This window comes from Pseudomonas sp. F-14 TE3482 (genome assembly GCF_053629455.1).
Map to the genome: position 1 here is coordinate 3,408,998 of NZ_JBRJII010000001.1, position 56,989 is coordinate 3,465,986.

Below are 56,989 nucleotides of genomic sequence, written 5' to 3' on the forward strand. Positions count from 1 at the left end.
TCATTGTTGCCTCCGGTTCGTTTTTGTATTTCGTATACGATATTTCAAGTGACAGTATTCGGCTAGTGCTTTTTTCAATCAATCAGGGTTTTTTGTTGGTGGGTGAAATCACTATGGCTAGGGAGCTTGTGTGGTGAGGCAGCCCTTGTGGTAAGGGGGCTTTTGTGGCGAGGGAGCTTGCTCCCGTTCGGCTGCGCAGCAGTCGTGACACCAGAGTACCGATTGTTTCAGACAAACCGCGATTACAGCATTGGGGCTGCTGCGCAACCCAGCGGGAGCAAGCTCCCTCGCCACAAAAGCTGCCTGGCCACAAAAGCACCTTCTCCATACAAACATCCTCGCCACAAAAGCTCTGCTTCGGTCTCAGGCACCCGGCCAGGTGTCTGACAAGCGATAGCCCTGTGGCCACGGATCGCTCGGGTCGAGCAGCAGTTGGTGGGTGCCGGTGATCCAGGCCCGGCCGGAAATGCATGGGTAGATCGCTGGGCGTCCGGCCACTTCGGTAAGCGAATCGATGCGGCAGTGGAATTCGGAACCGATGATCGAACGGCCAATAAAGCGCTCCCCCACTTGCATCAAGCCCTTGGCCTGCAGCACCGCCATGCGCGCCGAGCAGCCGGTGCCGGTGGGCGAGCGGTCGATCTTGCCGGGTTGAATCACCACCGCGTTGGCACCGGTGGCAATGTCATTCTCCATGACGATGGGCGCGGCAATCTGGCAGAAGGAGATATGCGACCACTCGGGGTTCAGCGGATGGACAAAGCCCAACTGTTCATTGGCCGCGCGAGTGATTTTCAACCCGACCGCCACCAGGTCGGCAGCTTCATCGGGGCGAATGGAAAAGCCCAGTCGTTCAGCGTCGGCGATCACAAAGCTGTCGCCGCCATACGCAGTGTCGACCTGCAACGAGCCGAGGCCTTCGACTTCGATCCAGGCGTCGAGGCGGTCAGCGAAGGAGGGCACGTTCTTGATTTCTACCCGCTCGACCTTGCCGTCACGGCAGTCGGCCACGGCCTCGATCAACCCGCCGGGCGCTTCGAGTATCAGTCGGGTTTGCGGTTCGGTCATCGGCAGGATGCCGCTGTCTAGCAGCACCGTGGCGACGCACAGCGAATTGGAGCCGGACATCGGTGGCGTGTCCGCCGGTTCCATGATGATCCAGGCCATTTGTGCCCGAGGATCTTTGGCCGGCACCAGCAGGTTGACGTGACGGAACACACCGCCGCGAGGCTCGTTGAGGACGAAGTTGCGCAGGGTCTGATCCTTGGCGATCCAGCGCGATTGCTCCCACACCGTGGCGCCCGGTGGTGGGGCGACGCCGCCGACGATCACATCGCCGACTTCGCCTTCGGCATGACAGCTGACTACGTGAATGACTTTCGATGAGCGCATTGCCTGCTCCTTGTTTCGTTTGTCAGGGCCCCATCGCGGGCAAGCCCGCTCCCACAGGTATCTGTGTTGGCCACCAATTTTGTGTACACCATCAAATCCTGTGGGAGCGGGCTTGCCCGCGATGGGGCCATCAGTTACTTCACCGATTTCAGAAACGCCGCAGTCTCCGCATGCACCGGATTACCAATCACCTGATCCGGCGAGCCGATCTCATGCACCAGGCCATTGCGAAAGAACGCCACGCGGTCGGAGACATCGCGGGCAAAGCGGATTTCGTGGGTCACCAGCACCATGGTCATGCCGTCTTCGGCGAGCATGCGCATGGTGTCCAGCACCTCGCCGACCAATTGCGGGTCGAGGGCCGACGTGGCTTCGTCGAACAGCATGTAGTCCGGCGACATGGCCAGGGCGCGGGCAATCGCCATGCGCTGTTGCTGACCGCCGGACAACTTGCCAGGGAAGGTCTTGAGCTTGTCGCCAAGGCCCACGTGGGTCAGTTGCTGCACCGCCAGTTCCTCGGCCTCGCGCTTGCTTTTACCCAAGACTTTGCGTGGCGCCAGCATCACGTTTTCCAGCACTGTCAGGTGCGGGAAGGCATTCCATTGCTGGAACACGATGCCGATTTTCTGCCGCAAGCGGTTGAGGTCGGTGGCGCTGTCATGGACCTCGACGCCGTCGACGCGAATGCTGCCTTTCTGGATCGGTTCCAGGCCGTTGATGCACATCAGCAGGGTCGATTTGCCGGAGCCCGAGCCGCCGATGATCGACACCACCTCGCCCTTGTTCACCGTCAGGCTGACACCCTTGACCACGGCGAGGTCGCCGAAGGATTTATGTACGTTGTCGATCTCAATCATTTTCTTGCCACCTTCTTTCCAGACGAGCGCCCAGGCGTGCGACCACCAGGCTCATGACGTAGTAAATAAGGCCCGCGATGCACAGCACCAGCAACGGTTCCTGGATGCGGGTGACGATGGTTTGCGAGGCGCGCAGCAGTTCGACGATGCCGATCCACATCACCAGCGCGGTGTCTTTCATCACGCCGAGCACCAGGTTCAACCAGCCGGGAAAAGCCACCCGGGTGGCCATCGGCAGGACGATCCAGCGCAGGTCCTGCAGGAAGCTCAGGCCCAGCGAGCGACTGGCCCGGCGCAGGGTGAACGGCACCGAAAGCACACCAGCGCGCACGATCTCGGTGAAGTACGCGGCGGCGTAAACCCCCAGCACGATGCAGCCGACGCTGAAGGCGCTGATGTTCAAGCCGACGATGCTTTTGAGCGAGTTGAACAGTACGAACTGGATCAGCAACGGTACGCTGCGAAACACGTCCAGCACCCAGGCCAGGGGCAAACTGGCCCGCGGCAACAAGGCCCGCAGCAGACCGAAGAGCAAGCCGGCGAGGGAGCCGAGCATGATCGACCAGAACGTCAGTTGCAGCGTGACCCAGGCGCCATTGAGCAGGAACAACAGGTCATTGGAGGAAAAACCGGTGGCAAACATGGACAGCTCCTCAGTAACGGAACAACCGCCAGGCCATCAGCCGGGCTGCCGCGACGATCGCCTTGGCAATCAGGTAATACAGCACCGCTGCAATGGCGAAGAACTCGAAGGTGCGGAACGTTTTGACGTTGTAATCCTGGGTCACGCCGGTCAGGTCATTGTTCAGCCCGACGATCACCCCCAGCGACGTCATCAGCACCGCCCAGACCATCTGATTAGTCAGCGGGTAGAAGACGATCCGCAGCAGCTGCGGGACGATGATCATGCGATAGGCCTGAAAGGCGCTCATGCCCAGCGAACGTGCGGCGCGCACTTGTGTGTCCGGGACGGCCTTGAGGCCACCGCGAAAGTTCTCCGCCAGATACCCGGCATTGTTGAAGGTGATCCCGGCCAGCAGGGCGAGCCATGAACTGACGTGCAGGCCCAGCGAGCCGAGGCCGAAGTAGAGGACGTAGATCTGGAACAGCGACGGGGTATTGCGCGCGATCGATACCCAGCCGTTGCCGATGCCGCGCAGCAGCGGGTTTTTGCTTTCGCGCATCACGGTCAGGGCCAGGGCGATCAGCACGCCGAAGATCATCGACAGCGCCGCGGTCTCGAAGGTGACCAAGGCACCGGCAAGCATGTCCGGCAGGGCGCGCAGCGCTGAGCGCCATTGGAAGCTGTAATCAAACATGCGCAGGGCTCTCCAGTAGGGCGGCAGGTTGTAGCCACGCCGGCAGGCGCCCGCTGGCGGTGGCATTGCAGGCGGCATCGACGCATTCTTTGATGCTGGCGAAATGCACCTTGCGGCCCACCAGGCCGGGTGCGTAATGGGCGTATTTGCCGGAGTTGGTCATCAAGGTTTTTGCGGCCAGCGGGATCACCGGTTCGCCGAGCATGCACCAGCAGGTATCGGTGACCAGGGTGGCGCCGAAAGCTTCGATCACGGCGATATGCCCGGCTTCGCGAGCCTGCTCCAGCACGGCACGGCCGCAGGTAATGGCGAGGACCACGTCAGGGTGTTTGTGCCGACCGAGGCACAGCCGCGCGAGGTGGGCGAATTCGCTGAGGGAAAAATGCGGGTTGCCCAGCGAGACCACATCCACCCGGCTGTCGCGGGCACTGTTGAGTTCGCGCCAGCTGACCAGCAGATCCTTCAAGAGGATGTGCTCCACCGGCACCGGGTTATCCGTGTCCAGCACTTGAGACGGGTCGATAGCCTCCGGGGTTATCCCGGCGATATGGAACAAGGGCGCGGCGGAGGTGGTGGCAAATGCCGCGCCGAACGCTTTGAGGTCGTCCAGGCTCGGCTGGCGGTTTTCCAACCCGCGCACCAGTGGAATCCGGCTGCCCGCCAGCGCGCCGATGTGGTAACCGAGCAGCGGGTAGAAGGCGTCGTCCAGTTCACCCAGGGCGGGCAACTCGATCTGCAGTCGGGCCTTGCGTTGCGCGTCCAGATGGCAGCCGATCAACGGGGCGCGACCAGTCAGCGCGATGCAGATGTCCAGGTAGTCCGGGTACTTCAGGGTGCGTGCGCCGAGCACGCTGTTGGCGTAAACCACCGCGTTGGATTCGGCCCAGACGATCTGCTCGCCAGCCTTCGGCGCGCTGTCGAGCAGGTAGGGCGCGCAGGTGAAACTCAGCTGTGCGCCCATCGCCATATAGGCATCGCCCAAGGCACAGGCCGGTTCACCGAGAGTCGGGTCGATGCCCAGCTCGCGCCAGCGGCGCTGGTCCACGGAAATCGAATTGAGGGTGGTGGGCACCCGCACTGTTGCTCCCCATTGCACCAACTGTTGGGCAAAACGCAGGCTCGCCGGTCCCGTGTAGATGCAGCCGTCGATGTGCGCCTGGGTGACATCCACCAGATGGCGGGCACCTTGCAGTTCGGCCATGCGCAGGACGATCTGCATGGCCACCTGCACGGCCTTGCCATGCTGGCCGTCGAGCAGCGCCCGGTCGTGTTCGGTGAGTTCGATCGCGGTGGCGATGTCGGTGCTCGGCAAAGAGCTGTCGAGTGCCTGGCAGGCATCGCCCGGCAGGTGCTCGAACAGGCTCAGCGTTGTGTCCTCGACCCGAGCGAAGGCCTTGCCGCGCAGGGCGGCGAAGGCCTCCCGGCCGATGCACAGCACCGGCAGGGAACGCTCGAAAATGGTCTGTGCCACGAGCACGCCCAGGGTCAGGATCTCATCGGGTTCGGCCAGCACCAGTGCGGCCGGTGCGTGACCGTTGCTGATCAGTTCCATCAACACGCTACTGCCGGTACACGAGCCGCGACCGCTGGGGATGGCCAGCACGCGGCCGGCCAGGTATTCGCCGCTGAGCGGGTGATGACGGTCAATGATCTCGCCGCTATACGGATCGACCCCGCCCCAGAAACTCAACCCGATATCGGCGAACAGCAGGGCGCCCTCGGCGGCGCCCGCGACCAGGCTGCGACCGGTCAGAGAAGTGGGCCTAGGCATGCCGGACACCTTAGTAGTAGACCTGTGGCACGGTCAGGTTGGTCGGCGAGATTTCGGTGCCGACCCATTTGACGAACAACTCCTTGTAACGACCGGTGCGCACCTGCTGGTTGACGAACAGGTTGAGGTAATTGAGCAGGCCATACTCGTTGCGCTTGGCGCCGAGGGACACGTAGTCGATCACGTATGGCGCGTTACCGGCGACTTTCAGGTTTTTGTATTTGCCCGACTTGAGAGTGGCGGCGGCCACGGTGTTGGTGACCACGGTGGCGGCGATATGGCCTTGGGCGACGGCCAGCAACGTGTCGTTTTGCGACTGATAGGCACGGAAGGTACCGGTGCCCCAGCTCTTCACGTCTTTCTCCAGGGCGATGGCCTCATAAGTGCCGCTGGTGTTTCCCACGGGTTTGCCCTTGAGGTCATCGAAGCTGTTGATGCCGGTGTCGTCGCGGGTCAGCACCACCATCTGGAAGGCAAAGTAGGGCACGGTGAGGCCGACGGTCTTGGCCCGTTCGAGGGTGTCGGAAGTAGAGGCGACGATCACGTCGGCCCGCCCGGAAACCAGCGCCGGAATGCGGTCCGGGAATGGCGTCTCTACCACTTCGGCGTCGACCCCAAGGATTTTCGCCAGGTCATGGCAGTAGTCCACGTCAAAACCGGCCGGGTTGTTACCTGCGTCGCGAAAACCCATGGGCGGGAAGTCCAGGGTCACGGCGCAACGCAGCTTACCTGAACCGATAATGTCGTCGAGCTTGTCGGCCTGGGCGGTGGCGATAAAGGAGGTACTGAGAACAGCGCTGAGGGCTACGGCAAATGCGGGGTTTTTCATAGAGGCCTCGTTGATGTGAAGTGCTGTTGGATATCGTATTGGGGATTTCGTATACGATATTAACAATAGCAATCAACGTGCCTATTGCCAGGCAGAGGTGAGAATTTAGTGTCAGGGCTTGAAGTAGAGGTGTTGCGGTGTGTCAGAGTGACGTCGTGAGGTTGAGGTCCGCAATGGCAGGTGTTACAGATGGGAGCAAGAGGTGTGCGGAGCGCCCCTTTAAGGAACACCCACAGGCATGGGGGCTGCAAAGCCTGCGATCTTTTGATTCGTCTAAGCCTTTGCGGGGATGCACCCAATGTGGCGAGGGAGCTTGCTCCCGCTGGGCTGCGAAGCGGCCCCAAACCCGGCAGTCACGGTTTTTCAGGTACACCGCATGCTCAGGTTTTGCGACTGCTGCGCAGCCGAGCGGGAGCAAGCTCCCTCGCCACAGATGCCCTATAGCCTCAGATCAATATCAGGCCGGCGGGTCGAGGTTATCCAGCACCCGGTTCACCGCCAGCTCCCCGAGCATCACCACCGATTGAATCCCCAGCATCATGTTGCGATGTGGCATGCCCATCAACCCGGCGAACTCACTGAGCATCATGCTCGCTGACGCCAGGGATTCGCAGGCGTTGACCAGCAGGGTTTCGTTATCGACCTCGGTGCCGACATGGTAAATGGTGCTGGGTTTGCGCTTGGTGTCTTTGGGGATGGGGGGCTTGAGGTAGTAATCGAGGGCGCAGTCGGCGGCTTCGTTGAGTTTTTTGGAATCGAGGGATTCGTAAGGGGATGTTGGATCGGTTTCAGGTGGGTTGGGTGTTGGTTTGATCATGGTGAAGCTCCTTGATGACTGGAGCTACCGCCGTTCGCGGTCAAACGAACAAGGTGGCAGCTGTACGCGGGTTGACCGACCGGACATCAAGGAATCCGGCACACCCGAAGGTGTCCCACGCACAGCCACCGCGACACGATATTTCAGACAATGCCTGAAGTAGGTCTTGGACGCTGGCGCGCCTTGATTGATTCGGACGGTCAAATCCGATCGCTGATTCGTCAGCGACCCGGAAACGATAGAGCCCGGCCTCAAGGCACACAAGCCGGCGGATTCTGGCGTAGTCGTAGGCAACGGCGCAAGGATGTGTAGCCTGAGTGAGTGTCTGGAAGTGTCGTTTAAACAGTGCTTGTTTAGCGGTCTGACACCGAGCCTTGTGGTGGCTGTACCGGCCTCATCGCGGGCAAGCCGGCTCCCACAGTGATTGGTGTCGTTCACAAATCCTGTGGCCAACGCAGATACCTGTGGGAGCGGGCTTGTCCGCGATGAGGCCCGAAAGAACACCCTCAAACCCAGGACCAAATCACCGGAAAATGCCCTAACGCTGATTATCCCGAAACTGGCTCGGTGACAGGCTGGTCAAGGCACGAAACTGTCGGCTGAAGGCGCTGTGGTCGGTGTAACCGCAGCGCAGGGCGATTTCGGTGATGGGCAGGTCGGTGTGCAGTAACAGCCGCGAACCTTCTTCCAGGCGTGCCTTGTGAATCATCTGCCGTGGGGTGAGCTGGAACACCCGCTTGCAGTGACGCTCCAGTTGCGCCACGGAATAGCCGGCGATGGCAGTCAGTTCTGCGAGGCTGATGGCGCGGGCGAAGTGGCTGCGGATGTGCGCATCCACGGCAGCGAGTTTCTGGAAGGCGGGATGGTTGGACTGGGGGGATTGCAGGTCGCGGGAGATCCCGGCCAGGCCAACGATCTGACCCTGTTCATCCTGCAAGGCGAGTTTGTGGGTCAGGCACCAGATCGGTTGATTGCCGTAATACAGGTGCAGCTCCAGTTGGTCGGCCAGTTCGCGGCCGCTGGACAGGACCCGCCGATCCTGTTCGGTGTACAGCGGGCCGAAGCGTTCCGGGAAGACCATTTCGGCGGTGCGCCCCAGCAGTTCCTCGCGATGTTTGAAACCGCAACGCCGGGCTAAAGTCTGGTTGACGAAGGCGTAGCGGGCTTCGCTGTCCTTGATGAAAAACACCACGTCCGAGAGGGTATCGAGCAGCGGCGCAATCGGCTGCAGGCTGTTGAGCAGCGTTGGCAAGTCGCAGGGTTTGAAGGTGCTGAGCGAGGGATACATGGCGCTGGGGTCTGATGGCGACCCCGGGATCATAGAGGCTCGGCAGCGTGGCCGAAACCCCCGAGAAGGTTTCAGGCTGGCGGGGTGTCGTCCAGGCACATCAAGGTCTCGATTCGCGCCGGGCTGAAGGGTGGGCGGGGTGCCGAAGGTTGCCAGCCAAACAGATGCTGCACCGCACCGCCACACACCCGGCCCTGACAGGCGCCCATGCCACAGCGACTGGCCAGCTTGGCTTCGCGCCAGTCAGTGTGCCCGGCCAATGCGGCGTAGGGCACGTCTTCGCAGCGGCAGACCAAGGTGTCGGGCCGGGCCAGGGACTTGAGTGGCGGGGCGAGGGCGAATGCCTGATTCAGTGCCTTGGCGAAACCCTGCCAGCGTGCCCGGCGTGACCACAATTGGCGGGCCGCTTCAAGGTCACCGACCGCCGCGTGGCCAGCAATTGCACCTTCGACCAACGCCAGTTCACTGCCACCAAACCCGGTGCATTCACCCGCCGCATAATGATCGGCGCGGCTGCTGGCCTGCCAGGCGTCCACCGCCAACGCCAGACCTTCGATGGCATAACCCAGTGCCTGGCCCAATTGAATGTTCGGGATCAAGCCGAAACCACAGGCCAGCCGATCACATTCCAGTTCGACGATTTTGCCTTGCTGTTGCAGGCGCACGCCTTCCAGTCGGTCAGTGCCAAGGGCGGCCAGTACATGAGTCGCGGTCCGGTAATGGCGGTCGAACAAGCTGAACGATTGCAACCATTTGGCGGGCCAGCGTGGCAGTTGCGCGGCGAAACCGGCGACGGCGATGCGCGAGGCTTGCTCGGCGATACGTTGTACCTGGGCGCCATGCTTTTTTGCGGTGGCGGCACTCGCCAGTAATAGCGGGCCGCTGCCGGCGATCACCACGCGCTCACCCTGCACCGGCACACCCGCCTTGATCAACGCCTGCAAGCCACCGGCCCCGGTCACGCCAGGTAATGTCCAGCCGGGGAAGGGCAGCAGCAACTCGCGGGCACCGGTGCACAGAATCAGTTTGTCGTAACTGATCAACCAGCCGTCGTCATCATCTTCGACCAACAGTTGTTTCGGACCGGGACTGGCGATCACCCGGGCGCCGGCGTGATGGCGGATGTTGCTGCAAGCCTGCAAACGCTCACGCAGGTGACGGGCCTGATCGGGCACGTTGGCTTGAGGGCCGTCACGCCAGATTTGCCCGCCCGGCAGCGGATTGTCGTCGAGCATGACAATGCGTGCACCGCTGGGTGCGGCGGCAAGGGCGGCGGCCATGCCAGCGGGGCCGGCACCGATGATCAGCAGATCGGCGTATTTGTTCATGGGTGTGTCTCCACCTGCATGCCGTCTCGGCACAAAGTCTGGCAGGCCAAGCGTCGCCGGCCGTCGATGGTTACCCGGCATTCCTGGCAGATGCCCATGCCGCACAGCGGTGCGCGGCGCTGACCACTGACCGACGTGCGCGTGCAGCCGTCGCTGCCCAACGCCAAGGCAGCGGCGACGCTGGTGCCCTCGGCCACCTTCAAGGCGCGGCCATCCAGCAGCAATTCAGGCATAGACAGGTTCTCCGAGAAAACGCTGGGGCAGATAGGGTTGTGCGGTTAGTGGCGGGGTTTCGTCGAACAGTTGCGCCACCAGCAAGTCGGCCGTGCCGGGGGCCGTGGTGACGCCCAAACCTTCGTGACCCACCGCCAGCCACAAGCCTTGGCGTTGCGGGTGTTGCCCCACCAGCGGCAGGCCGTCGGGGCTGGCGGCGCGAAAGCCGGTCCAGGCGCGGATGCCGTTGAACCGGGCCAGCCCTGGCATGTACTCGGCGGCACGCTTGAGCATTTTCGCCAGCATCCAGCCTTCGACCTGCGGGTCGGTGGTACCGAATTGCCGCGAAGCACCGATGAACAATTGCCCGGTGGGGCGCGGCTGAATATTGCAGGCGGTCGACGGCCCCGTGGCGTTGTGGGCGCTGGTGACGTAACCCAGTTCCACCAGGGTGTGGGTGACGGTGCGGGGGTAGCGATCGGTAATCAGCAGGTGACCTTTCTTCGGCTCGATGGGCAACTCCGGGCACAGTTCGTTGGCCTGAATACCGTTGGCCAACACCACCGCTTCGGCACTCAACCAGTGGCCGTCATCGAGGCATACGCGGTTGCCATCGACCGTGCTGACCCGCGCCCGGCGTTGACGGATGTTCGGCGTGTCGAGCATCCAGTTGGCTGTCGCCGGCGCATAAAGAATGCCGTCGCCATTGATCAGCAAACCGCCTTCCAGACCTTCGCGCAGTTCCGGTTCACGCTGGCGCAAGGCACTGGCGCTGATCAATTCGCACGTCACGCCCTGGGCTTTCAGGTTCAAGTACTTGCCATGGGCGACCGCCATTTCCTCGGCGTTGGCCGCCAGCCACAGCGTGCCGTTGTTGCGGTAGGCGGAGCCGTCGGGCAGGTCGGGCGCCAGTTCGCGCCAGCGTTGCAGGGAATATTGACTCAGGGCCAGTTCGGCCGGGTTGTCGTCGAGCACCAGCAGGTGGCCCATGCCCGCCGCCGTCGCACCGTGCAGGCCGGCGTCCAGCACCAGCACTTGCAAACCACGACGGGCCAGCGCCTGGGCACAGGCGGCGCCGATGATGCCGGCGCCGATCACGATCACATCGGCCACAAGGCCCTCGTTCATGGGCGAATGCCCCAGGCGAACGGGTCATCCTGTTCGATGATCAGACTGGCTTCGGCGCTGATAAAGGCGCGGCCGCGAATGGTCGGCACAACGCGCTCGCCCTGCCATTCGTAAGAGCCTTCGAACTCGCTGCCGATGACACTGGCCTGGCGCCAGGTCTGTCCCGGTTGCAGTTTGTCGTCCGCGGCCAGGCACGCCAGTTTGGCACTGGTGCCGGTGCCGCACGGTGAGCGGTCATACGCCTTGCCGGGGCAGAGGACAAAGTTGCGGCTGTCGGCGTGATCGTCATCGCTGAACAGCTCGACATGGTCGATCAGCCCGCCGTCTTCGCCACGTATACCCTGGGCCTCCAGCGCCTGTTGCACGGCGTAGGTGTAAGCGGTCAGCGCGTCGAGGTTATCGCCGGCCACCCGCAGGCCATGCTCGGCGATCAGGAAAAACCAGTTACCGCCCCAGGCGATATCGCCGACCACCTGACCGACATCTGGCACCTGCAACACCAACGCCTTGCGGTAACGGTAGGCCGGCACGTTGCGCACGCTCACCGAATGATCTTCGTGCAGGGTCGCCTGCACCGTACCCACCGGCGTCTCGATGCGGTGCACGCCGGGGCTGATCTTGCCCAGATGCGCCAACGACGCCACCAGGCCAATAGTGCCGTGGCCGCACATGCCCAGGTAACCGGTGTTATTGAAGAAAATCACCCCGGCACACGCACTCGGGTCCACAGGCGTGCAGAGCAGGGCACCCACCAGCACGTCACTGCCACGGGGTTCGAGCACACAAGCGGCGCGCCATTGATCGTGATGTTCGGCGAGCAGCTTGCGGCGTTCGGCCATGCTGCCGGTGCCCAGGTCAGGGAAGCCTGCGGTCACCAGACGGGTCGGTTCGCCGCCGGTGTGGGAGTCGATCACGGTGATGCGTTTCATGGGAGGGCCACGTCCGTTCAGATGAGTGAACGAAAGAGTGGCCTGTGCAACGGGGTGTCGGCTTGATGGATTTATCCTGTGCCGATGACGAAATCAGCACAGCATTTTAGTGGTCAGTGCGCGTGAGGCAGATGCTCGAACAGGGTCTTGCAGACCCCGGCAATGTGCTCGTCCAGCAGCTTCACCGCCAGATCCACATCCCCGGCACGACAGGCTTTGATGATCTCACGGTGTTCGTGATCAGCCCGTTCCTTGCCGGCCGACAGGCTCATCTGCATGCGCAGGTAGCGCTCCAGCTTGTCGTTGACCGAACGAATCAGGCTGACCAGAAACGGCCGCTGCGCCGGCTCGTAGAGGCAAGCGTGCAGCTCCCAATTGAGCTCGGCCCAGCGGCCCACGTCGTCCTCGCCGATGAATTCCTGACAGATGCGCTCGGCACGGGCGAAGGTTTCTTCGGTCATGTTGGGAATGGCCAGGCGCAGTATCTTGTCCTCGAGCAACATCCGCACTTCGAACATCTGCGCCAGCTCGGCATCGGAAACCCGTGTGACCATCGCCCCGCGATTGCGCTGGAACATCACCAGCCCTTCGGCCTCCAGCCGCTTGAGGGCCTCGCGCACAGGGATCTTGCTGACGTTGAACTGGCGGGCAATGTCGTCCTGGCGAATCGGCTCATCTTCGGCGAAATGCCCGGCGACGATCGCATCCCGCAGATGACGGGTGATGATTTCCGAGGTCGATGGTGTATTGCCAAGGTCAGGAGCGTTGAGTTTGGGTAGGTTCACGGCAGCGGTCGTTTGGAGTGAGATGGCGATAGGGTATACGAAATTCTTTCACTGCGAAGTTCCAGGCGATGGTCGCCTCGAAGAATGACAGGATTGGCACCCGCCCTTTCCTGCAAGGGAGAGGGCAATGTGCGGTATCAGGAAGCTTTGAGCGTTAGCGCTTACGACGATGGCCCGTGATCATCGACAGAGGCAGGTTTTCTCGCAAGCGCAGGCTTTCCACCAACGCTGCGACGATATGCACACAAACCAATGCGAGCAGTGCATTGGCCATAAACTCGTGAACATCACGTAGCCAGTCTTCGCCCCAGAAATAGTCCACTTCTTCCATCAAAAAACCGCTGATACCCAGACCGGTCATCAACAGCAGCATGAGGACCATCACCAGGGCACCGATGGGCGAATGCCCCATGCGGTGATAGCCCTTGCCGGAAAACAGCGCCCGGCCATGCTGAACGACCCGCGTCGGCGTCGGCCAAAAGTCTGACCAACGCGCTGATGGCGGGCCGATGAAACCCCACACCACGCGCACCAGCACGACAGCCACGGCGTAATAGCCGAGCCAGCGATGCCAGCCGTCTCCTTCCTCATTGAGGAAGTAGTCGCTGATGAAGACAACCACCAGGGACCAGTGGCAAATACGTACAAGCGGGTCCCAGAGGCGCAGGGTTTCAGCTTTCACAGGTGACCTATTCGATCTCTTCTTTCATGACTTTGCCGGTGACCGGGTCAAAGTAGATTTCGACTTTGCGCTTGTCTTTGTCCCAGCCGTAGATCTCGTAGCAATTGCCGCTCGTGACCTTGAATTTCTTGATGTCATAGCCCTTGGCCTTGAGCTCTTCCTGAAACTTGGCCTGGTCCTGCCATTGGGCCTTGTCGGTGGTGGTGCATTGAGGGCCAGCGAAGGCCAGGGGGGAGGTGGCAAGAAGCGAGAGCAACAGAAGTTTACGCATGGGTTTTCCTCGAAATATTGTTGTTGTCCGATAACGCGAGAGATTCTCAATCACTCTGGGCGCGCTGAAGATTAGTTGAGCTTTGAATCGTTGTCACGATGTTGCTATTCACTGAAGAGGGTTTGAGTCACCGACACCTGTGGCGAGGGAGCTTGCTCCCGCTTGAGTGCGTAGCACTCACAAAAATCGATGATTGTTGTCAGATCTTTGGGGCCGCTACGCAGCCCAGCGCGAGCAAGCTCGCTCGCCACAAAGGTAAGCATGACTGAGGAACAGTGCTTGATTAGCATTGCCTGGAAGGCAGGGCATTTGCTTTTTTTTACTCAGAACCGGTAGTTGGTGCTCAGTTCCAGAGTCCGTGGTGCTCCGGGGGTGATCAGGTCCACCGAGCCATGGGCCGAGGCGTAATAGTCCTTGTCGAAGACGTTACGCAAGCGCAGCGCCATGTCCCATTTCGGCAAGTTGTAGAGCAACGCCGCGTCGACGGTGGTGTAAGCGGGCATGACCACCTGGTTATCCAGGGCGGTGTAACGGTCATCGACATAGTTCGCCCCCATGCCTACGCGCCAGGTGTTGGTCAGCGAGCGCACCAGCCAGAGGTTGGCGCTGTGACGCGGGGTCAACGTTGGTGTCTGGCCTTCGTTGGCGACGCCATTGGTTCGGTTGTTGGACTTGGTGATCTCGGCGTCCAGATAAGCATAGCCGGCATAGACCTGCCACTTGTCACTCAACTGCCCGCTGGCGGTCAATTCAAGACCGTCGGTGCGCTGCTCGCCCGCCAGGACCAGCTTGGTCGGGTTCGCCGGATCGGTCGTTTTCATGTTGGTGCGTTCCAGCCGGAACAGCGCCGCCGTCAACGCCAGGCGATTGTCGAGCAGGTCCCACTTGCCGCCGATCTCGAAGTTGGTGGTTTGCTCCGGTTCAAGGTCCTGGTTGGTGGTGCTCAGGGCGAAGACTTCGGAGGAGGGTTGATAAGAGCGACTCACCGAAATGTAGTAGGACTGAACCTGATCAGGCTGATAGACCAGGCCTGCGCGCGGGCTCCAGGTGTTGTCGGTTCGGGACATTGAGGCACCCGTCAGGTCATCCGAGTATTGCTGGTCGAACACGTCATAGCGCACACCCAGCAAAGCTTTCCATTGCGGGGTCAGTTCAATCAGATCCTGGACGTAGAAACCGGCCGTGTCCTGAGTAGTGGTGCCCTTGGCGGTTTGTCGGTTGGCCTGGAACGGTACGTCGATCAAGCCATCGCGGTACACCGGAACCCGCGCTACGTTGCTCTGGCTGAAGACGGATTGGTCCTTGACCTGACGCCCCAGTTCCACGCCATAGAGCAGGTTGTGGTTCATCCCGGCCAGCGTGGCCTGTTGCTTCAGTTCGGTCTGGTTGAACCAGCCGTCTTCCTTGCGCTGCACGTTGCCGCGATTGAGTTTGACCAGCAATTCGCCGTTGGGGGCGGTGACGAAACGTGTCGGGCTGGAGTCGGCGAGTGTGTTGTTGCGATCCAGATCGTAGTGGTAGTAGCGGCTGGTGTTGCTCAGGGTGAAGTCGTCGTTGATGCGGTAGTCGACGCCGGCCGTGAACGAGAACACTTCGCTGCGGGTGTAATCGTCATCCGGGTCGGCGGAACCGAAGCGCTTGTCCCGATCGACATCGACCGGGCGATCGCCCCGCCCGGGAATGCCGAAGTCGATCAAGCGTTTGTCGTAGAGGTACGTCGCCCCCAGGTTCAGCTCAAGATCGTCGGAGAGTTTGAAGTAGGCCGAAGGCGCAATGGCCTTGCGATCGATATAGCCGTCATCGCGGAAAGTGTCGCTGTTTTCCAGCGCACCGGCTACCCGGAATGCCTTGTCGTTTTGCTGCTGATCGGCCCAGCCGGCGTCGAACTGCGTGCGCTTTTTACCTTCGCTGTCGACGCTGACACCCACTTCCTGTTTGGGGGTGAAGTTGGGTTTCTTGCTGATGCTGTTGATCAGGCCACCGGATGAACCGCGACCATAGAGCACCGCTGCCGGCCCCTTGATCACTTCCACGCGCTCGACGTTGGACAGATCGCGGAAGTACAGCGCGTCGTCACGAACGCCGTCGACGTACATGTCGCCGATGGCACTAAAGCCGCGAATGGTGACCTGGTCGCGTTGGCCATCGCCATTGGAAAGACCGATGCCAGGGACGTTCTTCAACACGTCTTCCATCGACTGCGCGCCCTGATCCTTGATCACGCTCTGAGGGATCACGTTCACCGTTTGCGGAATATCCCGCAGCGGGGCGTCGATCTTCAGCGCGCTGCGGCTGTCGGTCGGCCTGTAGCTCTGCTCGCTGTAATCACTGGTCACAGCGGTTGCAGGCAGGGCCAATGCCGATTGGGTTTGTGCTTGCAAATCAGGTACTGCAAAAAGCCCCAACAGTGAGAGAGAGGCGGGGTGAATGCGCGGTAAAGCCACCATGAGCTCCTTTTTTAATTATCGCGTTAATGATAACGATTATCTTTTGTAAGTAAATAAATATCATTTACATAAGGAGTCGACACATTGGCCGTTGAATTTTACATGCGGAAAAACGTATATTCGGAAAAACGCATATGAGCGGCTCAACCCGGAGAGACCCAATGGCTGACCACCTGACGCCGACCACTGTTTTCAAATGCCTGGCTGACGACAACCGGGTCCGCATGATGCTGCTCATCGCCCATGAGGGAGAACTGTGCGTCTGCGAGCTGACCTGTGCGTTGAATGAGAGCCAGCCCAAAGTCTCCAGGCACCTGGCGCAATTGCGCACTTGCGGATTGCTCTCGGATCGTCGCCAAGGCCAATGGGTTTATTACCGGCTGCACCCGGATCTTCCGGGCTGGGTGCATCAGGTGCTGACCATGGTGCTCGAGTCCAACGGGCACTGGTTGAGCCCGGATGCCAAACGCCTTGAACAGATGGGTGACCGTCCCGAGCGGACAGCGGCTTGCTGCCCGGTTCGATGATTCCAGACGCGCTTTTGCGCAGGACAATGACCATGCACGATGACCACATGCCCCACCTCGATACCGAACTGGTTGATCTCCCCTCGACCGACAAGCTCGGCATCGAACAAACTTCCAGCCACAAGCCGCGCATTTTGCTGTTGTACGGATCGACCCGTGAGCGCTCCTTCAGTCGCTTGCTGGTCGAGGAGGCTGCCCGTTTGCTACAGCATTTCGGCGCCGAGACACGGGTTTTCAATCCGTCTGGTTTGCCGTTGCCTGATGATGCTGGCGACGATCACCCGCGGGTGCAGGCGCTGCGCGAATTAATGATGTGGTCGGAAGGGCAGGTCTGGTGTTCACCAGAACGTCATGGTTCGATGAGCGCAGTCTTCAAGGCGCAGATCGACTGGGTACCGCTCGCGATGGGCGCCGTACGCCCGACCCAGGGCAAGACCCTCGCCGTGATGCAAGTGTGCGGCGGCTCGCAGTCGTTCAACGTAGTCAATCAGCTGCGGGTGCTGGGGCGCTGGATGCGCATGTTCACCATTCCCAACCAATCCTCCGTGCCGAAGGCCTATCTGGAATTCGACGATAACGGCCGGATGAAACCTTCGCCGTTCTACGACCGTGTCGTGGATGTGATGGAAGAACTGGTGAAATTCACCTTGCTGCTGCGCGATCGTCAGGACTATCTGGTCGATCGTTATTCCGAGCGCAAGGAATCGGCGCAAGAACTCATGAAACGTGTCAATCAGCGCTCTATTTGAAGGAGGAAACATGACGATCAAAGTGGGCATCAATGGTTTTGGCCGCATCGGTCGCCTCGCTCTGCGAGCAGCCTGGCGCTGGCCAGAGTTTGAATTCGTGCAGATCAATGATCCGGCAGGTGACGCGGCAACCCATGCGCACCTGCTGAACTTCGACTCGGTGCATGGCCGTTGGATTGACCAGGCCGACTCCGAGGGCGACAACATCGTCATCGACGGCAAACGCATCAAGGTAACGGCCAACAAGGCGATTGCCGACACCGATTGGTCGGGCTGCGATCTGGTGATTGAAGCCAGCGGCAAGATGAAGACCGTCGCGGTGCTTCAGGCTTACCTCGACCAAGGCGTCAAGCGTGTGGTGGTCAGCGCCCCGGTGAAGGAGCAGGGCGCGCTGAACATCGTCATGGGCGTCAACCATCAGCTGTTCAACCCGGCGGAACATCGCATTGTCACCGCCGCGTCGTGTACCACCAACTGCCTGGCGCCGGTGGTGAAGGTGATCCACGAGAAACTGGGCATTCGCCACGGCTCGATCACCACCATCCACGACCTGACCAACACTCAAAGCATCCTCGATCAGCCGCACAAGGATCTGCGCCGTGCACGAGCTTCTGGCATGAGTTTGATCCCGACCAGCACCGGCTCCGCCACCGCGATTGCCGAAATCTTCCCGGAACTGCGCGGGCGTCTGAATGGCCATGCCGTGCGCGTACCGTTGGCCAACGCTTCGCTGACCGACTGTGTCTTTGAAGTCGAGCGCGTCACCACCGTCCAAGAAGTGAATCAGTTCCTCAAGGACGCGTCCGAGAACGAACTGAAAGACATTCTCGGTTTCGAGGAGCGTCCGCTGGTGTCCATCGACTACCGCACCGATCCACGCTCATCGATCATCGATGCGCTGTCGACCATGGTCATCAATGGCACCCAGGTCAAACTCTATGCCTGGTATGACAATGAATGGGGTTACGCGAATCGCACCGTCGAACTGGCCAGAATGGTCGGCCTGGCCGTTTAAGGAGCGGTGATGAAAGCGTTGTCAGCCCTCGCGCCTCAAGTGCGGCAGTACCTGCTCGTGACGGGCAATTACTGGGCCTTCACCCTCACCGACGGTGCCTTGCGCATGTTGGTGGTGCTGCACTTTCACGCGTTGGGCTACAGCCCGCTACAAATCGCGGCATTGTTTCTGTTCTATGAACTCTTTGGTGTGATCACCAATTTGCTGGGCGGTTATCTCGGCGCTCGATTGGGCCTGAACCGGACCATGAACATTGGGCTGGGGATGCAGGTTGTGGCGTTGTTGATGCTCACGGTGCCAGTGGCCTGGCTGACGATTCCTTGGGTGATGGGCGCGCAGGCGCTGTCGGGGATCGCCAAAGACCTGAACAAGATGAGCGCCAAAAGCTCGATCAAGCTTCTGGTGCCCGATGGACAGCAGGGCACGCTTTACCAATGGATAGCCATCCTCACCGGCTCGAAGAATGCACTCAAGGGTGTCGGTTTCTTTCTTGGCGGGGCATTGCTCGCCCTGATCGGGTTCAAAGGGGCATTGCTGGCCATGGCGGGTGTCTTGGCGCTGATCTGGGTCAGCAGTTTGGTCCTGTTGAAAAAGGATCTGGGCAAGGCCAAAGCCAAGCCCAGGTTTCGCGACATCCTGTCCAAAAGCCGGGCCATCAACATTCTGTCGGCGGCGCGGATGTTTCTGTTTGGTGCTCGCGATGTCTGGTTTGTCGTGGCGTTGCCGGTGTACCTGAGCAGCGTCTTTGGCTGGGACTTCTGGAAGGTCGGTGGATTCCTTGCAACCTGGGTGATCGGCTACGGCATCGTGCAATCGTTCGCGCCGCGAATTACCGGCAAGAAACGGGGGCATGTTCCTGATGGCCGCGCTGCGTTTCTGTGGGCGCTTGCTCTGGCAGGCCTGCCCGCGGCAATCGCTTTGGGGCTGAACACCGGGTTGTCGCAGCAGGGGGTGCTGTTAGGCGGGTTGATGGTCTTTGGTGCGCTGTTCGCGGTGAATTCCTCGCTGCACAGCTACCTGATCGTGTCCTATGCCAAGGAAGACGGCGTGTCACTGGACGTGGGTTTTTACTACATGTCCAACGCCATGGGACGGCTGATCGGCACCGTGCTCTCTGGCTGGGTTTATCAGGCTTTCGGGCTGGGGGCGTGTTTATGGATATCCAGCGCATTTGTTATTTTCGCAGCGCTGATTTCTGTGGCGTTACCCCGGCATGCCAAAGCGATTCAACTGCCCTGAAAGCCGCTGTTTCATGGGCTTTACACCAAGTAAGAAAGTTTAATTTCTAATGTGCTTATTATGTGGGTGTCATTTTTCAGGCGTCAAATAGTTGAGGTTTCTTATATGGATCGAAAAGTAATTAGTCTTAGCACAATTTATTCATACGCATTTATTAAAACTTAAGCCATAAATAACCAACCAGGCCGGGCTGCGAGGAAAACTACAAGAACCTGACAACCAAAAGTTTCGCCACAATAAAAATCCAATCCTCCTTATAAGTCGGTGATCATCATGATTAAATTCATGACCTACTTTTTAATAGGAGCTGTTCTTGCAGGATGCAACGGTATGGTAAAGCCCGACTTGTCGGGGCCTGCCAATGATTCATACTTTTCAGTCTTCTCGGGCTTTCCTTTGCCTTATCTGTACATGGCCTCGGCCGTGCAATGGAACGAAGACTATGCCGTCACCACTCGCCACACCCCCCTCATCCGCCACGTGGAATACAGCTGCAGCACCGGCTGCGACCTCGTCTTCATCCAGCACAAGGCCGACGGTCGCTACCCGTCATGGCGCACACCGCGTGTGGGTGAACACATCACCGCCGTGGGGGCGAGCCCCTACATGACCACCGTCAGCGGGCAAGGCAAGGTGTATTCGGCGCCTTTCATCAATAGCAATGAAGGCAGCGGCGAACGCTATGCCATTCATGATGCCCCGATAATAAAGGGGATGTCGGGTGGCCCCGTCATCGCCAATGACGGTAGCATTGTCGGTATCAATGTCGGTTTTTTCTCCACCTCTTTTAATGATGTGAGTTTTCACCCTGGGTTAAAGGGGGCTGAGAGAATCAGCGTCTTTATCCCTTACTCGATCATTCAGCGTGAATGGGAACTGATGCAGGTGAAGCTTAATGACCCGCATGGCGCGAAGTACGCGAAGAAGTAACTTTGCGTCGTCAATCAATTGACCTCCGGGATGTGTCTCATTGTATTGGCTGCAATGAGACACACCTTGGCGGGTTAGTTGAATCCAGGCGTATATTGATTGTGTCGATCCGGGTCATTGAGGCGATAGCAGATCGCTGGCGGTGCGACAGACGAGAGGCTGGGGGGCTAGCAGATATCCCAGAACGTTTGGAGGTGTGACATGAGCCAGTATCAACGACTCTTTCTAATAGCCGGCCCCACCATGCGTCACACGCCGGCACTGCAGCGGGCCGTCGCCATTGCCGAGGCCACGGGCGCAGCGCTGCATATCACGGTGTTTATCGAAGATTTCAACATCCTGGGTTTGATCCACGCCAGTGCGCGGTTTCGTGAGGCTTGCCAGCAAGAGAACGAAAAATGGCTCAAGGATGAAGCCGATCTGATCCGTGGACGCGGAATCAACCTGAGTACCGAGGTGCTGTTCACTCGCGACGCGCTGCAAGAGATCCTTCAGCACGTGACAACAACGCAGGCGGATCTGGTTATCAAGGATGTGCAGCATGAGTCGGCGCTCAAACGCGTTTTCATCACGCCTCTGGATTGGCATCTGCTGCGTGAATGTCCGGTGCCCGTCCATCTGGTCAGCGAAGTCAGTTGCCCACTTCCGCGCGTGATCGTGGCGGCCGTCGATCCGTCGCATCCAGAGACTCAGATCACCGGAATCAACGACCTGATCATCCAGGCTGCGAACGAATTGGCAATGCAATGCCATGCAGAAATGCATCTGCTGTATGCCTACGATCTATCGCAGACACATATATCCGATGCGGGCGCGGGGGCAGTGACGATGCCCGGCTTCAACAGCGACGTGCGCAAGTCTTTGCATAAGTCATTCATCGCATTGGCCGATCATTACGGCGTGCCCACCGAACGGCAACACTTCGTTGCAGGGCCACCAGGCAAAGCATTGGCCGACTTTGCAGCGCATCACCGGGCCGACGTGATCGTCATGGGCAATGCTCATCGCAAGGGGCTGGAAAAATGGGTGGGCAGTACCACGGAGCATGTTCTGTATCGGGTGCCCTGCAACATTCTCGCCGTCGCCGGGCAAGCGGATCAATGAATGGATCCGTTGTTAAGTGAGCTGGAAAGGGGGCCTCGGCGGCCGCCTCGGGATTTTTTCAGGGCGCGTGCCGAGATATCCCGGAAAGTGTCACTGTCGGTCGCCGCGAGCAGCTTTTCACCGTCCTTCAATGTGGCCATAAAGGTCACCTCGGTATTTTTCCCGGCGAGCAGATAGCCGGCGATGGCGCCGACGGGACCGAGCAACATGGCCCCCGCGAGCCCCAGGCCGATGGCGCTCTTTATATTTTTGTTGGAATCAGTGTTCTGAACGGTTAGATCCTTGAACTCCGATACCGGGAAGCTGGTTCCAAGCCGGGGCTTGAGGGATGTTTTGAGGGTGATGGTTCCAAGGTGATATTCCCCGTCGCACTGCGGGAAGTCACCGGCGAGTACTATGATCTTTGCCATATGGAATGTTCTCTTGGAGCGATCATTTTTGGGTAGAACATTGCGCGCGCCCAAAGCCGAAACGTCAACGATCCGACGATGAGTGGCATCCATGAATTCGCGATATACAAGTGCCGATTCTGCAAAAGAATTTCATACTCAGACGTTCTCGGGGCGAAGGGTATTTCAGGAGCTCCGCCCCGGCGCTGCGACATGGACGTTTTATAACGTTTAGCTCAAGCAGGCAGAGAGTGCGCTTTAATCCTCCGCTGGTCCGACAGGTTTAATCGCGACCAGAATCAAATGTTCGGCATCATCAACAGACCTTTCAGCCGAGAGGGTTTAACGGGGGATTAATGGACTTCTGGACCACCATGCAGGTATCGATTCTAGGATTGGTTGAAGGGCTCACAGAGTTTTTGCCCATCTCCAGTACGGGACACCAGATTATTGCCGCGGACTTGCTCGACTTCGGCGGTGAGCGAGCCATGGCGTTCAATATCATCATCCAGTTGGGGGCTATTCTGGCGGTCGTCTGGGAGTTTCGTCGCAAGATTCTGGAGATCACTACCGGTTTGCCAACCCAGCGTAATGCGCAACGTTTCACTTTGAATTTGTTGATCGGTTTCTTGCCGGCGGTTGTTCTGGGTGTGATGTTCGCCGACAAAATCCATGAGTATCTTTTCAACCCGATCACCGTGGCCGTGGCGCTGGTGATAGGTGGAATCATCATGTTGTGGGCGGAGCAACGTGAGCATGTGGTGGTTATCGATCACGTTGACGAGATGCGCTGGACCGATGCCTTGAAAGTCGGTTGCGCACAGTGCCTGGCGATGATCCCCGGCACTTCGCGCTCGGGTTCGACGATTATCGGCGGGTTGCTGTTTGGCCTGTCACGCAAGACGGCTACCGAGTTTTCATTCTTCCTGGCGATGCCGACAATGGTGGGGGCCGCGGTGTACTCGGGCTATAAGTACCGCGACCTGTTCCAGTCCGCAGACTTGCCGGTGTTTGCCTTGGGGTTTGTTGCCGCATTCCTCTTTGCGATGATTGCCGTGCGCGGTTTGCTCAAGTTCATCGCCAACCATAGTTATGCGGTGTTTGCCTGGTACCGGATTGCGTTCGGTTTGCTGATTCTGGCGACATGGTTTTTGGGTTGGATCGACTGGAATCATCTCTCGGAAGGGGCGTAGGTTTTCCTGGGCTTTGTGGCGAGCGAACTTGCTCGCGCTGGGCTGCGTAGCGGCCCCAAAAATCTGACAACCGATTTTTGTGAGTGCTACGCACTCAAGCGGGAGCAAGCTCCCTCGCCACAGGTTTCTTTGACTCAAGACTCCGGGCGGATCTAAATCTTGTTAACCCCTGCCAGTGGCAGGCTGATGTGCTGTTCACGCTGCAGGAAATTCATCATCAACAGCACCCGTTCCTCGCCGTCCATGGCCAGGAATACCGCCTCAAGATCGGAGAACGGACCTTCAGTGATGCGCACCGTATCTCCGTGCCTCAACAACGTTGTCACGATCGCCTGACTGTCTCGCTCCTGGAGCTCGTCGATCAGCGCATCGCGGATCGGCAGTGGCTGACCGCCGAACCCGACGACGCGCGAAACACCGCGGGTCGAGCGCAGCGGGCCCCAACTGTCCTGAAGGCTCAGTTGAATAAACAGATAGCCCGGAAACAGCGACTCGCTGATCACACGACGCTGCCCGCGCAAAACGCGCTCACGCCGGTAGGTCGAACGAAAACAGGCGTAGCCCTGGCGCTGTAAATGCTCTTCGGCGCGTTCATCCTGTTTGGGTTTGCACTGAAGCAGGTACCAGGCTTTGTCGGCGTGTTCTGCAATCGCGTTCATTCGAATTCCCTCCCTGCATCGATTTGCCCCAGCAGTTCGGCGGTTTTGTGCTGCATGAGCACGCTGTCGCCGCGACTTTCCACGGTCAGGCAAGTCACGCAGCCGTCGTCCAAAAGACGCAAGCTGAGACGCCAGTCGGCAAAGACCAGGTTCAGCCCATCGCTCTCGTCGATGTCGAGGGCATCGGCGGCGTAACGCTGCCTGATGCTCGCCATTAACGCCGGACCATCCTTGACGTGACGGCGGATTTCCCCGGAGGAGGGGAAGGCACCGATGCGTTCCACCAGCAGCACCGGCTGTTTCTGCACCCGGGGAAAGATCAGCTCCGACGCATAGGCGCGCACGATGAGGTACGCGAGGTTGTTCTTAAGGTCAGCGCCATACGGGCGGCGACTGTCATCTGCCTTGAAACCGCTCAATGTCTTCATAGAGGCTTCGTCCATAGGGTAATAAAGACCAAAAAATCAATTCGATAACGCACACGTTTGTCAGGGTTCAGCGCCGTCACAAGGTGTTCTGATGCAGGTGCTCGAAACAGAAGTTGGTGGCTTCGATGTAACCTTCGGCGCCGCCGCAATCGAAGCGTCGTCCCTCGAATTTGTAGGCCAGCACGCAGCCATTTTGGGCCTGCTTCATCAAGGCGTCGGTGATCTGGATTTCACCGCCCTTGCCAGGCTCGGTGTCGGCGATCAGGTCGAAGATATCGGGGGTCAGAATGTACCGACCGATAATGGCCAGGTTGGACGGGGCGTCTTCCGGGCGGGGCTTTTCGACCATGCTGTTGACCCGGTAAATACCCTCGCGAATCAGCTCGCCGGCAATCACGCCGTACTTTTGAGTCTGCTCACGCGGTACTTCCTGGATCGCCACGATCGAGCAGCGGAATTGCTCGTAGAGCTTGAGCATTTGCGCCAGTACGCCGTCACCTTCCAGGTTCAAACACAGGTCGTCGGCCAGCACCACGGCGAATGGCTCATCACCGATCAGCGAACGACCACTGAGAATGGCGTGCCCCAGGCCCTTCATTTCCACTTGGCGGGTATAGGAAAAAGTACAGGTATCGATCAGCTCACGAGTGCCTTCCAGGAATCGCTCCTTATCAGTGCCGCGAATCTGGTGTTCGAGCTCGAAGCTGACATCGAAATGATCCTCCAGCGCTCGCTTGCCCCGGCCAGTAACGATGGCCATATGTTGCAGGCCGGCGTCACGCGCTTCCTCGACGGCGTACTGGATCAGCGGCTTATTGACGATCGGCAGCATCTCCTTCGGCATGGCCTTGGTGGCGGGCAAAAAGCGGGTCCCATAGCCGGCAGCGGGGAATAGGCATTTACGAATCATGGAAGCGTCCTTGAAAGTAGACAGATGGAATGGCTAACGGCAGTAGGAAAGGTTCGACGGCGGAACCGGTAACGCTGGAGAGTGCGGGCTCTAAATGGCTCGTTCACTCGAGAAAAATGTTGGCAACGCTGCAGGGGCAGCGAAAGGCCTGTACGCCATGTTTCGCGCAAGGCGGGGGCAGAGAAAATCGGGCGGTCGGTTGGCCGGCGAGCATGCCTGGTTGTTCCACGGCATGCTCCTGACGCAACCCGCTGTAAACAAAGTTATTACCCAAGACATCTCTTACCCAACTTCTAACCGAATGTCCGACGTCCTGGCAATGCACTAACGGAACGGCTATATATTAGCCACTCGCTATTTCGGTGTAATTTAGATTGAACGGTCACGGGAAAACGGCAATTGTTAGAAATTGTCTGGATAAATTTTCGAACTGTTATATTCAGCGTTCAAAGAGCGAAATGTTATTTTTTGTCTGAAGAAAAAGTTGGGGGCTGTTCAAGCGTCATGGTAATAAATACGCACTGATGGTTTGAAAGTTTCAGCTGCAGTTACTGGGGTTATACATACCCGGATTCATTCGTAGTTTAAAGCTCTTATGTTCGGCAAGTGCTATGTCACCGCCAATGTTGACAAGACGGGGAATGTTATCTTGCTTAAAAGGGTTTTGATTGTCTGCGTCGGCAATATTTGCCGCAGTCCCACCGCGGAGCATCTGCTGCGCGGGGCACTCGTTCATTCCGATATCGAGGTCAGCTCGGCTGGTCTCGCTGCCTTGGTGGGCAAACCCATCGAGTCGACGGCACACGCCGTACTCACCGAGCATGGTCATCTGCCCCATGAGCACCAGGCCGTTCAGCTCACCTCTCAAGCCGTCAGCGAGGCGGACTTGATTCTGGTGATGGAGCGGCGGCATGTCAGCGGGGTACTCAACATTGCCCCTGAAGCGCGAGGCAAAGTGTTGCTGCTGGGCAAATGGCAAGACGATCGCGAAATCAGCGACCCCTACCGTCAAGGCAAACCTGCATTTGTGCACGCTTATGCGTTGATCGAAGAAGCCGTACTCGCATGGGCACAGCGCCTGGCGCGCTGATGGCCACTCCTTTTTGAATCGTAATACAGGCAAAGAATCCGACTTATGCAGCAAGCACCGGTAGTTAACGTGCGGGACGACGACAATGACGAGATTGATCTTCTCGGCTTGTTTGGGACACTTATCGACCATAAATGGCTGATTGCCGCGGTTACCGGTGCCTTTATGGTGACTGGTGTGGCGTTCGCGGTGCTGGCGACGCCGGTATACCAAGCGAATGCGTTGTTGCAGGTTGAAGCGAAGAAGAATGATTTGTTGGGCTTCTCCGATGTCAGCAGCATGTTGGGAAAAGAGTCGCCTTCGGCGACCGAGATCGAGTTGATCAAGTCTCGTGCGGTGATTGGCAAGACGGTCGATAACCTGAAACTTGATATCGTCATACAACCAATGTACTTCCCGGTGGTCGGCGAGTTCCTGGCTCGTCGATTCCAGAGTAAAAATCCCGGTGAAATAGCCGACCCCTTGTTGGGGTTGAACAGTTTCGCCTGGGGAGGGGAGTCGCTGAAGATATTCAAACTGGATCTTCCCGACTCGCAACTGGGCAAGAAGTTGACCCTGACCGCGGGTGAAAATGGTCATTACACCTTGGTGGACGAAGACGACAACCTATTGGCAGCCACCCAGACTGGGCAACTTTTCGAACAAAATGGCGTTGCGTTCCAGATAGAAGAAATGCACGCCAATCCTGGAACCCGCTTCAGAATCATCCGCAATTCCCGCCTGACCAGTATCCTCGACTACCAAGAGGATCTCGATGTAGTCGAGCGCGGAAAGGATTCGGGCATGATCGGCCTGTCACTGGAAAGTACAGATCCGAACCAAGCCATTAAAACACTCAATGAAATCGCCACTATTTATGTTCGGCAAAACGTAGAACGTACTTCCGCTGAGGCAGCACAGAGCCTGGCGTTTCTCAAAGAGCAACTTCCGGTGGTCAAGAAGGACCTGGAGAAAGCCGGGAATGCCTTGAATGAATACCAGACGCGCAGCAAGTCCGTGGATATCACGCTCGAAACCAAAGCCATTCTCGATCAGATTGTCGGGCTCGATACCAGCATCTCCGAGTTAAAATTGCAACAAGCCGAAATGGACCGCAAGTTCACCCGGCAACATCCCGCCTATCGCGCATTATTGACCCAGATCGGTGAGTTGAGCAGCAAGCAGAAAAGTTTGGCGAGCAAGGTGGAGGGCCTTCCCTCCACCCAGCAAGAATTGTTGAACCTTACCCGGGATGTAGAAGTCGGGACGGCCATTTATACCCAACTGCTGAACAAGTCTCAGGAGCTGGATGTGATGCGCGCGGGGACGGTCGGTAACGTGCGTCTGATCGACACTGCGGACGTCAATTTTCTCAAGCCGGTCAAACCGAAAAAAGCCTTGATTGTACTGATCGCCACAATTCTTGGCGGCTTGCTGGCGGTAGCCCTGGTGCTGGTACGCAAGGCGCTGAACCGAGGATTGGAAAGTCCGGAAGCCATCGAGCAACTTGGGTTGCCGGTCTACGCTTCGATTCCTTACAGCATTTTGCAGAAAGCCGAAGAAGACAAAATCTCCCGCGGACGAGGGCGTTCCGCAGGTTCTACTTTGCTGGCCATCAGTCATCCTACCGATCTGGCAATTGAGGCATTGCGCAGTTTGCGTACCAGTCTGCATTTCGCCATGCATGAGGCCGACAATAACCGCCTGATGATTTCCGGGCCTAGCCCTAAAGTGGGTAAAACGTTCGTATCGGTCAATCTCGCGGTGGTGATAGCACAAACCGGGTTACGGGTATTGTTGATCGACGTCGACATGCGCAAAGGCTACCTGCACAAAGTGTTAGGTACTTCTGCAGACAATGGGCTTTCCGATATCCTGGCCCGGCGCTGCGATATGGCCACCGCTATCCATAAGACCGCAATCGACAACTTTGATTTTGTCAGTCGAGGCCAAATCCCGCCCAATCCTTCCGAGTTACTGATGCATGCCAATTTCAGCGCGCTATTGGAGCAGGCGAGCAAGCAATACGATCTGGTGATTCTCGACACGCCGCCACTACTGGCGGTGACAGATGCGGCGATCGTCGGACGCCAGTCCGGGACCAATCTGATTGTTACGCGCTATGGCCTGAACCCGGCGAAAGAAATCGAGTTGACGGTCCGTCGATTCTCTCAGAATGGTGTTGTCATTAAAGGTGCGATTTTTAATGGCGTGGAGAGAAAGGCCTCCAATAAATATGGCTACAGTGATTATGGTTATTACAACTATGCTTATGCCTCCGACAAAAACTGACGAAGTTAGAAAGATCGCGTCATAAATTCAGATGTTTGACGGTGTTACTATTGTTCTTTGGTTTTATCGTTGGTTGCTGTTCCGGATCATTAGCCAATAGGCATGATCGAACCGATATTTCATGGAAACATCACGTCCTGAGGAATATGACGAAAAATCCTGGGGCGGTAGCGTGCCCGCCGCTCTCTAGAAACCTTGTAAAGGTCAAAGGGTTTGTCAGTGATTCGAAAAATATTCTTCATGGGTTTTACCGTATTTGTTCGGCTGTTAACTAATGTTGCGCTATTCGTTTTTATGGCGCGTTATTGGAATGTATCTGAATTTGGTGAGTTCATATACATATATACAGCAGCAACGATAGCTTGTTTGGTTGTGGATTTTGGATTCACTCAAAGTATATTGCGTGATATAGGAGTCAACAAGAATCAAGAAAGGCAGATATTAGCTGATGTTATAAAGGCTAAGTTAGTGTTGTCATTCATATTGCTCCTTGTTTCAGCGCTAACGGTAATATACTTGAAGCTTCATATGTACCAAGTAGTTCTGTTTTTTATTGTGTTAGTTTCATGTGTTATGACCTCGTTTTCAGAATCTATGAATGCGGTGTACAGGGGTATTAATAAGTACCATTACGAAACCGCAATTACACTTATTAGCAATTGTGTATACTTTTCTGTGCTCATGATAATTTTAATTATGGGGGGGGGAACTAAAAGTGTTGCATTGGGTATGCTCTTTTGTAAGGCGGTGCAGCTTGCTTTGTCTTGCACCATCTATAAGTTTATAGACTGCCAGCAGAAGATTCGGGGTAGTCTGAAAAATACCATAAGCGATATAAGAAAAAATACAGCTTTTGGAATAGATGCTTTTTTAACTAACTTGGTGACCAGTATTGACACTCTGATTGTAGGGTATTTACTAGGGCACAACGCAGTTGGTATATACCAGGCAGGGATGCGCCTATTGCAAGGTGCGAATACGGGGGCGCAAGTCTTGTCTAATGTTTATCTTCCGAGTCTTTCACGTCATAATGCTGATGACGATAAGTTAAAAGCTTTGATAGTTCGGTTGTATTTCAAGATGCAGTTGTTAGGCGGCCTAGGAGCTGTGCTGTTCATTTATGGTTCCGCACCAATGACAAGCATGATTTACGGAGAAAAATATGTAGAGCTAGTAAGCTTACTTCCTCTTATAGGTGTTTTGCTGATGCAGAGATATTTGGCAGCAGCACACGGGATAGTCTTATCTAGCTTGGGGCATCAAAGTCATCGGGCTTTTTACAATGTTTTAAGCATGCTCATTTTTTTAGCGCTATCTGTATTGGTTGCGCCATATTTGGGAATAAAAGGGATTGTAATTTCTCTCCTGGTTTCTATTTTGGTGCTGCACATGCTTTATATCTTTAGGCTAATTAGCAGTAACGTGCCATTAGGGCTATCGAAACAAAATATAGCGCTAACCATCGGATTCTATATGCTTGTAGCCGTCTTTTTTATTAATAACTTTGGAAGAATTGCGCAATGAAAAAAATTGGACTTTTATGGCACAACTATCCTTCTGAAAATTTAGGTGTTGGAGCTTTAAGTTATAGTCATTTTTGTTTGATCGAAGAGGCGCTTGAAGAGCTTAATTTAGATGTTGGTTATCACGTCATTGGAATGATGCCGTCGACGGACAATGAATTTCAAAAAGCTACGACACGCAAAGTAAGCTATTCTCAGTTTTCAATAAGGCAAATAGCTAAAAATCCGTTAAAGCTACTTGATATCAGGAAGGCGATATCTGAATGCTTTATTGTGTTTGATTTGAGTGAGGGTGATAGTTTTACGGATATATATGGTTTTAAAAGGTTTCTTCAGCAGGCCTTAAGTAAGGCGCTAGTGATTAATTGCGGTAAAGAACTTGTGCTTAGCCCCCAAACCATTGGGCCCTTTAATAAAGGGTATGGGAAGGTCGTATCAAACTTCATTATAAAGAAAGCGAGTGCTGTGTTTGCTCGAGATGAACAGTCCTATAATTATTTAGTAAAAAATGGACATCAGCGTAACTCAAGCGTGGTAACCGATCTGGCTTTTGCACTGCCGTACAATCGTGAAAATGTTCAAAAAGTAAAAGAACATATAGATGTAGGGATCAATATTTCCGGGTTACTCATGAATGGAGGGTACAACGGGGAGAATCAGTTTGGATTAACGATTAATTATCCGAGCTTGATCGAAAGTGTTATTAAGGAATTCTCGAAGGACAGTAATGTTAGAGTGCACTTGGTCTCACATGTTATAACTGATAGGTACGCTGTTGAAGATGATTATCGCGCTAGTTTGAGTGTTAAGAATAAATTTCCTGAGTGTATATTGGCGCCTAAATTTTCTTCGCCTGTAGAGGCGAAAAGTTATATTTCGAACTTGGACTTTTTTACCGGTGCGCGTATGCATGCAACGATTGCGGCCTTTTCTAGCGGGGTACCCGTAGTGCCTGTGGCGTACAGCCGTAAGTTTAGCGGTTTATATGGGACGTTAGGGTATAGAAACTTAGTAGATGGTCAGTCTGATACAACTCAAACCGCTATTAATACAATTTTAGAAGGTTACTCTGATAGAGAAAGTCTTGCCAAGGAAATAAGTAAGAGTAATGCTTTGGCGCAAACTAAGCTCGGTGTATATAAAGCTTTCCTGAAAAGAAAATTTGAGAGCTGTGAATAAATGAGCTCAGATATTATTAAGTTGGTAGAGAAAAACAATCTATGTACTGGGTGCGGGCTGTGTGAAAGTATCGCAGGTGCCAGTAATATCAAAGTTGCAATGAATGATGAAGGGTATTTAAGGCCGAAAATTTATAATGAGCTGAAAATGTTGGATTCAGAAGTTATAAAAGATGTTTGTCCAGGATTGAATGTCAGTCACGCTACTGCTAGTAAAGATCATCACCCATTGTGGGGCGTTGTCGATACGATTTCTATTGGTGCCGCGTCAGATAGCGGCGTGCGTAAAAAAGGGTCATCTGGGGGGGTCTTGAGTGCACTTCAAATATATCTACTAGAGGAAAAAATAGTAGATTACGTCGTTAATACTTGTGTTGGTGATGATAATCCGTTTGATACGCAAGTTAATATAGCAAAAAATAGAGCTGAAATATTAAGGGCTACTGGTTCTAGATACTCTCCCTCGGCTCCTTTGAATACTATTGTTAGTTTGTTAGACCGGCCGGGAACCTTTGCTTTCGTCGGAAAGCCTTGTGATGTGGCAGCTTTGAGAAGATTGGCAAAGCACGATAAGCGAGTAGACGACAAAATTAAATATATGTTGTCGTTCATGTGTGCCGGTGTTCCCAGTAAAGAAGGTACTCTGAGAATTGTTAAAGATTTAGGAGTAGAGGAGTCTGAAGTTAAAGACTTTAGATACAGAGGCGATGGTTGGCCAGGGGCTGCAACAGTCACACTCAAGGACGATACCACAAGATCTATGTCCTATGAGGAGTCATGGAGATATGTTCTTAGTCCGCGGGTACAATGGCGTTGTAAATTATGTCCCGATGGTACAGGTGAATTTGCAGATATTACAGGTGCTGATGCCTGGCATGTTGCGGAGGATGGATCGCCTGATTTTTCAGAAAGGGATGGCCAGAGCTTTATTATTTCTAGAAATAGAGTAGGGCAAAATCTATTAGAGCAGTGTATTAAAAGTGGATATATAAACGTTTCTAGTGAAGTCGATTGTTCGAGAGTAGAAAAGGTTCAATTTCATCAAGCATACAGAAAGAAAACGTTGTTGTTTAGGTTCTTGGCTCTAAGGCTAATTGGCTTGGCTGTTCCAAGATATAATACGAATATTCTATTGAAGGCAACTATGCTCGCTACGCCTGTATCTTTATTAAGATCATTTGCAGGTACAGTAAAGCGTGGGTTCAAGATGAGAGAAAATAGGAAGAATGTCTGAGTATGCTATATAGACTATACTTGGCATACCTCACATTGTTCACTTTGTGGCCAACGTATGCGGGTCTTAAAGTTTCGGGTCTACCTATACTTAATATTCAGAGGGTGTACACATTATTATTAATAGTATTGACGATATTTTCGATGTTGGCTTCGCCAAAAAATATGACGATCGCGTATAGACGTTTTCGCGAAAGCTCACGCGCGGTAGTTTTTGTAAGTTTATTTTTTTTATGGCGATTAATATCAGCTGTTTTTTCAGAAGATCCTATATATTCAGTTTTTATTGCTGCTTTAGATGTTCTTTTGCAGTACTCTTTTTTTATGATGACCATTTTGTTGGTGTCAAGTAAAAAGAAGATAATTGAATCGCTTAAGTTTGTATTGTATGGCGCGGTCATCGTCTCTGTGATTGGAGTTATTGAGTCTTTAATCCAAGCTAATATATTTTATAATTTTGTTCCTCGAAGCGCAATGGAAACGGGGTATGTTGCATCGGCGTTAACAGAAAAAATTAGGGGAACTTACAGGGTTCAGGCAGGTTTCTTACATCCGTTAGTATTGGCGGAATATCTAATATTAACTATTCCAGTGGCGATTTTGTTTTTAAAAATAAAGGTCAGCAAGCATATAAAACTTGCTTCAGTCACAGTTTTATTGCTTGGAACATATACGCTAATTTCTACTGGGTCGAGAGCTGGAGTACTTATTTTTATACTTCAGCTTGGGCTTATGTTTTTGTTTAAGTTAATCCGGGATCTAAAAAATCAACGAGAGATAATGCCCATTGTAAGATCATTTGTCATGATTGCTGTTGTTTTTACGGGTATTCCAGTCGCATATAATTTTGCGAGTATTGCACTTGAAAGGCAAAGTGATTCTGAGTCAATGAGCACTCAAGCGAGAATTGATCAGTTTAATCTTGGGCTGGATACATTTGAAAAACATCCACTGGTAGGATGGGGGCCTGGGTTGGCTGTGGATCATGTTGCAAGTTCAAATGTCACAACGGGTGAAAAATCAGTTGATAACTACTACCTAACGATTGCAGCTGATTCCGGATTGCCTGCGTTTATATTTTTTGTTTGTGTAGTGGTAACTTATTTCAGGAAGGCAAGAAAGCTTACGGCTAAGTTAGAGTCGCCGTATAGTAATGTGTCGGACGGTCTTTCAATATCGCTGTTTGGGTTTTTAATATTTTGTGCTGTATTAAGTACCTTTGAAGTGTTTACGTTAGCGTATGTATATTTTGCACTTCTAACTAAACTTGAAGTCTTTCAAAAAAACAAAGGTTTATGAATTTTTAGTAAGGGGCGACGAGATGGCTAATTCAAGTGGTTCTGTGACTATCCTGCTTTCAACATATAACGGTGAGAAATATCTAAGGGAACAGATAGATTCTATTGTTCAACAACAATACCAAGATTGGGTGTTGCTTGTAAGGGATGATGGTTCTTCTGATAGCACGCTTGAAATTGTAAAATCTTATTCGGTGAAAGATGCGCGGGTGCAGATAATTACTGATGGTTATGGGAATCAAGGTCCCGCCGGATCATTTATTAAGCTTTTAGCTTGTGTTGAAACAGAATATTTTATGTTTTGCGATCAAGATGATGTTTGGTTGCCAAATAAGGTTTATGACAGCATAAAAATTCTCAAGTCATATGATGGGCCACATTTAGTATTTACTGATCTAAAGGTCGTGGACGAGCGTTTGGGAGAGATATCAAGCTCTTTTATGGAAAAAAGTAGATTTGATCCTATAAAAGGAGTTAATTTTTCAAAACTATTAATTCAGAATGTCGTTGTTGGATGCACAATTGCGGCGAATAAAAAACTACTCGAAGAAAGTAAACTATCCGCATTTGATACGCCGAATAACATAATGATGCACGACTGGTGGTTGGCGTTGGTCGCATCCAGTTTAGGTAAAATTACTTATTTGGATAAGCCCACTATTTTTTATCGCCAGCATGGAGGAAATTGTCTAGGTGCCAAAGATTCCGGCTTTCGGCATTATCTACGACTTCTATATAATCAAAAGCCTTGGTTAAAGGCTCAAAAATATCTAAACAGAGTTATATTACAGGCTGCTAGTTTTAATAAGTGTTACGGCTCGAGAGTAACACCTTCTCAACGGAAATTATTATCTTTAACTGTTGGGCTGAGAAGTGGTTCAGTTGTTTTGGGTTTGTCGAAATGTTTTTTCTCAGGTATTAGCATGCATAAACTAGATCGAAATGTAGCTCTGCTATTATCCTTTGTTTTCGGAAGGTTTAAAGACTGGAAGGCTGTGGAGAGTTAGCCTATGAAAAGTTTGGGTGCAAGGGCTGTTGGTTTTTTTGCGAAACAGTTTTTTCGCACTGCCGCGATCTTTTTTATTTTGCTCAACAGTTGCTTTGGTGAAGATGCTACCAGTATAGGCGTGTATTATTTTCCAGGCTGGAAGCAGGAAGCTCCATTGATCAAGCGTCCGCCATGGGATTTAATAAAAAAGTTCCCTGATAAAGAACCACTGCTTGGCTGGTATAAGGATGGATCAAAAAATGTAACTTCTAAGCAGTTAATGTGGATGAAAAACAATCACATTGATTTCGTAGTATATGACTGGTATTGGGTCCCGAAAAATGGGGTGACTCTAAACCACGCCATTGATTCGTTTATAGAGCACAGCAAAACAACAGATATTGATTTTGCGATCTTATGGGCAAATCACACTGATACACCATCAAGTTTAAGACAGTTTGATGAGGTTGTCTCATATTGGCTGAAAAACTATTTTGTCAATAGTAATTATAAAAAAATCAATAGTGAGCCGGTCGTAGTAATTTTTTCACCAGAGTCTCTTGAAAAACACGCAAAACAATTTGGAGAAAGTACCAAAAGTTTGCTAGCTCGAGCCCGCCAACAGGCAAGAAATGAAGGATTTAAGGGTATATATTTTATAGCCAATACGGCGCCCATCGATAACGTTGTTAAGAAAATATTACCTAGTGCAACTTATGATGCGTTAACTGCTTATAACTACCAATCTGCTCCTGTTTTAAAGCAGAGCTTATACAAGCAGTCTCGTTCTTATACTGAGTTGTCTGATGCTTATCAGGAAAATTGGAGCTGGATGATTAAAAATTCGCCTCTGCCGTACCTTGTGCCAGCTACCTCCGGTTGGGATCGAAGACCGTGGGGTGGGAGTGCTGATCCTCTGCACGATAGTTCTATCAGCACGCCAGACGAATTTGATCATCATATACATGAAGCTATAACTACTGCTCGTTCCAATAAAGAAAAAACCCACAATACTGTGATTATATGTTGTTGGAATGAGTATGGCGAGGGGTCGTATATAGAGCCAACGAAAAAGTATAGGTTTAAATATTTAGATGCGATAAGGAGAAATTTCTTAAAATGAAGGTTTGTTGTTTATATCGTTAATTGGAGGGGGGTGTATGGGGGTTGATAAAAAAATTCATATATTGGGCATACGAGGTATTCCAGCTCAGCATGGCGGATTCGAAACCTTCGCAGAGAAACTCGCACTTTACCTAACAGATAATGGTTGGAAGGTCACCGTTTATTGCCAAGAAAAAGGCAGTGGCGGGATCTCCACTACCGAATGGCGTAGCGTTCAACGAATACATATCCCGTCCGCTAATACGGGGGTCGCTGGAACCATGATTTTCGACTGGAAAGCCACTATCCACGCATTGGGCCAAGATGGTCTTTTTTTGACCCTCGGTTACAACACAGCTGTCTTCAATATTCTTCAACGCATAAAGGGCCAAACTAATGTCATCAATATGGATGGCATCGAATGGAAGCGCGAAAAGTGGGGTTTGATTGCCAAAACCTGGTTTTGGCTAAATGAGCGGGCAGGTTGTTGGTTCGGCAACCACCTGGTGGCCGATCATCCGAAAATCAAGGATCACCTGGCCACCCGGGTCAAGGATTCGAAGATCACCATGATCCCCTATGGCGGGGACCGGGTGAACGAGGCAGACCCGGCCGTGCTGGCCGGTTTTGGCCTGGAGCCCCATGGTTTCTCCGTGGTTATCGCCCGGCCGGAGCCGGAGAACTCCTTTCTGCAGGTCGTCAAGGCCTTTAGCAGCAAGCGCCGTAACCATAAGTTGGTGGTGCTGGGCAACTTCACGCCAGAGAAGAACGAGTACCACAAGCGGGTGATGGACGCAGCTGGCGAGGAAGTGATCTTCCCCGGCGCCATCTATGAGGCGGCGGTGGTCCAGTCTCTGCGGTTTTTCAGCCGCTTTTACATCCATGGCCATCAGGTCGGGGGCACCAACCCTTCGCTGGTAGAGGCATTGGGCGCCGGCTGCTCGGTGATTGCCCATAACAACCATTTCAACCGTTGGGTCGCCGGTGATGCGGCGGTGTACTTCGACGACGAGCACGACTGTGCCAAGTTGTTCGAGAAGTACTTGCGCGACGACCACAACCATTTGATCGCAGCGATGAAGGCAGAAAGCACCCGCCGCTTCAACGAAAAATTCACTTGGGAAAACATCCTTTCCCAATATGAAAAATTACTGATCCAGTGGTACCCCAAGGAGTACAGCAAGTGACCCAACGTATTATCGTCACCGGCGGTGCCGGTTTTATCGGCTCTGCCGTCATTCGCCATCTGATCGACAACACCGACGTGAGTGTGCTCAATATTGACAAGCTCACCTACGCCGGCAATACCGAGTCCCTGGCGTCGGTGGCGGGCAGCCCCCGGTATGAATTCCAGCAGGTGGATATCTGCGACACGGCGGCGTTGCACGAACTGTTCGCGCGTTTCCAGCCCGATGCGGTGATGCACCTGGCGGCCGAGTCCCACGTGGATCGTTCCATCGACAGCCCATCGGATTTCATCCAGACCAACATCGTTGGCACCTACAGCATGCTGGAGGCCAGCCGCCGCTACTGGTCGGGGCTGGCGGCGGAGCAGAAGCAGGGCTTTCGCTTCCACCATATCTCCACCGATGAAGTCTATGGTGACCTGGAAGGCACCGACGACCTGTTCACTGAAACCACGCCCTACGAGCCGAGTTCGCCATACTCGGCATCCAAGGCTGGCTCCGACCATTTGGTGCGCGCCTGGCACCGCACGTATGGCTTGCCGGTGCTGGTCACCAACTGCTCGAACAATTACGGGCCTTTCCACTTCCCCGAGAAGCTGATCCCCCATGTGATTCTCAATGCCATCCACGGCAAGCCGCTGCCGGTATATGGCGATGGCTCGCAGATCCGCGACTGGCTGTTTGTCGAGGACCATGCCCGAGCGCTGTTCGAAGTAGTGTCGCGCGGCACCGTGGGCGAAACCTACAACATCGGCGGGCACAACGAGAAGCGCAACCTGCAAGTGGTGGAAACCATCTGCGAACTGCTCGATGAGCTGCGCCCCCGCGATGAAGAGCTGGGCTCATACAAGGAACTGATCACCTTCGTTACCGACCGCCCCGGGCATGACCGTCGTTACGCCATTGATGCGAGCAAGATCGAGCGTGAGCTCGGTTGGCGACCACAGGAAACCTTTGAAAGCGGCCTACTCAAAACGGTTCAGTGGTATCTGGATAATCAAGAGTGGTGGCAACGAGTCCTTAACGGTGAGTACCGCCCGGAGCGTCTTGGCCATATCGGTTGAACCATTCAAACCCTGCCTCTATTAAACTTTGAAGGGAATCCTCATATGAAAGGCATCATTCTGGCGGGCGGCTCCGGCACTCGCTTGCATCCTATTACTCGTGGTGTATCCAAACAGCTGCTTCCGGTCTATGACAAGCCGATGATTTATTATCCGCTGTCGGTTTTAATGCTGGCGGGCATTCGCGAGATATTGATTATTTCCACGCCGCAGGACTTGCCCAACTTCCAGAACCTGTTGGGTGATGGCTCTTCTTTCGGCATTGAACTCAGTTATGCCGAACAACCTTCTCCCGATGGTCTGGCCCAGGCTTTTCTGATCGGCGAGGATTTTATCGGCGACAGTAATGTGGCGCTGATTCTGGGCGACAACATCTTTTACGGTTATGGCTTCAGCGCCTTGTTGCGCGAAGCATCGCAACGACAGACCGGTGCCACCGTCTTCGGTTATCGAGTCAGTGATCCGGAGCGTTTTGGTGTTGTCGAGTTCGACGTTAACGGCAAGGCGATCTCGATCGAAGAGAAACCAAAACATCCGAAGTCCGACCATGCTGTCACCGGCTTGTATTTCTACGATAAAGACGTTGTGAGCATTGCAAAGCAAGTCAAACCTTCGATCCGCGGCGAGCTCGAAATCACGGACGTGAACAACGCCTACCTGGAGCGCGGAGATCTGCACGTCAGTGTGCTGGGGCGTGGTTTTGCCTGGCTGGATACCGGCACCCATGATTCGTTGATGGAGGCCGGGCATTTCGTACAGACCATTGAAGCGCGGCAGGGCTTGAAAGTGGCATGCCTTGAAGAAGTGGCTTATCACCAGGGGTGGTTGTCGGCCGCGCAGCTGGATCAGCAAGCGACCGCGCTGCACAAAACCGGTTATGGCCAATACCTGGCGCGGGTGCTGACGACGGAGCCTGCGAAATGAATGTCATCAACACCCGGTTACCCGGCGTATTGATTATCGAGCCCAAGGTGTTTGGCGATGCTCGCGGGTTCTTTCTCGAGAGCTATCATGAGCAGCGTTATCGCGACGCCGGCATCGACTTGCCTTTCGTCCAGGACAATCACTCGCGCTCGCAGTATGGGGTGTTACGTGGTTTGCACTTCCAGCGGACTCGGCCCCAGGGCAAGTTGGTGCGAGTCACCCAAGGGGCAGTGTATGACGTGGTGGTAGACATCAATCCTGAATCCCCGACGTGTGGTGAACATGTGGGGGTCAAGTTGACCGCCGACAACCATCTTCAGCTATGGGTGCCGCCAGGTTATGCCCACGGCTTTTGCGTGCTCAGCGATATCGCCGATTTTCAGTACAAATGCACTGACCTGTATTTTCCCGAGGACGAGGGTGGGTTGCTCTGGAATGATCCGGAGCTGGACATTGCCTGGCCTTTAGAATCGCCCCAACTTTCGGAAAAAGACCAACGCAATCCACGTTTGCGCGCGGTGTTGAACGGGGAATGACTGACCCGTCATTGTCTATAATTAACATTAACTATTTATGACCTGATGTTATTTAATAATGACGCTCCTGGCGCACGGGAATCTTGCGGGCAGAATGCCGTGAAAATCCTGACTAATAATAACAATTGGCGCAAAACAGGAATGAGTTGCATCCGGGGTTTTTCGTGAAAAAAACCAGGGTTTCGCTGGAAAATTCTTGGAAAATGCACTCAATTTCCAATTGTCACTGTCTTCTGTAAATGCTTTTACCCGTGAGGTGACCAGGTTTGGCGTATGGCATGTAGTACCTATAAATGACATCCTTCAGCAGAGGCGATGGTATGAACTGGCTGGTTCAATGGGCCGGTTTATTCGTTCTGCTGTTCCATTCCCGGTCCCTTAGTATCAAATCTAATTAAAGTTTGATGTCGAGAAGGAGTCTGATATGAAGAAGCTACTTACGGCCGGCTTGCTGGCTGTCATGAGCACCGCGGCATTGGCAGCGGATGAACCCGCCAATAAACCGGCGAGCGAAGCAGTAAGCGAGCCGCTGTCCTTGAATACCCCGCTGGTCGGGGGCGTTACGGTCGCCGAAACCGTGCTGATCGGCGCGGCCGTTCTTGGCGTTGCGGCGGCTGCTTCAAACTCCGGTGGCAATTCCAATGGCGGTACCTCTGGCACAGGTGGCACCACCGGCACTGGCGGTACGACCGGTACCAACTAATACCCCGCGAAGTGTGTTGTTCAAGATCACTCAGAGTCCTCTGGGTGATCTTGTTTTAGATTTGCCCTCGACTAGCGTAGTGCCATTTATGATCCGTAGATTATCTGTTGTTATGCTGGCAAGCATCAGCTTGCACGGCTGTATGTTTTCGCCTGGTCAACACATGGACACCAGTCAAATGGTCAGTGATGGTTCTCCGGAAAGTAGCCGGGTGGAGCTTATTCCGATCACGCCTAAATTGATTGCCATGGATGCCGCCACGCAAGTTCGCGAATCGGTTCCCGCAGCATTGTCGTCCTATGTGCCTGGCGGTTATCGCGTGGGCGCCAATGACCTGTTGTTTATTACGGTCTGGGATCACCCCGAGTTGACAGCGCCTTCTGGCCCGCAACAGCAAATCGATGCCAACGGTCGACTGGTTCGTCCGGACGGCACGCTGTTTTATCCCTACATCGGTAATATTCCTGCCGCGGGTAAAACCATTGAAGAGCTGCGAGCCTATATCGCCGAGCGTTTATCGCAATTTGTCGAAAGCCCACAGGTTGACGTCAGCGTTTTGCGTTTCGCCAGCCAAACCGTGGTGGTTTCCGGTGCGGTACTCAAAGCTGGCCAACAGCCGATCACTACCACCCCGCTGAGTGTAGTAGAGGCCGTGGGTGCGGCCGGTGTGGATCCGTCGAATGCAGATCTGTCAGGCCTGACGCTGACCCGGGACGGGCGCGAATACAAGCTTGATCTGGACACCCTCAATCGCCAGGACTCACAGCTGCAGGGCGTCTACCTCAAGGGTGGCGACCGGTTGTACTTGCCTTATAACGACCAAAAGCGAATCTATGTCATGGGTGAGGTCAACCAGCCTCGCGCGCTGAGCTTCAAGAGCAAATCGATCAATCTGACCGATGCTCTGGGCACTGTAGGAGGCTTGAACCAGACCACCTCCAATGGCAACGCGGTGTACGTGATTCGCGGCGCGGATAACCTGGAAACCGAACCGGCCAAAGTATTCCAGCTCGATGCCGAATCCCCTTCGGCCCTGGTGCTGGCCACCCGTTTCGATTTGCAGCCGCAAGACATCGTCTACGTTGGCCCGGCCGGCGTGACACGCTGGAACCGTCTGATCAGCCAGCTTCTGCCTACCGCCTCTGTTCTCGGGACCGGCGCCAGCTCGGTCAATGACCTCAGCGAAGCCAACAGCAGATAAGGCTCAATCCCGTCGTGAAAATTTTGCCTACCTGCGCCTGTCTGACGATGGCGCTCTTGCTGTGCGGGTGTAATCCGTTGATGAAGGCTTCCTGGGACACCCTTGGAGCTTCCATCACGGGGCCTGCCTCCATCCACTTGACCCGTGCTCAGGTCGACGCCGTGCCGTATCCGCAGATTCTGGTCACCACCACCTCCAGCGAGGGGGTGATGGCCATGGCTCGCCGGCGTGGCGATCTGCAGTTCTGGGTCGCTTCCGGCAAGCAAGTACTGATGATGCGCGACGGTCTGGTGGTGCGCACCGTTGGGCTGGGTGTTTCCCTGGATGGCACTCGCTTCGATGATGAGTCGCCGTTCAAGCGCGGCCTTCAGCATTTACCCAACGGCTATGTCAGCACGCGCTGGATCGACATCTACGACGGCAATCGTATCGGCATCGCGGTCAACAGCCGTTTCAGCACCCACGACATCGAGACCATCCGCATTCTGGACAAGGATTACGCCTTGCTGCGCATCGACGAGCAGGTGGATGCACCCACCCTGAATTTTCACGCTACCAACCGTTACTGGGTCGATCCCCAGGACGGTTTTATCCTGCGCAGCGAGCAGCATCTGACGCCGCAGCTGTTCCTCAAAATCGTGCAGTTGCGCCCTGATCGGGGAGCTGGCCGGTGAAGTGTCCGAACCTTCTATTGCTTGGCTTGCTCTTGATCGGCCCGGGCGTGGGGCACGCTGACGTCACGGTCAGCGGTGATGTGCGCAGCCCGGGCGACTTTGATGTCAAACCTGGGGCACGTTTGCTGGATGCCATTCACAACGCCCAACCCAACGCCGAGAGTTATTGGCTGGGGGCGGCCTGGCTGCATCGTTCATTGGAGGATCAGCAGGCCCGGCTAAAGGCCGGCGTACTGTTCGATCTGAAACTGGTGCAACGGGGTGCCTTGCTCGATGGCAGGGTAGCGCGAGCGGATTTGAGTGCGCGCCTGTATGAACAGATCGAGCGACTGCCGGTTACCGGACGCAAGGTCGCGGTGCTGGACCCGATCGCCGTGGAAGTTGGGTTTGCCCACAATGCCCGGCTGGATGACGGCGACCGTCTGATTTACCCGATGCGCCCCTCTACCGTGGAGGTTCTCGGGGCAGTCGTGCAGCCCTGTCAGGTGCCTTACCGTGCCCTGCAGGAAGTGAGTGCCTATGCGCGCGATTGCGCCATTCTCGACGGCGCCGAGCGCGACTATCTGTGGCTGATCCAGCCCGATGGTCAGGTGCGGCGCGTGGGCGTGGCGGCATGGAATCGTGAGGAGGGCGTCGTAGCCGCTCCCGGCAGCAGGATTCTGGTACCGATCAGGAGTGACGACCTCGAGACGCCGACCCCTGAACTCAATCAACAACTGGCCGAGTTTCTCGCCACCCAACCCTTGGCTGAGGTGGCTCCTTGAAGTGCCCGTTTAAGTTACGTTTTGCTGCTGCATTGCTCCTGCCCTGTGGATTGGCCCATGGTGAGCCGCGTTACACCCAGAGTGATTTTGGTGGCGTCGGTCTGCTACAGACCCCCACCGCACGCATGGCCCCCGCAGGTGAATTGAGCGCTACCGCGAGTCGTACCGATCCTTACTCGCGCTACAGTTTTTCGTTGCAACCGCTAGATTGGCTGGAAGGCTCGTTTCGTTACACGGCGATCACCAACCGCAATTATGGTCCCGAGGATTTTAGCGGCGATCAGAGCTTCAAAGACAAGGCCATCGACGTCAAGGCGCGGCTGTGGGAAGAAAGTCACTGGGCGCCGCAGATCGCTGTCGGCGCTCGGGACATCGGCGGTACCGGCTTGTTTTCCAGCGAATATTTTGTCGCCAACAAGCGTTATGAAAACCTGGATTTCAGCCTCGGCATTGCCTGGGGCTATCTGGGTAATCGGGGGGATTTCAGTAACCCGCTGGCGGTCTTCGGCAGCAAGTTCAACGACCGGCCAGAGAGCACGGCGGCTGTCGCCAGGGCAGGGGACGTGAACACCAACGCTTACTTCAGGGGCCATCCTTCGTTGTTTGGCGGGGTTGCCTATCAAACGCCGTGGGCACCGCTGAGCCTGAAGCTCGAGTACGAGGGCAACGATTACAAGAATGAACCGCTGGACAACTCGATCAAGCAAGACCTGCCGATCAACATCGGCGTGGTCTACAAGCTGGCCGACAGCATCGATCTAAGTGCCGGCTGGGAGCGGGGCAATACGGCGATGTTCGGCATTACCTTGCACACCAACTTTGTCAGCCGCAAAGCACCGGTCAAGACGTATGACCCTCCCGCCGAGCCGTTGCCAGCGCAGGCACCGTCGACCCCGGCTGACCAGGTCAACTGGGCTGATGTTTCCGATCGGCTGCAGCAAAATGCCGGCTATAAAGTAAAGCGCATCACCCAGCGCGGTTCGGAGCTGATGGTGTATGGCGAGCAGTCCCGCTATTTCTATTCGGCCAAGGCCGTTGGGCGAGCCAGTCGGATTCTCGATAACAGCGTCAATCAGGACATCGACTGGTTCACCTTGGTGAACCAGCGTTATGACATGTCCATTGAGGAAACCAGCGTGCCGCGGGAAACCTTCCGCGCGGTCGTGAACAACGACCTGCCGATGAAGGATCTGCACCGTACGACCGAGGTCAATCCGGCGACAGCGCACCGGGAAACCACGCTCTACACCCAGGCGCTGGAACCGTTCAGCTACGGCTTGGGCCTGGGCTACAAACAGAACATCGGCGGCCCCGACGGACTGCTTTATCAGTTCACCGCCGATGCCGACGCGGAGTATCGTTTCACCCGTAATACCTGGTGGAACGGCTTGCTCAGTGCCAACCTGCTGAACAACTTCGACAAGTTCACCTACGACGCGCCGAGCGGGCTGCCGAGAGTACGCACTGATCTGCGCCAATACATGACCACCTCCGACGTGATGATGCCGACGTTCCAGTTCAACCATGCGGTGCAGCTGGATCGGGATTTGTACGGCATGGCCTACGGCGGCTATCTGGAGTCGATGTATGCCGGGGTCGGCAGCGAAGTGCTGTATCGACCTACGGGGAAACGCTGGTCGGTGGGCGCTGACCTGAACTTTGTGCGTCAGCGTGATTACAATCAGGGCTTCGGTCTGCGTGACTACCAGACCGTGACCGGGCATATCACCAGCTATACTCAGTTGCCCTATGACATGCTTGCAGCGGTCAGTGTGGGGCGTTATCTGGCGCGGGACTGGGGCACCACCATGGATTTGTCGCGGGAGTTCAAGAATGGCGTGAAGTTTGGCGGCTGGGTCACGCTGACCAGTGCGTCGAAAGAGGAATATGGCGAGGGCAGCTTCGACAAAGGGATTTATGTTTCCATCCCGTTTGACGAGTTGTTGAATACCTCGACCATGCGCCGGGCCAATATCGTCTGGGCGCCGCTGACCCGAGATGGCGGTGCACGTCTGAGCCGCACCTACTCACTGCAGACCATGACCGATGGACGCGACAGCGACCTGTTCTACAACAATTTCGAGAAAATTACCGAATGATCATGTGGCTCAAAGGGCTGGTCGAGTTGCCATTCTGGCTTCGGGGTCTTGTCTTTATCGCAGTGACCGTGATTCTGCTGTTCGCGGGGCTGCGCTCCCAGCCGATCCCGGAGCTGTTCGTCGAAGAGGACAAGCTCCATCACTTGATCGGCTTTCTGGTATTTGCGTGCAGCTGCCGTCTGGCCTTTCCCAGTGTGAAATTTCACTGGATCGCCGTGGGGTGTTTGCTCACCGGTGTACTCATCGAGGCCGCGCAAGGTTTGATGCCGCTGCGCACGGCTTCGCCCTACGACATGCTGGCTAATACTGTCGGCGTGTTGATGGGGTTATTGATTTCAAGGTATTGGGTGCGCTGAAAAGACGCGACGTACCAAGCAGTCTCCCGGCATGTTGCACTCTAGATCCTCTCTCTATTCCCCTCCAGCAATACCTCTCTTGCCGATGGCGCGAGTACGGTCGACCTGCTCGACGTTTTCGGCAATGAGTATCCCATCCGGCTAATGCCAGTCAGTCAATCCATCATGCGATCTGTAGCAGGGCGAAGCATGCGTTAGGCTGGGTAGTAGTCGTGAGTCCGGCTGATGTGGTCTGCCTGATGCAACGCACGTTCTGTGCTTTAAGACGGCTACGCAGCCGAACGCAGCCTTCGCCAGCGGCTACAAAAAGAGTGCGCGACTGAAATTGCGTAACTGACTGGCATTGCCCCATCCCACCGTTCAATTTTATACCCCGCGTTTATCTTGCCGGCCAGGCACTGGCAGGTCGGACGCGGTGCGGATGCTTTCATCTGCACTGTCATCGACGAAACGACGCTACAGGCCGGCAGATGACTGGACGCAAGGATCAACGTGGAATGGGATATGAGGCGGTGGGGGCGAGGTGTTTGGGGCAGTCAGAAACCTGACTACCCCAGACTACAACCTTGTCAGCAATACGCTGAAGAATAGAAAGGGGACGAACATCGCAGCGGTTAATAGATGTCCTTGGAAAACAGCGTAAATGGGGTCTTGATCAGGATCTTGATGTCGAGCCACAACGACCAGTTGTTGATGTAGTTGAGGTCGATCTCCACACGCTTTTGCATCTTGTCGAGGGTCTCGGTTTCGCCGCGGCAGCCGCTGATCTGGGCCAGCCCGGTGATGCCCGGTTTGATTCGATGGCGGGCCATGTAAGCCTGGATCTTGCCGGTGTAGTAGTCGTTATGGGCGACCGCATGTGGCCGTGGCCCGACCAGCGCCATATGGCCTTGCAGCACGTTGAAGAACTGCGGCAGTTCATCGATGGAGGTGCGTCGAATGAAGCGGCCGACCGCAGTAATGCGTGGGTCTTCACGGCCGGCCTGGCGGACCTGGTGGTCGTCGTGCAAGCGCATAGAGCGGAACTTCCAGACTTTGATGATCTTGCCGTTCCAGCCGTGCCGTTCCTGTTTGAAGATGATCGGGCCCGGGGAAGAAATCTTCACGGCGGCGGCGATCACCAAAAGCAGCGGGCTGAAGCCGATCAGCGCGAGGGCGGCGAGGCTTCTGTCCAGCAAGGTCTTGCTCAGCGCGGCTGTCGGGTAACTGGTCAGCGGGCTTTCATTGAGGTGGATGGCAGGCAGGCCGTCCAGTTCGCTGATGGAGTGATTGAGCAGCGTCATGCTGCCCAGGTCGGGAACCCAGACCACATCGACATTGGCGTCGAGCAGGTCGATGTACAGCGCCTCGACCTGTTTGGCTTCGCTCAAGGGCAGCGCGATGTACAGCCGCCGGACGTCGTGCACCTGGATCAGCTCACGCAGTTCCTGCAATGGGCCCAAAACCCGGTGGGCATTGACCTGGGTAGACAGCTCGTTTGGATTTGAGCTGATCAGGCCTACCAGCGGCGGGTACTCGGTTTTGGTCAGTTTGTCTGCCAGATTCACCGCCAGTTGATCGGTGCCGATAATCAGGGTGTTGTACTGGCTGTGCAATTGCCGCTGGTAGTGCTTGGAAAAACTGTGCAATGGCAGGTACAGCAAGGCCTGAATGCAATAACCGGCCGCGGCCCAGACCACGATGATTTCCCGGGAGAACAATTCGCTGGTCTTGCTGAAAAAACCAATACTGGTCAGTCCGGCCAGCAGCAGCAGCCATCCCAGTAGCAGGCGCGCCAAGCCGCTGAGGTAACTATGCTGCTTGTGATAGACCAGCAGCAGGGAGTAGGAAGGGACCGAACCGAGGAACGTGAGTACTGCAAGCACACGATAATGGGCGTCGATTTCTCCTGTCTGGTACAACGCCAGACCAAATAACAATGTATTGACCGAAGTGATGGCAATTATCCATTGCCCCCAGAAGGTCAGTCCTTTGGTTATGTTATTTCGATTAATACGATTATGTACCATCGCGGTGTCCCTCGGGCCTGCGCCACGTTGTGTATCAGTCGACGGTTAATAAATGGCAGCCACGCACAAAGGCTGAGCGAGTGCGTCAGTCAGGAAATGTTTTTATTATTAGAAGGGAATAACGGGGCTTATGGCTGGCCATCCAGGCTTTGTTTTAAAGTCAGCTGATACGGTTGTCTCAGTGTTAGGTTTTTATACTAGTACCTAAATCTTCGTGGGTGTCTGACGAATTATAACGGCCACTCTTTTAGAGGCCTTGTTATAAAAGGTCGTGCTGTTTTGTTAGGAGGATATCGCTCAATCATCTATATAATTGCGGCACTCGAAAAGCGTTTGCCGGGTAGGCGAGGGGAAAATGGAGCGTGCGCCATAGGAGAGTTTATGGCGATAGTCAGGATATGCAGTGCAAGGAGGCAGATGGTGGGTGTGGGTGGTGTATCAAGTGGGGCGGAGAATCGCGTTTATTGTTATTGTTTTTTGCGATCTTTCGCTCAGTAGGCGACTCTTATCCTCTGTGCCAGGCAGTAACCACGGTTTCTAACCGAGCGGATCAGCCGTTCTCCATTGGCTGCCGTCTTGAACTTTTTCTGCAATCGGCTCAGGCACATTTCAAGACCGCTATATTGTTCCGGGTCTTTGTCGATGCGTAGAATAAGATCGTTTTTGCTGAGTACACGTCGATCGCTGAGTACCAGTTGGGTGAGCATTAACGATTCGGTACCGGTCAATGGAATAGTGATGTCTTCTTTGGCCAGTGTTCGATCGTCAGCGTTAAACCACCAGATATCAGGATTGCCCTGGGACTCTTTAACCCGACTGACTGCCGAGATGAACTCTTCGTCAGCCACCGGCTTCTTGAGAAAGCCATCAACACCGAAGTGCGAGAAGTGATTGAGTTCTGAAGATTCAGAGTTGGGTGTTATGAGGATGATTTCCGCATCTTTTTGATTTTTACGGATGAAACTGACATCGCTTAGCGATATGTCCGCCTGGTCGAGCAGGATGTGCGTGAATCGACTCTTTCGGATGCGTTCGCTGCTGAGTTTACCTGACTCGATTTCAAAAGATGAATACAGGCGTTGCGCGAGAAGCGATTCGATTGCTTGTCGGGCCAGTTGATCCCGGGTGAAAATCAGAAAGCTGTTATTCGGCGTGTTCACAATAAGGTTCCTTCCTAGTCTGGTGAAGTTTTCAAAACTTAAATGAGCTCAGTCGGCGAGTAGTACCTCCCCTGAAAAAAGTCGAAGGGCATGCTGCGAGCCAGTGTGTGTAGTGCTTTGTGCTCCACCCTGTCCGCCACGAATTTGATCTTGCTGTCATGGATCATGCCGCTTAGGCAGTCATAAGACCTGTTGAAAAAATCCTGGCTGTTTTCGACCATGATGTCGAAATTGGATTTGGTCAGGTCCACTTTTATGTAATCGAAGAGGGCCAGGCTGATCAGTTTTTCGGTGCTGTCGTCGCTTAAATCATAGCCATCGAAAGCGATCTCGATACCATTGTCTTTCAATAAGTGAATATGATTGATAATAGTTCTTTTTTCTTTCAGGTTGAACGACAGGAACGAACTGCTGTTAATGCTGGGGATTAGCTGTTGCTCATGCTTTTTGAGTATCGCTTGAGCATCGTTCATTTCCTTGATCAGCGCTTTATCCAATAAAGCAGATTGATTCATGGTCACGAACAGTTTGTTCGGTACCGGTGCGGAATGGGAAGGCAGGGCCTCAATCTGCGAGAGGGCATTCAATTGGATCCGTGTCAGGACTTCGTAATAAGTCGCCAGAGGATGATCGGAATGCAGTTGTTGATACCCCTTGTTCAGAGGTGTCTCCTGTTTGGTCGCCTTGGCATAGATTTCGCTGCCGAACAGTTCATCGTTTCGTTTCAGAATCGATTGCCTGAAGAATACCAATGCGAAGTTTTCGTGCGCTATAGCTTGCCTGCCGGGCTCCATTTCCTAGTCCTTTAAGAGTGAAAATTTGTTTGATTGACTGAGACGACCCCTCGAAGCAGTCGATAACCATAACCACGAACACTGTGAATGATGTTAATGCCAAAGTGTTTTTTGATTTTATTTCGAAGCCGGCTTATGGATTTCTCCAGGACGCGTGAGTCGTAGAGTTTTATATTCAAACCCATGGATTCGGCCATGCAATCATGGTGCAGGATATTGCCTTCTGCGTTGATAAGCGCATCCAGGGCTTTCATTTCCTGATAGGCCAGATCCAGTTTGTATTCATCGTTGTATAAGTGCAGGCATGTTTGGTCCAGAGTCAACTTTATACTCGGCTGCCATTCAGGGGTTTCGAGCAGTTCTGAGAGTAACCTGGCTTTTTCATCCTGATCGTTAGGTACATTGATGCAGTGATTGGCTCCAGCCAGGTAACATTCAATTTTAGCGTGCGGAGAGCGATAGTTGATTGCAACGATAATGGCCAGTTCTGTCGGATTCGTACGTAGCTTTTTGATCAGTGCCAGGCAGTCATTAAATATGGAGGGGCTTTCAATATCGATCAGTACGGTATCGAGTGTTTGCGTTTCGATATCCATGTTTGGCGGGTTTGGATAATCTAATGTATAAACATGTGTGAGATTAGGTACAAATAGTTGGCGAAGTTTCTCTGTCGAGCGCCAAGTGCGCCCAATAGCGAGAATACCCCTCTGGCTATTTTCGATTTTGCTCTCAGTACTCATCGTGCAAATTACTCATATGTGCTGGCGTTGCAATCTTAATACACAAAATACTGACGTTATCTGACTTTTTATAACATTTCCTGTCTGGAACACACGTCACTCCATGCCCTGTAGTTTTAGCTGATTCAATGACATAGGCAAATGCCGAGGCTTAAGCCCATTGGTGTTTGTGATCGGAATTAGTTGGTGGCCCCTTTCAGTCGGACTAGGCTTTTTAGGTTGACTTTTCCATGACAAGTACAGATGCGATGGCTAATTGCCCATCTGGCTGCAGAACGAAGCACAACTGCGGAGTCTTGCGTATGAACGGTGCGGATGTCCGCATTTTTGAAAACTGGAGTTGATTTATAAGGATATTCCACGGTGTTCTAGGGTGATGTAGGTGCATGTTGGGGTGGCGATTAGTACAGCGACCGCCTCTTTTTAGGGCGAATGACCATATTAATTGAGGCTTTTCGCATTATATTAGTAATATTTATGTCCGAAAGGGTAATTGTCAGCGGGTAGTTATTCTGTTTGGCTATTGAAAAAAATCCAAAAGTTGATATTAAAGCGCCATTAAATTTTATGTACTAACCGGGGGGAGCCCGATCCTTTTTGCAATTAACCATCCACGCAACGCCAAACCGATCGACCAGCATTGCGAAACGGACCGCCCAGAACGTCGCCTCCCGCGGCAGCAAAAAACCATTCTGCCTCCACCACACTGTCGACATTTTCGTATAAGCGGCCTCGCAGTTGAAGATCAGGCAGTTATTGAGGGGGGACGTTCAGGTTCGTGCTCGAATGCCGATGGGCATTGACTCCAGATAGCAAAGCGCTAAAGCCTGGCGAACGGTGGTATTTTTCAGGTGTTTTTCTATGGGCCAAGCGAGGCTTATCGCCTTGTGATGGCTTGTTTCACGTACTGTAGAACCGCCGCGCTTCTCTGACATCTGCCAGCGAGTCCATCGTCCTATGCCCGTCCTGACCCGCTTCGCCTCTTTGCTCGATCAGGCGAGACGTGCCTTGTTGCTGGTCTGGGGAACGTCCCGCGGGCTGTTCCTGGGATTGGTGCTGGCAACTCTGGTTGCCGGTGTGCTGCCGGCGCTGGCGGCCTGGTTGGGGCAGCGGATTGTTGATGCCGTAGTCACGGCCATGCAATTGCACGCCCAACAGGGCAGTGCGCCATTATGGCCGGTTGTGCGGTATGTGCTGTTTGAAGCAGGCGTGCTTGCGTTGCTGTCCGGGACACAGCGTGCATTGTCGGTTCAGCAATCGCTGTTGCGGGTGCAGCTGGGGCAGAAGGTTAACACGATGATTCTGGAGAAGGCCCAGACCTTATCACTGGTCCAGTTCGAGAATTCCGAGTTCTACGACAAGCTGGTACGGGTGCGACGTGAGGCATCGACCCGGCCGCTGGCGCTTGTGATGAAGTCGCTGGGGCTGATCCAGAACCTGATCGTGTTGATCAGCTTCGGTGTCTTGCTGGTGCATTTTTCGCCGTGGGCGCTGGTGCTGCTGGTAGTTGGGGCGCTGCCGGTGTTCTTTGCCGAAGCGCATTTTTCCGGGGATGCCTTTCGCCTGTTCACGCGCCGGGCGCCGGAGAGTCGGCAGCAGAATTACATCGAGACGCTGCTCTCCCATGAGGGTTACATCAAAGAGGTGAAACTGTTCGGTTTCGCGCCGCTGCTGTTGCAGCGTTATCGGGACACATTTGCGCGTCTCTACGCCGAAGACCGGCGCCTGACATTGCGTCGTGATGGCTGGGGATTTGTGCTGGGACTGCTGGGCACCGCTGCATTTTATCTGGCCTACGCCTGGGTCGTGGTCGATACCGTTCACGGCAATATCACCCTTGGGCAAATGACTATGTACCTGGTGCTGTTCAAGCAGGGGCAGGCCGCCGTGAGCAGCAGTTTGAGCGCGATCAGTGGTCTTTACGAGGATGGCCTTTACCTGTCGAGCCTCTACGAGTATTTGGCCGAACCGGTTATTGCCGATAGCGGAAGCCTTACCGTGGGGGCGGTGCCCGGCGACGGTTTGCGTTTCGAGAACGTCGGTTTCCGTTATCCGGGAGCGAGCCGCGCCGCTTTGCAGGGTATCGATCTGCACCTGATGCCTGGACACAGCGTCGCCCTGGTGGGGGAAAACGGCTCGGGCAAAACCACGCTGATCAAGTTGCTGACTCGGCTGTATCGCCCCGATCAGGGCCGTATTTTGCTGGATGGCAGCGATTTGCAGTCCTGGGACGAAGAAGCGCTGAGACGACGCATCGGCGTGATCTTCCAGGACTACATTCGCTACCAGTTCTCCGTGGGCGAGAACATTGGCGTCGGCGATACCTTGGCGTTCAATGATGAAACGCGCTGGCAGCAAGCGGCCGCCGAGGGCATGGCCGCGCCCTTCATCGAGCGTCTGGATCGCGGTTATGCCACGCAATTGGGGCGGTGGTTTGCCGGTGGGCAGGAATTGTCCGGCGGGCAATGGCAAAAAATCGCTTTGTCTCGCGCTTACATGCGCCGCGACGCCGATATTTTGATTCTGGATGAGCCGACCTCGGCCCTGGACCCGGCGGCGGAAGCGGCGGTGTTCGAGCACTTCAGTCAACACACCGAAGGCCGCATGACGTTGCTGATTTCTCATCGGTTCTCCAGCGTGCGCAATGCCGATCACATCATCGTGCTGGACCAGGGCTCGATCCTTGAGCGAGGCGATCACGACAGCCTGGTCGAGGCGGGCGGGCGGTATGCGCAGTTGTTCAACGTGCAGGCTCGTGGTTACCGATAGCGCGTCAATCCCCTGTGTGAGCGGGATTTGCGCCAACCCGCGGCCCGTTTTTTTGTGCCTGGTGATACGGACTAATGTGGCGAGGGGGCTTGCCCCCGTTGGGCTGCGAAGCAGTCCTGAACCCTGCCACCACGGTGCGTCAGGCACACCGCATTCACTGGCTTGGCGACCGCTGCGCAGCCGAACGGGGGCAAGCCCCCTCGCCACAAGGTGTGGGGCTTCATGGCATCTGCGGCAATTCCTGAGGCCGCAAATCAAACACCAACACCTCGGCATCCACGCCGTTGCTCAAGCTCAGCACCTGTTCTTCCCGAACCCGCACACCATCGCCTTCCTGCAACTGCACGCCGTTCAACTCGACACTGCCGCGCGCCACATGCACATAGGCGTAACGATCGGCGGCCAGTTCCAGGGTGGCGCTTTCCTTGCCGTCGATCAGGCCGGCATATACCCGCGCATCCTGCCTTACTTTCAGCGAACCGTTGGCGCCGTCCGGGGAGATAATCAGTTGCAAGCGCCCGCGTTTTTTCTGCGTGCTGAAGTGCTCTTGCTGGTAACGCGGTTTGGCGCCGCTAACCTCTGGCACGATCCAGATTTGCAGGAAGTGCACCGGTTTGTTCGTCGAATGGTTGAACTCGCTGTGAGCCACGCCGCTGCCAGCGCTCATCAATTGCACATCACCGGGACGGATCACCGAACCGGTGCCCAAGGTGTCCTTGTGTTCCAGGGCACCTTCGAGCACATAGGAAAAAATCTCCATGTCGCGGTGAGGGTGCTGGCCAAAGCCTTTGCCAGCCGCTACACGGTCGTCGTTGATCACCAGCAAGTCTGAAAAACCCTGCTCCCGAGGGTTGCGGTAGTTGGCGAAGGAGAAGGTATGGAACGACTTCAACCAACCGTGATTGGCCGCGCCGCGATCCGAAGCTTTACGAAGGGTCAGCATGATGAAATCTCCTGTCAGGACGTGAATTCGTCCGAGTGAGGAGAAGGTTAATGTTTACCGTCTGGTGCAATAAGTAGATGAAAATTGAAATACTGTCTCTTTCAAGTTGACAGTATTTGGTGCTGGTTCACGTATCCTTGTTGGTACATTTGGCCATAATGCTCAGCACTGCTGACGCTATTTTCCTTCTTCTCTGATATCAGTGATGTCCAATCCATGAAAACCGTGGCAATGGTGCTGTTCCCCGACTTTCTTCTGCTCGATATGGCCGGTCCCATGGAAGTGTTTTCCATCGCCAATCGTTATCTGGATTCGGCGGACCGTTACGAACTGTCGACCATCGGCACTGAGCCGGGCGCGCTGCGAGCCTCAAACGGCGTTAACGTTCAGGCCGATTTGCACATCGATCAGGCGAACGAGCGCTATGACTTGTTGCTGGTGCCGGGCGGGCCGGGAGCCTACAACGAAAAACATCCGTCATTGCTCGCCTGGCTTCAGGGCGCTGTCACCCGGGCGAACCGTTATGGGTCGATCTGCACCGGCGCATTCGTGCTCGGGCATGCCGGGCTGCTGGACGGCTATCGCGTGACCACTCACTGGCATTACACCGAACGTCTGATCAAAGGCTTCCCCAAGGCCACCGTCGAGACCGATCAGATTTACGTACAAGACCGCAATCTCATCACCTCTGGCGGTGTCACCGCTGGCATCGACCTGGCGCTCGCGGTGGTTGCCGAAGACCATGGCAAGAAGGTCGCCCAGGACGTCGCCAAGGTGTTGTTGGTGGTAATGAAACGCCAGGGCGGGCAGGCGCAGTTCAGCCCGTTGATGGCGGCAGTGGCACCCCATGAAACGCCGATCACCCGGGTGCAGAACCATGTGCTCGAACACCTTGATGAAGCGTTCAGCATCGAACGCATGGCCAGCCTGGTGAACATGAGTGCGCGGCACTTTGCCCGGGTTTTCGCCCGGGAAGTGAACATGACGCCCATGGAGTTTCTGCAAAGTGCGCGCATCGATTGCGCCAGGAACCTGCTGGAAACCAGCGACCTGCCGCTCAAGACCGTGGCCTTCAAAAGTGGTTTCGGTAGCGTGCGGCACATGCGTTTTCTGTTCAGTGAAAAGCTCGGCCTGACCCCCACTCAATACCGCGAACAGTTCAGTTAGGGGGGCGTTGTCCGTCACGCGCACCGTGATGGCCGTGATGCTCCTCCCGTGGCCGTTGTGCCGTCACCCATGCCTGCCAAGATACCCGTGAACTCTTTGCCATGGAGATGCGGGAGCCTGGATGGACGGGGGCGATGGATTTTGCAGTGCCTTGAGCCGGCCCAGGTTTTCAGCGCATGAACGTGCATGAACAGCCTCAGCAATATAAACAGCGATGCGGTGCTGCGGTTCGGGCCCTACGCGTTCCACCTGCATCAGCGACTGATCCTGGACGGTGATCGAGCGCTGCGCATGGGCGGGCGGGCCCTGGATATTTTGCAGGTGCTGCTCGAGCGCGCCGGTTCAGTGGTGAGTAAGGATGCCCTGATCGCGCATGTCTGGCCGACCTCGGTGGTCGAGGAAATCAACCTGCGTGTGCATATCGCCGCCCTGCGTCGGGCACTTGGCGATGGCCAGAACGGCCAGCGTTACATCGTCAATATTCCCCAGCGCGGCTACAGCTTCATCGCCCCGGTACAACGCGACGGGACAGGCTCGCCGGTGCCGGTCGAGACGGAACACAAGCCTCAGCACAACCTGCCTGCGCGGCTCACACCGGTGACCGGTCGCGACTCGATCGTCGGCAGTGTGGCCCGGCAGTTGCCGGTTCGACGTCTCATGACTTTGATTGGTCCCGCCGGCATTGGCAAAACTACCGTGGCGCTGCGCGTGGCCGAGTTGCTGTTGCAGCACTATCAGGACGGTGTCTGGAGGGTTGATCTGGCGGCCATCGATGACCCGGGGCAACTCGTCGAGCATCTGTCGCGCATGCTGGAACCGGACGTCGGCGGGGCGGCGCTGGAGCAGCGGCATGCCTTGGTGGTGCTCGACAATTGCGATCACCTGCTCGAATGCTGTCGGGCAGTGGTGGACGATTTGCTGGCCTCGGCACCACGGTTGTCGATCCTGGCCACCAGCCGCGAACCCCTGCGAGCGGCGGGGGAAACGCTGCTGCGTTTACCGGCTCTGGCGGTGCCGCCGGCCTCAGCGATATACAACGTGGCCGAGGCCATGGGTTATTCGGCGGTGCAGCTGTTGGTCAGCCGCGCCCGAGCCCGTCAGCAAGGGTTTGCCCTGCGCCAACAGGACCTCAAGGCAGTGCGCGAAATCTGTCGGCGCCTGGATGGCCTGCCCTTGGCCATTGAACTGGCGGCGGCGCAGATCGATGCGTTGGCGCTGGTGGGGTTGCAAGCGCAACTGGGTAACTGTTTTCAACTGCTGACACAGGGGCGGCGCACTGCCGTGCCACGGCATCAGAGCCTGAAAGCCGCACTGGACTGGAGCTATGAACAGCTAAGCCCGTTGGAGCAAACCGTGCTGCAGCGGCTGGCGGTGTTCAAAATGGCGTTCACCCTGGACGCGGCGATTGGCGTGATCAGTTGCGCGGTGCTGTTGCCTGCCAGTGTGGTTAAAGGGGTGGAAAGCCTGGCGCGCAAATCGCTGCTGTCGGTGGAGCAGAGCATCGGCGTGACCCGTTACCGTTTCCTAAACACCACCCGCGCTTATGCCTTGGAAAAACTCGACGACAGTGGCTACTTGCGCGCCTGTGAACTGCGTTATGAGGGCTACATCAGCCGGGCACGCTGGACATCAGCCGGGCAGGTGTCGCTGCAGCTCGTCGAGTAGCCGACGGACTTTCGTCAAGTCCGGTGTGGCAAAGCCTTCGGTGAAGCGCTGGTAAATCGGCGCCAACAGCTCATAGGCTTGCTGAAAGTGACCCTGACGCTGCCATAGTCTGGCCAATGAGGTGGCGCTACGCAGTTCCCAGGCCAGCGCTCCCTGGGTTTTTGCCACGGCTAAAGCTTTGAGCAGCACCGCCTCAGCCGCACTGACCCCGGTCGGGCAATCCTCGGTCAGCAACGCGTCGGCCCGGGCTCGTAGAATTTCCGCCGTGCTCCAGCCCGCCGTACCGTTTTCGGCTCGTTCCAGCAATGCGTCATCGATGAAACGACTGTCCAGCGTGACCATGATTTCCT

At 55.1% G+C, this 56,989-nt stretch carries 55 protein-coding genes and 1 pseudogene (2 of these 56 cut by a window edge); 28 read left to right on the top strand and 28 right to left on the bottom strand.

Going from position 1 to position 56,989, the window contains the following annotated elements; translation table 11 throughout:
• The 17 genes from AB7M26_RS15345 to AB7M26_RS15425 all read right to left on the bottom strand — a co-directional run.
• Positions 1–4, bottom strand: the 5' portion of a protein-coding gene (locus tag AB7M26_RS15345; RefSeq protein WP_007903713.1) for a dihydrodipicolinate synthase family protein. Its footprint begins 914 nt before the window's first position; only the first 4 of its 918 coding nucleotides appear in the window; its start codon is at positions 2–4; its stop codon lies off the left edge, out of view.
• A gap of 359 nt (positions 5–363) precedes the next feature.
• Positions 364–1,392, bottom strand: a complete 1,029-nt coding sequence (locus AB7M26_RS15350) for a trans-3-hydroxy-L-proline dehydratase (RefSeq protein WP_123497751.1) — start codon at positions 1,390–1,392, stop codon at positions 364–366.
• Positions 1,393–1,526: 134 nt separating this feature from the next.
• Positions 1,527–2,249: an amino acid ABC transporter ATP-binding protein gene (locus AB7M26_RS15355; RefSeq protein ID WP_007903722.1), complete on the bottom strand. Its 723-nt coding sequence runs from the start codon at positions 2,247–2,249 to the stop codon at positions 1,527–1,529.
• A complete protein-coding gene (locus tag AB7M26_RS15360) occupies positions 2,242–2,892 on the bottom strand; it encodes an amino acid ABC transporter permease (protein WP_007903724.1) in 651 nt (216 codons plus the stop codon). Before AB7M26_RS15360 ends, AB7M26_RS15355 begins: the two co-directional genes overlap by 8 nt.
• Before the next feature lie 10 nt (positions 2,893–2,902).
• Positions 2,903–3,568: an amino acid ABC transporter permease gene (locus tag AB7M26_RS15365; RefSeq protein WP_007903733.1), complete on the bottom strand. Its 666-nt coding sequence runs from the start codon at positions 3,566–3,568 to the stop codon at positions 2,903–2,905.
• On the bottom strand, positions 3,561–5,339 hold the full coding sequence (gene lhpI / locus AB7M26_RS15370; RefSeq protein ID WP_429385045.1) for a cis-3-hydroxy-L-proline dehydratase: 1,779 nt from the start codon (positions 5,337–5,339) through the stop codon (positions 3,561–3,563). The genes AB7M26_RS15365 and lhpI overlap by 8 nt, the downstream gene beginning before the upstream one ends.
• Positions 5,340–5,349: 10 nt before the next feature.
• Positions 5,350–6,168, bottom strand: a complete 819-nt coding sequence (locus AB7M26_RS15375) for an ABC transporter substrate-binding protein (protein WP_007903735.1) — start codon at positions 6,166–6,168, stop codon at positions 5,350–5,352.
• 457 nt (positions 6,169–6,625) lie between these two features.
• Positions 6,626–6,985: a DUF6124 family protein gene (locus AB7M26_RS15380; protein ID WP_429379399.1), complete on the bottom strand. Its 360-nt coding sequence runs from the start codon at positions 6,983–6,985 to the stop codon at positions 6,626–6,628.
• Positions 6,986–7,523: 538 nt separating this feature from the next.
• Positions 7,524–8,273, bottom strand: a complete 750-nt coding sequence (locus AB7M26_RS15385; RefSeq protein WP_123497744.1) for an AraC family transcriptional regulator — start codon at positions 8,271–8,273, stop codon at positions 7,524–7,526.
• A 71-nt stretch (positions 8,274–8,344) separates the two neighbouring features.
• Complete coding sequence (locus tag AB7M26_RS15390) at positions 8,345–9,601, bottom strand: FAD-dependent oxidoreductase (protein WP_429385050.1); 1,257 nt, start codon at positions 9,599–9,601, stop codon at positions 8,345–8,347.
• Positions 9,598–9,834 (bottom strand): (2Fe-2S)-binding protein, encoded by a 237-nt coding sequence (locus AB7M26_RS15395; RefSeq protein ID WP_123497740.1) that lies wholly within the window; start codon positions 9,832–9,834, stop codon positions 9,598–9,600. The genes AB7M26_RS15390 and AB7M26_RS15395 overlap by 4 nt, the downstream gene beginning before the upstream one ends.
• Entirely contained in the window at positions 9,827–10,942 is a 1,116-nt protein-coding gene (locus tag AB7M26_RS15400) for an NAD(P)/FAD-dependent oxidoreductase (protein WP_123497738.1), read from the bottom strand. Before AB7M26_RS15400 ends, AB7M26_RS15395 begins: the two co-directional genes overlap by 8 nt.
• On the bottom strand, positions 10,939–11,871 hold the full coding sequence (locus tag AB7M26_RS15405; protein WP_429385054.1) for a 4-hydroxyproline epimerase: 933 nt from the start codon (positions 11,869–11,871) through the stop codon (positions 10,939–10,941). The genes AB7M26_RS15400 and AB7M26_RS15405 overlap by 4 nt, the downstream gene beginning before the upstream one ends.
• A 113-nt stretch (positions 11,872–11,984) precedes the next feature.
• Entirely contained in the window at positions 11,985–12,656 is a 672-nt protein-coding gene (locus AB7M26_RS15410) for a GntR family transcriptional regulator (RefSeq protein ID WP_007900901.1), read from the bottom strand.
• Between the two features lie 154 nt (positions 12,657–12,810).
• On the bottom strand, positions 12,811–13,338 hold the full coding sequence (locus tag AB7M26_RS15415; protein WP_123497736.1) for a cytochrome b/b6 domain-containing protein: 528 nt from the start codon (positions 13,336–13,338) through the stop codon (positions 12,811–12,813).
• Between the two features lie 7 nt (positions 13,339–13,345).
• Complete coding sequence (locus AB7M26_RS15420; protein WP_429385059.1) at positions 13,346–13,609, bottom strand: PepSY domain-containing protein; 264 nt, start codon at positions 13,607–13,609, stop codon at positions 13,346–13,348.
• 323 nt (positions 13,610–13,932) lie between these two features.
• On the bottom strand, positions 13,933–16,056 hold the full coding sequence (locus tag AB7M26_RS15425) for a TonB-dependent receptor (protein WP_429385062.1): 2,124 nt from the start codon (positions 16,054–16,056) through the stop codon (positions 13,933–13,935).
• 161 nt (positions 16,057–16,217) lie between these two features.
• Between AB7M26_RS15425 and AB7M26_RS15430 the strand changes: the two genes are divergently transcribed.
• The 6 genes from AB7M26_RS15430 (at position 16,218) to AB7M26_RS15455 (ending at position 21,620) form a co-directional block, all read left to right on the top strand.
• The gene (locus tag AB7M26_RS15430; RefSeq protein ID WP_123497730.1) at positions 16,218–16,583 is read left to right on the top strand and encodes a metalloregulator ArsR/SmtB family transcription factor; all 366 of its coding nucleotides are present in this window, start codon (positions 16,218–16,220) and stop codon (positions 16,581–16,583) included.
• A 32-nt stretch (positions 16,584–16,615) separates the two neighbouring features.
• Positions 16,616–17,332, top strand: coding sequence for an arsenical resistance protein ArsH (gene arsH, locus AB7M26_RS15435; RefSeq protein WP_123497728.1), 717 nt, complete (start codon positions 16,616–16,618; stop codon positions 17,330–17,332).
• A gap of 10 nt (positions 17,333–17,342) precedes the next feature.
• Complete coding sequence (locus tag AB7M26_RS15440; protein WP_123497726.1) at positions 17,343–18,347, top strand: ArsJ-associated glyceraldehyde-3-phosphate dehydrogenase; 1,005 nt, start codon at positions 17,343–17,345, stop codon at positions 18,345–18,347.
• Positions 18,348–18,356: 9 nt separating this feature from the next.
• Positions 18,357–19,586: an organoarsenical effux MFS transporter ArsJ gene (arsJ, locus tag AB7M26_RS15445; RefSeq protein ID WP_429385065.1), complete on the top strand. Its 1,230-nt coding sequence runs from the start codon at positions 18,357–18,359 to the stop codon at positions 19,584–19,586.
• A 330-nt stretch (positions 19,587–19,916) separates the two neighbouring features.
• Positions 19,917–20,516, top strand: coding sequence for a trypsin-like peptidase domain-containing protein (locus AB7M26_RS15450; protein ID WP_429388850.1), 600 nt, complete (start codon positions 19,917–19,919; stop codon positions 20,514–20,516).
• A 201-nt stretch (positions 20,517–20,717) separates the two neighbouring features.
• Positions 20,718–21,620: a universal stress protein gene (locus AB7M26_RS15455; protein ID WP_123497720.1), complete on the top strand. Its 903-nt coding sequence runs from the start codon at positions 20,718–20,720 to the stop codon at positions 21,618–21,620.
• On the opposite strand, the gene AB7M26_RS15460 is transcribed toward AB7M26_RS15455, so the two are convergent.
• Positions 21,614–22,030, bottom strand: coding sequence for a hypothetical protein (locus AB7M26_RS15460; RefSeq protein ID WP_123497718.1), 417 nt, complete (start codon positions 22,028–22,030; stop codon positions 21,614–21,616). The two genes, AB7M26_RS15455 and AB7M26_RS15460, sit on opposite strands and share 7 nt — an antisense overlap.
• A 335-nt stretch (positions 22,031–22,365) precedes the next feature.
• Here AB7M26_RS15460 and AB7M26_RS15465 point away from each other — a divergent pair, with 335 nt between their 5' ends.
• Complete coding sequence (locus AB7M26_RS15465) at positions 22,366–23,202, top strand: undecaprenyl-diphosphate phosphatase (protein WP_429385069.1); 837 nt, start codon at positions 22,366–22,368, stop codon at positions 23,200–23,202.
• A 152-nt stretch (positions 23,203–23,354) separates the two neighbouring features.
• Here AB7M26_RS15465 and rfaH read toward each other — a convergent pair whose 3' ends face one another.
• The 3 genes from rfaH to galU form a co-directional block, all read right to left on the bottom strand.
• Positions 23,355–23,861 (bottom strand): transcription/translation regulatory transformer protein RfaH, encoded by a 507-nt coding sequence (rfaH, locus tag AB7M26_RS15470; protein WP_052965259.1) that lies wholly within the window; start codon positions 23,859–23,861, stop codon positions 23,355–23,357.
• Positions 23,858–24,289 carry a phosphohexomutase domain-containing protein gene (locus tag AB7M26_RS15475; RefSeq protein WP_429385072.1) on the bottom strand — a complete coding sequence of 144 codons (432 nt, stop codon included), beginning with the start codon at positions 24,287–24,289 and terminating at the stop codon, positions 23,858–23,860. Before AB7M26_RS15475 ends, rfaH begins: the two co-directional genes overlap by 4 nt.
• 76 nt (positions 24,290–24,365) lie before the next feature.
• On the bottom strand, positions 24,366–25,199 hold the full coding sequence (gene galU, locus AB7M26_RS15480; protein WP_429385075.1) for a UTP--glucose-1-phosphate uridylyltransferase GalU: 834 nt from the start codon (positions 25,197–25,199) through the stop codon (positions 24,366–24,368).
• Between the two features lie 649 nt (positions 25,200–25,848).
• On the opposite strand from galU, the gene AB7M26_RS15485 reads away from it, so the two are divergent.
• The 18 genes from AB7M26_RS15485 (at position 25,849) to AB7M26_RS15570 (ending at position 45,392) form a co-directional block, all read left to right on the top strand.
• A complete protein-coding gene (locus tag AB7M26_RS15485) occupies positions 25,849–26,289 on the top strand; it encodes a low molecular weight protein-tyrosine-phosphatase (RefSeq protein ID WP_454238393.1) in 441 nt (146 codons plus the stop codon).
• 45 nt (positions 26,290–26,334) lie between these two features.
• Positions 26,335–28,560, top strand: coding sequence for a polysaccharide biosynthesis tyrosine autokinase (locus tag AB7M26_RS15490; protein WP_429385079.1), 2,226 nt, complete (start codon positions 26,335–26,337; stop codon positions 28,558–28,560).
• A gap of 240 nt (positions 28,561–28,800) precedes the next feature.
• Positions 28,801–30,084: an oligosaccharide flippase family protein gene (locus AB7M26_RS15495; RefSeq protein ID WP_429385082.1), complete on the top strand. Its 1,284-nt coding sequence runs from the start codon at positions 28,801–28,803 to the stop codon at positions 30,082–30,084.
• The gene (locus tag AB7M26_RS15500; RefSeq protein ID WP_429385084.1) at positions 30,081–31,262 is read left to right on the top strand and encodes a polysaccharide pyruvyl transferase family protein; all 1,182 of its coding nucleotides are present in this window, start codon (positions 30,081–30,083) and stop codon (positions 31,260–31,262) included. The genes AB7M26_RS15495 and AB7M26_RS15500 overlap by 4 nt, the downstream gene beginning before the upstream one ends.
• Positions 31,263–32,495 carry a Coenzyme F420 hydrogenase/dehydrogenase, beta subunit C-terminal domain gene (locus AB7M26_RS15505; RefSeq protein ID WP_429385087.1) on the top strand — a complete coding sequence of 411 codons (1,233 nt, stop codon included), beginning with the start codon at positions 31,263–31,265 and terminating at the stop codon, positions 32,493–32,495.
• A gap of 143 nt (positions 32,496–32,638) precedes the next feature.
• Entirely contained in the window at positions 32,639–33,793 is a 1,155-nt protein-coding gene (locus AB7M26_RS15510) for an O-antigen ligase family protein (protein ID WP_429385089.1), read from the top strand.
• 22 nt (positions 33,794–33,815) lie between these two features.
• The gene (locus tag AB7M26_RS15515; protein ID WP_429385092.1) at positions 33,816–34,799 is read left to right on the top strand and encodes a glycosyltransferase family 2 protein; all 984 of its coding nucleotides are present in this window, start codon (positions 33,816–33,818) and stop codon (positions 34,797–34,799) included.
• Positions 34,800–34,802: 3 nt separating this feature from the next.
• Positions 34,803–35,903 (top strand): glycoside hydrolase family 99-like domain-containing protein, encoded by a 1,101-nt coding sequence (locus tag AB7M26_RS15520; RefSeq protein WP_429385095.1) that lies wholly within the window; start codon positions 34,803–34,805, stop codon positions 35,901–35,903.
• Between the two features lie 37 nt (positions 35,904–35,940).
• Positions 35,941–37,071 (top strand): DUF1972 domain-containing protein, encoded by a 1,131-nt coding sequence (locus AB7M26_RS15525; RefSeq protein ID WP_429385097.1) that lies wholly within the window; start codon positions 35,941–35,943, stop codon positions 37,069–37,071.
• A complete protein-coding gene (gene rfbB / locus AB7M26_RS15530) occupies positions 37,068–38,135 on the top strand; it encodes a dTDP-glucose 4,6-dehydratase (RefSeq protein WP_429385099.1) in 1,068 nt (355 codons plus the stop codon). The genes AB7M26_RS15525 and rfbB overlap by 4 nt, the downstream gene beginning before the upstream one ends.
• A 45-nt stretch (positions 38,136–38,180) precedes the next feature.
• The gene (rfbA, locus tag AB7M26_RS15535) at positions 38,181–39,059 is read left to right on the top strand and encodes a glucose-1-phosphate thymidylyltransferase RfbA (protein WP_429385101.1); all 879 of its coding nucleotides are present in this window, start codon (positions 38,181–38,183) and stop codon (positions 39,057–39,059) included.
• Complete coding sequence (rfbC, locus tag AB7M26_RS15540; protein WP_095053577.1) at positions 39,056–39,595, top strand: dTDP-4-dehydrorhamnose 3,5-epimerase; 540 nt, start codon at positions 39,056–39,058, stop codon at positions 39,593–39,595. The genes rfbA and rfbC overlap by 4 nt, the downstream gene beginning before the upstream one ends.
• A gap of 424 nt (positions 39,596–40,019) precedes the next feature.
• Positions 40,020–40,298, top strand: a complete 279-nt coding sequence (locus AB7M26_RS15545; protein ID WP_429385103.1) for a hypothetical protein — start codon at positions 40,020–40,022, stop codon at positions 40,296–40,298.
• 88 nt (positions 40,299–40,386) lie between these two features.
• Positions 40,387–41,499 carry a polysaccharide biosynthesis/export family protein gene (locus tag AB7M26_RS15550; protein ID WP_429385105.1) on the top strand — a complete coding sequence of 371 codons (1,113 nt, stop codon included), beginning with the start codon at positions 40,387–40,389 and terminating at the stop codon, positions 41,497–41,499.
• A gap of 14 nt (positions 41,500–41,513) precedes the next feature.
• Positions 41,514–42,173 (top strand): YjbF family lipoprotein, encoded by a 660-nt coding sequence (locus AB7M26_RS15555; RefSeq protein WP_429385107.1) that lies wholly within the window; start codon positions 41,514–41,516, stop codon positions 42,171–42,173.
• Positions 42,170–42,937 (top strand): capsule biosynthesis GfcC family protein, encoded by a 768-nt coding sequence (locus AB7M26_RS15560; RefSeq protein WP_429385109.1) that lies wholly within the window; start codon positions 42,170–42,172, stop codon positions 42,935–42,937. Before AB7M26_RS15555 ends, AB7M26_RS15560 begins: the two co-directional genes overlap by 4 nt.
• Complete coding sequence (locus AB7M26_RS15565; RefSeq protein ID WP_429385111.1) at positions 42,934–45,036, top strand: YjbH domain-containing protein; 2,103 nt, start codon at positions 42,934–42,936, stop codon at positions 45,034–45,036. Before AB7M26_RS15560 ends, AB7M26_RS15565 begins: the two co-directional genes overlap by 4 nt.
• Positions 45,033–45,392 (top strand): VanZ family protein, encoded by a 360-nt coding sequence (locus tag AB7M26_RS15570; RefSeq protein WP_429385113.1) that lies wholly within the window; start codon positions 45,033–45,035, stop codon positions 45,390–45,392. Before AB7M26_RS15565 ends, AB7M26_RS15570 begins: the two co-directional genes overlap by 4 nt.
• Before the next feature lie 614 nt (positions 45,393–46,006).
• Here the strand turns inward: AB7M26_RS15570 and AB7M26_RS15575 are convergent.
• From AB7M26_RS15575 to AB7M26_RS15595, 5 genes and pseudogenes are all read right to left on the bottom strand, one after another.
• Positions 46,007–47,401, bottom strand: a complete 1,395-nt coding sequence (locus tag AB7M26_RS15575; RefSeq protein ID WP_429379455.1) for an undecaprenyl-phosphate glucose phosphotransferase — start codon at positions 47,399–47,401, stop codon at positions 46,007–46,009.
• A gap of 491 nt (positions 47,402–47,892) precedes the next feature.
• Complete coding sequence (locus tag AB7M26_RS15580; protein ID WP_123497669.1) at positions 47,893–48,561, bottom strand: winged helix-turn-helix domain-containing protein; 669 nt, start codon at positions 48,559–48,561, stop codon at positions 47,893–47,895.
• Between the two features lie 38 nt (positions 48,562–48,599).
• Complete coding sequence (locus tag AB7M26_RS15585) at positions 48,600–49,355, bottom strand: EAL domain-containing protein (RefSeq protein ID WP_123497667.1); 756 nt, start codon at positions 49,353–49,355, stop codon at positions 48,600–48,602.
• Positions 49,356–49,366: 11 nt separating this feature from the next.
• A complete protein-coding gene (locus AB7M26_RS15590) occupies positions 49,367–50,095 on the bottom strand; it encodes a winged helix-turn-helix domain-containing protein (protein ID WP_123497665.1) in 729 nt (242 codons plus the stop codon).
• A gap of 572 nt (positions 50,096–50,667) precedes the next feature.
• Positions 50,668–50,775, bottom strand: a pseudogene (locus AB7M26_RS15595) (hypothetical protein); the annotation flags it as partial.
• Positions 50,776–51,052: 277 nt separating this feature from the next.
• Here AB7M26_RS15595 and AB7M26_RS15600 point away from each other — a divergent pair.
• On the top strand, positions 51,053–52,864 hold the full coding sequence (locus tag AB7M26_RS15600) for an ABC transporter ATP-binding protein (protein WP_429385116.1): 1,812 nt from the start codon (positions 51,053–51,055) through the stop codon (positions 52,862–52,864).
• Between the two features lie 220 nt (positions 52,865–53,084).
• On the opposite strand, the gene AB7M26_RS15605 is transcribed toward AB7M26_RS15600, so the two are convergent.
• Positions 53,085–53,807, bottom strand: a complete 723-nt coding sequence (locus AB7M26_RS15605; RefSeq protein ID WP_429385118.1) for a pirin family protein — start codon at positions 53,805–53,807, stop codon at positions 53,085–53,087.
• Between the two features lie 216 nt (positions 53,808–54,023).
• Between AB7M26_RS15605 and AB7M26_RS15610 the strand changes: the two genes are divergently transcribed.
• Positions 54,024–54,974, top strand: coding sequence for a GlxA family transcriptional regulator (locus AB7M26_RS15610; RefSeq protein WP_123497659.1), 951 nt, complete (start codon positions 54,024–54,026; stop codon positions 54,972–54,974).
• 186 nt (positions 54,975–55,160) lie between these two features.
• Positions 55,161–56,639 carry an ATP-binding protein gene (locus AB7M26_RS15615; protein ID WP_429385120.1) on the top strand — a complete coding sequence of 493 codons (1,479 nt, stop codon included), beginning with the start codon at positions 55,161–55,163 and terminating at the stop codon, positions 56,637–56,639.
• Here the strand turns inward: AB7M26_RS15615 and AB7M26_RS15620 are convergent.
• Positions 56,604–56,989 carry the 3' end of an ATP-binding protein gene (locus AB7M26_RS15620; protein ID WP_429385122.1) on the bottom strand. Its footprint extends 2,416 nt past the window's final position, so the window shows 386 of its 2,802 coding nt (coding positions 2,417–2,802); its start codon lies off the right edge, out of view — the gene reads right to left on this strand; its stop codon occupies positions 56,604–56,606. The two genes, AB7M26_RS15615 and AB7M26_RS15620, sit on opposite strands and share 36 nt — an antisense overlap.

What these genes read in the sequence shown, in the direction of transcription:
- AB7M26_RS15375 (WP_007903735.1), bottom strand. Translation starts at nt 6,168, where the DNA reads ATGAAAAACCCCGCATTTGCCGTAGCCCTCAGCGCTGTTCTCAGTACC.
- AB7M26_RS15450 (WP_429388850.1), top strand. Translation starts at nt 19,917, where the DNA reads ATGGTAAAGCCCGACTTGTCGGGGCCTGCCAATGATTCATACTTTTCA.
- AB7M26_RS15440 (WP_123497726.1), top strand. Translation starts at nt 17,343, where the DNA reads ATGACGATCAAAGTGGGCATCAATGGTTTTGGCCGCATCGGTCGCCTC.
- AB7M26_RS15355 (WP_007903722.1), bottom strand. Translation starts at nt 2,249, where the DNA reads ATGATTGAGATCGACAACGTACATAAATCCTTCGGCGACCTCGCCGTG.
- AB7M26_RS15610 (WP_123497659.1), top strand. Translation starts at nt 54,024, where the DNA reads ATGAAAACCGTGGCAATGGTGCTGTTCCCCGACTTTCTTCTGCTCGAT.
- AB7M26_RS15615 (WP_429385120.1), top strand. Translation starts at nt 55,161, where the DNA reads ATGAACAGCCTCAGCAATATAAACAGCGATGCGGTGCTGCGGTTCGGG.
- AB7M26_RS15500 (WP_429385084.1), top strand. Translation starts at nt 30,081, where the DNA reads ATGAAAAAAATTGGACTTTTATGGCACAACTATCCTTCTGAAAATTTA.
- rfbC (WP_095053577.1), top strand. Translation starts at nt 39,056, where the DNA reads ATGAATGTCATCAACACCCGGTTACCCGGCGTATTGATTATCGAGCCC.
- rfbA (WP_429385101.1), top strand. Translation starts at nt 38,181, where the DNA reads ATGAAAGGCATCATTCTGGCGGGCGGCTCCGGCACTCGCTTGCATCCT.
- AB7M26_RS15455 (WP_123497720.1), top strand. Translation starts at nt 20,718, where the DNA reads ATGAGCCAGTATCAACGACTCTTTCTAATAGCCGGCCCCACCATGCGT.
- AB7M26_RS15390 (WP_429385050.1), bottom strand. Translation starts at nt 9,601, where the DNA reads ATGAACAAATACGCCGATCTGCTGATCATCGGTGCCGGCCCCGCTGGC.
- AB7M26_RS15360 (WP_007903724.1), bottom strand. Translation starts at nt 2,892, where the DNA reads ATGTTTGCCACCGGTTTTTCCTCCAATGACCTGTTGTTCCTGCTCAAT.
- arsH (WP_123497728.1), top strand. Translation starts at nt 16,616, where the DNA reads ATGCACGATGACCACATGCCCCACCTCGATACCGAACTGGTTGATCTC.
- AB7M26_RS15520 (WP_429385095.1), top strand. Translation starts at nt 34,803, where the DNA reads ATGAAAAGTTTGGGTGCAAGGGCTGTTGGTTTTTTTGCGAAACAGTTT.
- AB7M26_RS15600 (WP_429385116.1), top strand. Translation starts at nt 51,053, where the DNA reads ATGCCCGTCCTGACCCGCTTCGCCTCTTTGCTCGATCAGGCGAGACGT.
- AB7M26_RS15405 (WP_429385054.1), bottom strand. Translation starts at nt 11,871, where the DNA reads ATGAAACGCATCACCGTGATCGACTCCCACACCGGCGGCGAACCGACC.
- AB7M26_RS15420 (WP_429385059.1), bottom strand. Translation starts at nt 13,609, where the DNA reads ATGCGTAAACTTCTGTTGCTCTCGCTTCTTGCCACCTCCCCCCTGGCC.
- AB7M26_RS15515 (WP_429385092.1), top strand. Translation starts at nt 33,816, where the DNA reads ATGGCTAATTCAAGTGGTTCTGTGACTATCCTGCTTTCAACATATAAC.
- AB7M26_RS15525 (WP_429385097.1), top strand. Translation starts at nt 35,941, where the DNA reads ATGGGGGTTGATAAAAAAATTCATATATTGGGCATACGAGGTATTCCA.
- AB7M26_RS15400 (WP_123497738.1), bottom strand. Translation starts at nt 10,942, where the DNA reads ATGAACGAGGGCCTTGTGGCCGATGTGATCGTGATCGGCGCCGGCATC.
- arsJ (WP_429385065.1), top strand. Translation starts at nt 18,357, where the DNA reads ATGAAAGCGTTGTCAGCCCTCGCGCCTCAAGTGCGGCAGTACCTGCTC.
- AB7M26_RS15425 (WP_429385062.1), bottom strand. Translation starts at nt 16,056, where the DNA reads ATGGTGGCTTTACCGCGCATTCACCCCGCCTCTCTCTCACTGTTGGGG.
- AB7M26_RS15495 (WP_429385082.1), top strand. Translation starts at nt 28,801, where the DNA reads ATGGGTTTTACCGTATTTGTTCGGCTGTTAACTAATGTTGCGCTATTC.
- AB7M26_RS15395 (WP_123497740.1), bottom strand. Translation starts at nt 9,834, where the DNA reads ATGCCTGAATTGCTGCTGGATGGCCGCGCCTTGAAGGTGGCCGAGGGC.
- AB7M26_RS15490 (WP_429385079.1), top strand. Translation starts at nt 26,335, where the DNA reads ATGCAGCAAGCACCGGTAGTTAACGTGCGGGACGACGACAATGACGAG.
- AB7M26_RS15385 (WP_123497744.1), bottom strand. Translation starts at nt 8,273, where the DNA reads ATGTATCCCTCGCTCAGCACCTTCAAACCCTGCGACTTGCCAACGCTG.
- AB7M26_RS15460 (WP_123497718.1), bottom strand. Translation starts at nt 22,030, where the DNA reads ATGGCAAAGATCATAGTACTCGCCGGTGACTTCCCGCAGTGCGACGGG.
- AB7M26_RS15570 (WP_429385113.1), top strand. Translation starts at nt 45,033, where the DNA reads ATGATCATGTGGCTCAAAGGGCTGGTCGAGTTGCCATTCTGGCTTCGG.
- AB7M26_RS15575 (WP_429379455.1), bottom strand. Translation starts at nt 47,401, where the DNA reads ATGGTACATAATCGTATTAATCGAAATAACATAACCAAAGGACTGACC.
- AB7M26_RS15605 (WP_429385118.1), bottom strand. Translation starts at nt 53,807, where the DNA reads ATGCTGACCCTTCGTAAAGCTTCGGATCGCGGCGCGGCCAATCACGGT.
- AB7M26_RS15590 (WP_123497665.1), bottom strand. Translation starts at nt 50,095, where the DNA reads ATGAGTACTGAGAGCAAAATCGAAAATAGCCAGAGGGGTATTCTCGCT.
- AB7M26_RS15510 (WP_429385089.1), top strand. Translation starts at nt 32,639, where the DNA reads ATGTTGGCTTCGCCAAAAAATATGACGATCGCGTATAGACGTTTTCGC.
- AB7M26_RS15365 (WP_007903733.1), bottom strand. Translation starts at nt 3,568, where the DNA reads ATGTTTGATTACAGCTTCCAATGGCGCTCAGCGCTGCGCGCCCTGCCG.
- AB7M26_RS15505 (WP_429385087.1), top strand. Translation starts at nt 31,263, where the DNA reads ATGAGCTCAGATATTATTAAGTTGGTAGAGAAAAACAATCTATGTACT.
- galU (WP_429385075.1), bottom strand. Translation starts at nt 25,199, where the DNA reads ATGATTCGTAAATGCCTATTCCCCGCTGCCGGCTATGGGACCCGCTTT.
- AB7M26_RS15550 (WP_429385105.1), top strand. Translation starts at nt 40,387, where the DNA reads ATGATCCGTAGATTATCTGTTGTTATGCTGGCAAGCATCAGCTTGCAC.
- AB7M26_RS15545 (WP_429385103.1), top strand. Translation starts at nt 40,020, where the DNA reads ATGAAGAAGCTACTTACGGCCGGCTTGCTGGCTGTCATGAGCACCGCG.
- AB7M26_RS15350 (WP_123497751.1), bottom strand. Translation starts at nt 1,392, where the DNA reads ATGCGCTCATCGAAAGTCATTCACGTAGTCAGCTGTCATGCCGAAGGC.
- AB7M26_RS15465 (WP_429385069.1), top strand. Translation starts at nt 22,366, where the DNA reads ATGGACTTCTGGACCACCATGCAGGTATCGATTCTAGGATTGGTTGAA.
- AB7M26_RS15475 (WP_429385072.1), bottom strand. Translation starts at nt 24,289, where the DNA reads ATGAAGACATTGAGCGGTTTCAAGGCAGATGACAGTCGCCGCCCGTAT.
- AB7M26_RS15585 (WP_123497667.1), bottom strand. Translation starts at nt 49,355, where the DNA reads ATGGAGCCCGGCAGGCAAGCTATAGCGCACGAAAACTTCGCATTGGTA.
- lhpI (WP_429385045.1), bottom strand. Translation starts at nt 5,339, where the DNA reads ATGCCTAGGCCCACTTCTCTGACCGGTCGCAGCCTGGTCGCGGGCGCC.
- rfaH (WP_052965259.1), bottom strand. Translation starts at nt 23,861, where the DNA reads ATGAACGCGATTGCAGAACACGCCGACAAAGCCTGGTACCTGCTTCAG.
- AB7M26_RS15380 (WP_429379399.1), bottom strand. Translation starts at nt 6,985, where the DNA reads ATGATCAAACCAACACCCAACCCACCTGAAACCGATCCAACATCCCCT.
- AB7M26_RS15430 (WP_123497730.1), top strand. Translation starts at nt 16,218, where the DNA reads ATGGCTGACCACCTGACGCCGACCACTGTTTTCAAATGCCTGGCTGAC.